Consider the following 56,474-nt stretch of genomic DNA (forward strand, 5'->3'; position numbering starts at 1 on the left):
GCCATACAAGCGAGCTTGCTCGCGAACGCCTTGCACCGAGATTGGCCGGCGTGAAGCGGGTTCGCGAGCAAGCTCGCTCCTACAGGTCAGGGTCGGGTGTGCTTCAGAAAACGCCCTTGAGCGGGTATTCGACGATCACGTAGATGCGGTCGATATCCGCACCGCCCTGGGCGTCGTTGGCGCGGTGCGAGACCTGGGCGAAGCTCAGCGCCAGGTCCTTGGCCGGACCGGACTGCACCACGTAGCGCACGTCGAGATCGCGCTCCCAGTGGCGCCCGCCGTCGCCGTAGGCGGGCTGGCAGGCGCCGCCCTCCAGAGGGTTGTAGGCGCCGCCGCACGGAGCATGGGTGCCGTCGATGCCGCTGCCGCGCACATAGCGGGTGGAGAAGGTCAGTCCGGCGAGGCCGGCGCTGGCTCCGTCCCACTGGTAGCGGGCCTGCCAGGAGTGCTCGCCAGGGCCATTGAAATCGGCGTACTTGATGGAGTTGGCGAGGTAGATGGAATCGCCGCCGACGAAGTCGAAGGGTGTGTCGCCGTCGATCTGCTGGTAGGCAAGGCTCAACGCATGGCTACCCAGGGCGACCTTGCCCAGCAGGCTCCAGGCCAGGGTGTCGATGCTGCCTGCGCGGGCGCTGCCGGTGTCGCCGGTCTTGTACAGGTTGGCGTCCACCGACCAGCGGCCGAAGTGGCCATTGAGGTTGGCGTAGGCCTGGCGCCAGACGTCGTCGAGCTGGCTGGCGTAGAGTGCGCCGCCCCAGTGGGCGCTGGGGGCGCTCCAGGTGGCGCCGGCCAGGCTCAGGCCGCCGAAACGGGTGCTGGCGCCGTAGCCTTCGAATTCGCCATGGCTGGAGCTGGAGTCCTGATTCTTGAAGGCGGTGAAGCGTCCGGCCTGTAAACGCAGCCCCGGCAGGCTGCGGTCGTCGAGGAACCAACCGGTGGCGTACTCGGGTTGCAGACGCTTGTCGCCGGTGTCGAACACCGGGGTTTCCACTTCCATCTCGCCCCAGGCAAGGGAGGTCTTTTCATGTACCAGACGCAGCGCGGCGCCGACATCGGAGTACTCGCTCTCGCTGCGGCCATCGCTGTCCAGCGGCAGCAGGCCGGTGCCGGCGTGGCCGCGGCCGCCATCGAGTTTCAGGCCGAGGAAGGCGTGGGCATCGACGCCCAGGCCGAGGGTGCCGGGCGTGACGTCGCTGCTGAATCTGCCGATGAAACCCTGCGCCCATTCGCGGCGCAGGCTCTGGCCGTTGGGGCCTGGGCTGCGGTAGTCGTTGTCGAGGAAGTAGTTGCGTGAGAGCAGCGACCAGTCGGCAGCGTGCGCCTGGGCGCAGGCAAACGCCAACGCGCAGGAGAGCAGGGCGGTTTTCAAGATCAGGACTCCGTGCCGAATGCGGCGAGGCGAGGCAGGGTGAGGCGATAACGGCCAGGACCGGCAAGCGCCAGGCCGGCGAAGAGGATCAGCATCCACCAGGCGAACTGGCCTTCTTCCAGTGACCACTGCGGGTGCACGAACAGCAGCGCAACCAGCAGCACGGCGATCACCGGCAGGCAGGCGAGGCGGGCGAACACGCCCAGGATCAGCAGGAGCGGACAGAGCACTTCGGCGAACACTGCCAGCGCCAGGGTCGGCGCGGCGCCGAAGCCGAAGGGGTCTTCGATGTGCTTGAGCTCGCTCTGCCAGTGCAGGAGCTTGGGCAGCCCGTGTACCTGGAGCAGCAACAGGGCGGCGCTGACGCGCATGAACAGCAGCGCCAGGGCGCCGGAGCGGTCTTGGGTCGGCATGGTGTTTATCCCTGAAATGAAAAAGGGGCGGCAATGCCGCCCCTTTCTGCCGCGAAGAATCAGTGGCCTTCGCTGGCGTTGAACATGGTCTTGGCGTAGATCAGGCCCAAGCCGTAGGCGCCGCCGTGCTCGATGGAGGTTTTCACGGTCTGGTCATAGGTTTCGCCACGGGCCCAGTCGCGCTGCAGCTCCAGCAGGTACTGCAGGGAGGTCATGGGGCGTGCGCCCAGCTGGATCATTCGTTGCAGGGCCATCTCATGGGCCTCGGTGGATACGTCGCCACAGGCATCGGCGATCACGTAGACCTCGAAGCCCTGGTCGATGGCCGACAGGGCCGGGCCGACGATGCACACGGACGTCCAGAGGCCGGCGAGGACGATCTTCTGCTTGCCGAACGTGTTCACTTCAACGGCGATGCGCGGGTCTTCCCAGGTGTTCATGCTGGTGCGGTCGATGACGTTGTGCTCGGGGAAGACCGACTTGATCTCGTCGAAGATCGGGCCGGAGAAGCTCTTCTCGGCAACGGTGGTGAGAATGGTGGAAACGCCGAATTCCCGGGCCGCCTTGGACACCAGCGCTGCGTTGTTGCGCAAAGTCACCGCATCGATGGACTTGGTCGCGAAGGACATCTGCGACTGGTGGTCGATCATGATCAGGGTGTGGTCGGTGGGGCTGAGCAGGGTTTTGCCGGGAACGGCTTTGGCGATGGCGGTCATGGTCGGATTTCCTTTGGGCTTGCGTGGGAAGAAGAGGGCAGTTGGGGCGGTCTGCAGCGCGGGTGGCAAACCGTGGAGCCATTCTTGTCGATCGCTCGAAAACGCGGAACAGACAGCCCTGCAGGGTCGCTTTGCAGTTCTGCAAGGGCCATCCGGGCGCTTCGATGGGCAAACTATGGTCAGGCCGGCGCGGCATTTATTGGACCCGTGTGCTCGGCCACGGCGGCGCAGAATGATGCAAACGTGCGATTCGCCAGCGCGGCGAGTCGCTACAGTGGTTTTTTCCTATATCGGGGCACGCGAGACCGCCAAGCCCCGTTTGCGTGCGAGTAGACGAATGAAAACAGTGGCCATGGTGCTGTACGACGACGTGCTGGCGCTGGATGTGACCGGGCCGATGGAGGTGTTCTCCATGGCCAACCGTTATTTGCCGCCGGAGCGGCATTACCAGTTGCTGACGGTGGCGGCGCAGCCCGAACGCGTGCGCGCCTCCAGCGGGCTGCGCATGACCGCGGACCTGTCGCTGCCAGCGCTGCCGGCAGGCGTCGACCTCCTGCTGGTGCCCGGCGGCCCCGGCGCCTACAACGGCAACAACGATGCGCTCCAGGCCTGGTTGCCGGGTGCGGCGCGTGCGGCCAAGCGCTACGGCGCGGTGTGCACCGGCGCCTTCCTGCTGGGCGCAGCCGGGTTGCTCGATGGCTACCGCTGCACCACCCACTGGAACTACCTCGAGCGCCTGGCGCAGCTGTACCCGCGCACCCAGGTGCAGGCCGAGCGCATCTACGTCGTCGACCGCAACCTGATCACCTCCGGGGGTGTCACCGCCGGCATCGACATGGCGCTGGCGGTAGTCGCCGAGGACCACGGCAAGGACATCGCACTGGAAGTCGCCAAGGTGCTGCTGGTGGTGCTCAAGCGCCAGGGCGGACAGACGCCGTTCGGCCCGCTGCTGGTGTCGGTGGTGCGCGACGGCTCGGTGATCGCCCGTGCCCAGGCCTACGTGGTGGATCACATCGACGAGCCGCTGACGGTGAACCGCCTCGCCGAACTGGTGGCCATGAGCCCGCGCAACTTCGCCCGCGCCTTCCAGCGCGAAACCAGCATGACGCCCATGCAGTACGTGCAGAGCGCGCGCATCGACCATGCCCGCAAGCTGCTGGAAAGCAGCGACCTGCCGCTCAAGCAGGTGGCCAGCCGCAGTGGCTTCGGCAGCCCCCGGCACATGCGCACGGTATTCGGCGAGCGGATCGGCATGACGCCGAGCCAGTACCGCGAGCAATTCGGCTTTGCCTGATGGGGCAAGGCCGCATTTTTCATCGGTTGACCGTCCGGCGCACCCAAGTTGGCCGAATCCTTCCCCCCGCGGGAATTGCGCTGTCATGGCGAGGCGGGAAAATACCCCTGACCAATCATCAGGGGCGCGTCACTTTGGTTTCGATCAGATCGCCTGGAGGCCCCGTTGTAGAGCGATTCATTCGGACCACGGCGTGAGCAGGACATGAGCACGAACACGGAAAACCGCACCGAGACCGTCCTGCAGTTCGGTCGCTTCCAGTTCCATCCCTACAAGCGCCAGCTGCTGCAGGGAGATCGCCCGGTGCGCATCGGCAGCCGGGCGCTGGACATTCTGCAGGTGCTGATCCGCCAGCCCGGCGAGATCATCGCCAAGGACACGATCATCGCGGAAGTCTGGGGCGGCACGGTGGTCGAGGAGATCAACCTGCGCGTGCACATCGCGGCACTGCGCCGCGCCCTTGGCGAAGGCCGCACTGGCGAGCGCTACATCGCCAACGTGCCGCTGCGCGGCTATGGCTTCGTCGGTGTGGTGGAAAGCGTGGTCGCTCCGGTGCAGACCGTGGCGCTGCCTTGCGAAGTGCGCGCCAGTAACCTGCCGGTGCTGCTGATGGGCCTGGTCGGCCGCCAGGCGCAGCTCGAACGGCTGGTGAAGCAGTTGCCCGCCACGCGCCTGCTGACCCTGGTCGGCCCCGGCGGTATGGGCAAGACCTCCCTGGCGATCCATGCCGCCGAGCAGCTCGGCAGGCACTTCAGCCAGGTGCGCTTCCTCGACCTGTCCGCCGATCCGGACGGCGTGTCTCTCAGCCAGAGCCTCGCCATTCTCCTGCGCGAGCCGGCCTGTGAACCGACGCTGCTGGTGCTGGACAACTGCGAGCACCTGGCCGAGCGTTGCGCCGAGGCGGTGGAACATCTGCTGCGTCTGCACCCTGCACTGAACATCCTGGCCACCAGCCGTGAACCGTTGCGTGCCGAGGGCGAGCACGTGTTGCGCCTGCCGCCGCTGGAGGTGCCTGCACAGGACGACGCGCCGCTGGCGCTGGCCATGTGCAGCTCGGCGGTGCAACTGTTCGTGATGCGCGCGCGGGAGGTCTGCGACCGCTTCGAACTCAAGCCCGGCCAGGTGCGCGCGATTATCGACATCTGCCGGCGCCTGGACGGCATCCCCCTGGCCATCGAGATGGCCGCGCGGCAGGTCGGCATTCTCGGCCTTGCCGGGCTGCCGGCGCTGCTGGATACCCCCATGCAGTTGCTGATGCCCGGCCGCCGCACCGCCCCGGCGCGTCAGCAGAGCCTGCGGGCGACCTACGACTGGAGCTACGCGCTGCTGGACGCCGTCGAGCAGCGTTGCCTGGGCTTGCTCGCGCAGCTGGCGGACGGCTTCACCCTCGACACGGCCGTCGCCTCGCTGGATGACAAGCGCTGGTGCCGCGAGTGCGTGTTCGCCGCCGTGCGGCAACTGGCGGACAAGTCCCTGTTGTGGGTGGAGCAGGGCGACAGCGAAGTGCGCTACCGCGTGCCGCATACGGCGCGTGCCTATATGCGCCAGGTGACCCTGCCTGGGCTTGCCGTCTCCGCGGCCTGATCGCCTTCTGCCGCAGCTGCCGGCATCCTACGTTCATGTATCCCCTGACTCCGGTGCGAGCTGTGACTCGAGCGGCGTAGGGCGCATAACGCGCCAGCGTCGTTCGGCCGCCGGCGGATAACCCTTTCCGGTTATGCGCCCTACCTGGCTTCACCCTGGCGTAGGAGCGGACTTTATCCGCGATAGGTTCGCATCGCGCCGGACACCATCGCGGACGGAGTCCGCTCCTACGCACCTGCAGGCCTCCAAGGTCGAGCAGCTATCCAGCACATGCGTCCAATAGGACGATCGTTGCCGCCGCCATAGTGATCGGACCTCAATCATGAGTCCGGAACACCCATGAGCGCCGAAACCATCGATCTGAACAGCGTGGTGACGCTGGTGGTCCACCACAAGGTGCGTTGCGAAGCCCTGCCCAGCTACGAGGCCTGGCTGCGCCGTACCGTTTCGGCTGCGCGCCGACAGCCGGGGCACCTGGGGGTGAATGTGATCCGTCCCGACGGCGAGGGCGCCATGTTCACCACCGTGGTGCGCTTCGCCCGCGCCGGCCAGCTGCAAGCCTGGATCGACTCCCGCGAACGCGCCGAGCTGGTCGCCGAAGTCCTGCCGCTGCTGGAGGAGGGCGATCACCCGCTGATCCACAACGACGCCGAGTTCTGGTTCACCCCCGAGCACGGCAACGCGCGCCAGCCACCGAAATGGAAGCAGGCGCTGCTCACCTACCTGGTGATCAGCCCGCTCACCATGGTGATTCCGCCGCTCTGGGCGCCGGCGTTCGAGCGCTTTCCGGTGCTGGCCGGCGTGGTGCCGAGCAACCTGCTGGTGACCCTGTGCATCGTCCTGCCGGTGGTCTACCTGATCATGCCCTGGGTGACGCGTCGCTGCGCCGGCTGGCTCAGCGCCGACTGAAGCTGTCCCCTGAATTTCCCTCCCGCGGCGCCCGAGCGGCGCCCGTACCCACATCGTCCTGCATGGCAGGCAGAGGAGTTTCCATGAGCACTTTCGTTACCCGCGACGGCACCGAGATCTATTACAAGGACTGGGGCAGCGGCAAGCCTGTGCTGTTCAGCCACGGTTGGCCGCTGGACGGCGATATGTGGGAATACCAGATGCAGTACCTGAGCAGCCGCGGCTACCGCACCATCGCCTTCGACCGTCGCGGTTTCGGTCGCTCCAGCCAGCCGTGGAACGGCTACGACTACGACACCTTCGCCGATGACATCGCCGGCCTGATCGAGCACCTGGACCTGCGCGAAGTGACCCTGGTCGGCTTCTCCATGGGCGGCGGCGACGTGAGCCGCTACATCGGCCGCCACGGCACCTCGCGCGTCGCCGGCCTGGTGCTGCTGGGGGCCGTGACGCCGATCTTCGGCAAGGCCGCCGACTTCCCGCAGGGCGTCGACGGCGCCGTGTTCGAGGGCATCAAGGCCGGCCTGCTGCAGGACCGCGCTCAGTTCATCGCCGACTTCGCCGCGCCGTTCTACGGCATCAACCATGGCCAGAAGGTCTCCGACGGGGTGCTTACCCAGACCCTCAACATCGCCCTGCTGGCTTCGCTCAAGGGCACCGTGGACTGCGTCGGCGCCTTCTCCGAAACCGACTTCCGCGCGGATCTTGCCAAGGTGAACGTGCCGACCCTGGTGATCCACGGCGACGACGACCAGATCGTGCCGTTCGAGACCACCGGCAAGCTGGCAGCCGCACAGATCCCGGGAGCCGAACTGAAGGTCTACGCCGGCGCGCCCCACGGCTTCGCCGTTACCCACGCGCAGCAACTCAACGAAGACCTGCTGGCCTTCCTGCAACGCTGAGGGGCATGAGCATGAGCAACACAGAACGCAACGCAGACCTGATCCTGTTCAACGGCAAGCTGCACACCGTCGACCCCGAGCGCCCCCACGCCACGGCCGTGGCCATCGCCGACGGCAAGTTCCTCGCCGTGGGCACCGACGCCCAGGCAATGGCCTACCGCGACGCCTCGACCCAGCTGGTCGATCTCAACCGCCGCACGGTCATTCCCGGCCTCAACGACTCGCACCTGCACCTGATCCGTGGCGGCCTGAACTACAACCTGGAACTGCGCTGGGAGGGCGTGCCTTCGCTCTCCGATGCACTGGAGATGCTGCGCCTGCAGGCCCAGCGCACCCCGTCGACGCAGTGGGTGCGCGTGGTGGGTGGCTGGAACGAATTCCAGTTCGCCGAACGCCGCCTGCCGACCATCGAGGAGTTGAACAAGGCGGCGCCGGATACCCCGGTGTTCGTCCTGCACCTGTACGACCGCGCGTTGCTGAACCGCGCCGCGCTGCGCGTCGTCGGCTACACCAGGGACACGCCGAACCCGCCCGGCGGCGAGATCGTCCGCGACAGCAACGGCGAACCCACCGGCATGCTGATCGCCCGCCCCAACGCGATGATCCTCTACGCGACCCTGGCCAAGGGCCCGAAGCTGCCGCTGGAGTACCAGGTCAACTCGACCCGCCAGTTCATGCGCGAGCTGAACCGTCTTGGCCTGACCAGCGTGATCGACGCTGGCGGCGGCTTCCAGAACTACCCGGACGACTACCAGGTGATCCAGCAGCTGGCCGACGCCGACCAGCTCACCGTGCGCATCGCCTACAACCTGTTCACCCAGAAGCCCAAGGAAGAGCTGGCCGACTTCAAGAACTGGACCAGCAGCGTGACCTATGGCCAGGGCACCGACTTCCTGCGGCACAACGGCGCCGGCGAGATGCTGGTGTTCTCGGCGGCCGACTTCGAGGACTTCCTCGAACCGCGCCCGGACCTGCCCGGCACCATGGAAGCGGAGCTGGAACCGGTGGTGCGGCACCTGGTCGAGCAGCGCTGGCCGTTCCGCCTGCACGCGACTTACGACGAGTCGATCTCGCGCATGCTCGACGTGTTCGAGAAGGTCGACCGCGACATTCCCTTCAACGGCCTGCCGTGGTTCTTCGACCACGCCGAGACCATCACGCCGAAGAACATCGAGCGCGTCCGCGCCCTGGGCGGTGGCATTGCCATCCAGGACCGCATGGCCTTCCAGGGCGAATACTTCGTCGACCGCTACGGCAAGCAGGCCGCCGAGGCCACGCCGCCGATTAAGCGCATGCTGGCCGAAGGCGTGCCGGTGGGCGCCGGCACCGACGCCACTCGTGTTTCGAGTTACAACCCATGGACCTCGCTGTACTGGATGGTCAGCGGCAAGACCGTCGGCGGCCTGAGCCTGTACCCGGAGGGCCTGTCCCGCGAGGTGGCGATTGAGTTGTTCACCCATGGCAGCGCCTGGTTCTCCAGCGAGCAGGGCAAGAAGGGCATGCTCAAGGCCGGCCAGTTGGCAGACCTGGCGGTGCTCTCGGAGGATTTCTTCTGCGTCGAGGAAGAGGCCATCAAGACCATCGAGTCGGTGCTCACCGTGGTGGGCGGCAAGATCGTCCACGGCGACCGCGAGTTCGACAAGCTGGCCCCGCCGGGCATCCCGGTGGTGCCGGAGTGGTCCCCGGTAGCCATGGTCCCTGGCCACTGGCGCCCCCAGGCGCCACTGCAGCAGGCCGTGCACCAGTGCGTTGGCGCCTGTGGCGTGCACGGCCATAGCCACGAGCGTGCGCGCACCAAGGATGTGCCGGTGAGTGACTTCGCCGGGTTCTGGGGCGCGTTCGGCTGTTCCTGCTTCGCGTTCTGAGGGTGCTTTGAAGCCTTCTAGCCGCCCGGCAGGAAGGCACTTCGTAGGAGCGAGCTTGCTCGCGAACAATGTTTCCGGATGCTTCGGTTCGGGACAGTTCGCGAGCAAGCTCGCTCCTACAGTTCCGAATTCCGGCGTGCGCCCGGACCATCCCCCGCATCGATAGCTTTTACCGTTAGAGCCAATCAATAACTGCAATAGCAGCCCGTCCCGTTTGATCTATCTTCTGATGGGTTGTGCGAATACGAGGCGCCACGCCAGGCGCCCACAAGGAGCCTGCAATGAGCGACGAAAACAAAGGTGGTTGCCCGTTTCACCAGACGGCTGGTGGCGGCACGTCCAACCGTGACTGGTGGCCGAACCAGCTGAGGCTGGACCTGCTGCACCAGCATTCTTCCAAGTCCAACCCGATGGGCGAGGACTTCAATTACGCCGAGGCGTTCAAGACCCTTGACCTGGAAGCGGTCAAGGCGGACCTGCGCGCCCTGATGACCGACTCCCAGGACTGGTGGCCGGCCGACTTCGGCCACTACGGCCCGCTGTTCATCCGCATGGCCTGGCACTCGGCCGGCACCTACCGCATCGGTGATGGCCGTGGCGGCGCCGGCCGCGGCCAGCAGCGCTTCGCCCCGCTCAACAGCTGGCCGGACAACGTCAGCCTGGACAAGGCGCGCCGACTCATCTGGCCGATCAAGCAGAAATATGGCGCCAAGCTGTCCTGGGCCGACCTGATCGTCCTCACCGGCAACGTCGCCCTGGAATCCATGGGCTTCAAGACCTTCGGCTTCGCCGGTGGCCGCGAGGACGTCTGGGAACCGGACCTGGACGTGTACTGGGGCGAGGAGACCACCTGGCTGGGTGGCGACAAGCGCTACACCGGCGACCGCGACCTTGAGAACCCGCTGGCTGCCGTGCAGATGGGCCTGATCTACGTGAACCCCGAGGGCCCCAACGGCAACCCCGACCCGCTGGCTGCCGCGCGGGACATCCGCGAGACCTTCGCCCGCATGGCCATGGACGACGAGGAAACCGTCGCCCTGATCGCCGGTGGCCACACCTTCGGCAAGACCCACGGCGCGGGCCCGGCGGATCACGTCGGCGCCGACCCGGAAGCCGGCGGACTGGAAAACCAGGGCCTTGGCTGGGTCAGCAGCTTTGGCACGGGCTTCGGTGGCGACACCATCACCAGTGGCCTGGAAGTCACCTGGACATCCACTCCGACGCGCTGGAGCAACAACTTCTTCTGGAACCTGTTCGGCTACGAATGGGAACTGACCAAGAGCCCGGCCGGCGCCCACCAGTGGCAGCCGAAGAACGGCGCGGGCGCCGGCAGCATTCCCGATGCCCACGACAAGTCCAGGCGCCGTGCGCCGTCGATGCTCACCACCGACATCGCGCTGCGCGTCGATCCGGCCTACGAGAAGATTTCCCGGCGCTTCTACGAAGACCCGGATGCCTTCGCCGACGCCTTCGCGCGCGCCTGGTTCAAGCTGACCCACCGCGACATGGGCCCGCTGGCTCGCTACCTGGGGCCGGAAGTACCGAAAGAGGAACTGATCTGGCAGGACCCGATCCCGGCGGTCGACCATCCCCTGGTGGACGAGCAGGACATCGCCGCGCTCAAGGCCAAGGTACTGGCTTCGGGGCTGTCGGTCGGCGAGCTGGTCTCCACCGCCTGGGCCTCGGCCTCGACCTTCCGCGGCTCCGACAAGCGCGGCGGTGCCAATGGCGCGCGCATCCGACTCGCGCCGCAGAAGGACTGGCCGGTGAACCAGCCCGAGCAACTGGCCAAGGTGCTGGGCGTGCTGGAGGAAATCCAGGCCGAGTTCAACGCATCCGCCGGTGGCGGCAAGAAGATATCCCTGGCCGACCTGATCGTCCTGGCTGGCGCTGCCGGCGTGGAAGAGGCTGCGCGCAAGGGCGGCCACGACATCCACGTGCCGTTCGCGCCGGGCCGCATGGACGCCAGCCAGGAGCAGACCGACGTGCACTCGGTGGGCATGCTGGAGCCGGTGGCCGATGGCTTCCGCAACTTCCAGAAGTCCAAGTTCGCCGTGCCGGCCGAGGCGCTGCTGATCGACAAGGCGCAGTTGTTGACCCTCACCGCGCCGGAAGTCACTGCGCTGATCGGCGGCCTGCGTGTGCTGGGCGCTAACACCGGCGGCTCGCAGCACGGCGTGTTCACCTCGCGCCCCGGCACGCTCAGCAACGATTTCTTCGTCAACCTGCTGGACATGGGTACCGTGTGGAAGCCGACTTCGGCGGACAACACCGAGTTCGAGGGCCGCGACCGCAAGACCGGCGAGCCGAAGTGGACCGGCAGCCGTATCGACCTGCTACTGGGATCAAACTCCCAGCTGCGGGCGTTGTCGGAGGTCTATGGTTGCTCGGACGGCGAACGCAAGTTCGTCCATGACTTCGTCAAGGCCTGGACCAAGGTGATGAACCTCGACCGCTTCGACCTGCCGCGCTGATCGGGCAGGGAAGGGCAAAAGGCCCGCGGACGAGCGATCGTCCGCGGGCCTTGTCGTTCCGGGCGACGCAGAATTTTCACAAGCTGCCGGCAGACTGGGCCGCTTATCCGGGAAAGGGGGTTCGCACATGCGCCGTCGCATCATCGCTGTACTGGGCACCATCGCACTGGCTGCCGCCAGCTTCACCGCCAGCGCCGAGGAGTCGCCCGGCCGCGCCCTGAGCGAGGCCGCCGGCGTGCCCTGGCCTGCGGTGATCGCTCATCGCGGCGCCTCCCACGATGCGCCCGAGGAAACCGCGCCGGCCTATCTCGCCGCCCGCGACCTGGGCGCGGACTACCTGGAGGCGGACCTGCAGCGCACCAAGGATGGCGTACTGGTGGCGTTGCACGACGACACCCTGGAACGTACCACCAACATTGCCAAGGTCTTCCCCGGCCGCGAAAAGGACCCGGTGAGCCAGTTCACCCTGGCCGAACTCAAGCGCCTGGATGCCGGCAGCTGGTTCAACGCCGCTTATCCCGAGCGCGCTCGCTCCAAGTATGCGGGACTGCGCATCCTCACCCTCGACGAGCTGATCGACATCGCCGAAGGAGGGGGCGAAACCCCTGGCCTGTACCTGGAAACCAAGGCGCCGGGCCAGTTCCCCGGTATCGAGGAGGACCTGCGCAAGGCGCTGGAAAACCGCGGCTGGCTCGATGCCAAGGGTGAGCCCCAGGGCAGGATCGTCCTGCAGACGTTCGAGAAGAGCAGCCTGGAACTACTGAACAGGAGCATGCCGAAGGTGCCCAAGGTGCTGTTGCTGTGGGTGGGCGACGGCTACATGGCGGCCAGGAACCCGGCCACCTTCGCCCAGTCCGGCGAGAAGATCAAAGCGGACTTCTATGCCCGCCAGGAAGTGAAATCCAAGGAAGAGCTCTTCGCCTGGCTTGACTGGGCAAAGGCCAATGGCGCCCTGGGCACCGGCCCTTCGGCGACACTCACCGCCCGTGGAGACCAGAGCTACATGGACCTGGTGCAACCCTGGATGAACCAGGCGGCCCACGAGCGCGGCCTGTTCGTGCATGCCTATACCGTCGATGACTCGGTGGACTTCGACACGCTGAGCAAGGCCGGCGTTGACGGCTTCTTCACCAACCGTACCGACCGACTGCTGATGTTCCTCGGCCGGCCGCCGAGCCAATCGGTGGACGAGGTGCTGAAGTCGGTGGGCTATTGAGTTGACGCAAGCGGACGGGGTCTACACTCGCTGAGGTAACCAGCGCTGCGTGCTACGCAACCAGGAGAGCCCCATGAATGCCTGCAAACCGATTTCCATTGTCCTCGCCGCCTTGCTGCCCTGGTCCCTGGCCCAGGCCGCGTCCCTCGGCGACGTTGCCGGCCAGCTCGGCGGTCTTGGCGGCCTGCCGTCGGTATCTTCCAGCAGCAGTAGCAACGTTGCCGGGCTGCTGGAGTACTGCGCGAAGAACAACTACCTCAATGCCGACGCGGCCACCCAGGTGAAGGACAAGCTGCTGGGCAAACTGCCGGGCAACACCACCACCAGCGACAACGGCTACAAGGACGGTGCCAAGGGCGTCCTCACCGGCAGCGACGGCAAGAGCCTCGACCTGTCCGGCAGCGGCATCAAGGAAAAGGTCACCAGGCAGGTCTGCGACAAGGTTCTGAGCCAGGGCAAGTCGCTGCTCTGACAAGGCCTGCGCACTGCACGGACATCATCGCGGACCTCGTCCGCGATCACTCCTTGTACGCGGGTCGAGATTTTTCATAGCGCACGTCGCGCTCGTCCACCGGCGCGACCCGCTCCCAGCCCCGCTTCAGGTAGAACCCGTTGGCGCGAATCTCGTCGCCGCCATCCGTGAGCAGCCAGATAGTCTCGTGTTCGCGGAAAAGCTCGGTCTCCGCGGCCCTCAGTAGCAGGCTGCCCAGCCCTTGGCCTTCCCATTGGGGACGGACGAACAGGGCGTAGACTTCTGCCGATGCCATATCCACCATGGCGAAGCCCCCGGCGCTGCCGTGCACCTCGGCAATCCAGGCGCAGGGGCCTGCCTCCAGCGCCTCCTTCAGCGCTTGCGGTGTAATGCCCAGTTCGGCCATCTGCTCACGGCTCAGGTGGTTCTGCCGCACGCTGGTGCGGATGTCGAAGAGGGTGTCGATGTCGGCGGCAGTCGCGCGACGAATCCTGGATGTCATGTGTCTTCCTTGCCTCAGTGGCCACAGCGGCGACACCTGGCGGGAGGTGCCGCCGCTTTCGCATCAGGACGCGGAAAAGGCCGGGTGATAGGCGACCTTGCCGGTTGCCGGAGTGTCGTCCAGTCGAAGTGCCATGAAGTACTCCGGCGGTACGCCTTCGTAGCGGATCGCCGGGTCCACGGCAAAGCCGAAGCGGCGGTAATAGCGCGGATCGCCGAGTACCACGCAGCCCCGGGCTCCGAGCGCCTTGAGTTGTTCCAGTCCTGTGCGGATCAGTGTCGCGCCTATGCCCTGGCCATGCAGGTCAGGGCGCACGGAAACCGGGCCCAGGCCGTACCAGCCGCGGTTTTCGCCGTCGAGCGCGATGGGCGAGAAGGCCGCATGGCCAACCAGTTCGTCGCCATGCCTGGCGACCAGAGACACGCTCAGCGCGCCGGCGGCACGCAAGGCGTCGACGATGGCGCCTTCGGTACCGTCGCTGTGTTCGGCCACGGCGAAGGCTGCTTCGGTTACCCGTCGGATATTGGCTGCGTCTTCAGGACGTTCGGGGTGAATGCTGTAGTTCATGGGGCATAGTCCGGGGTTGAACGTAACGCTGGCACTGTAGCGTTTTCGCATCGCCGTGGCCTTGCCGGTCGACGACTCGCGACGGCCTCGGGCGAATCTTGTGAAAGGGCTCGATCGGCATGTTCGTCGCCGGAGCGCGGCGCAATTGCTCCGTTCGATAAGGTAAGCTGCGCAGCTTTCCCAGCGTTCCATCCGGAGAACGATCCATGGAAGACCTCAACACCCTCTATTACTTCACCCAGGTGGTGGAGCAGGGTGGTTTCGCCGCAGCCGGCCGCGCGCTGGATATCCCCAAATCCAAGCTCAGCCGGCGCATCGCCCAGTTGGAGGACCGCCTGGGCGTTCGCCTGTTGCACCGCACCAGCCGGCACTGCTCGCTGACCGAGATCGGCCAGGAGTACTACCAGCGCTGCGTGGCCATGCGCATCGAGGCGGAAGGCGCTTCCGAGGTTATCGAGCGCAACCGTGCCGAGCCTCGCGGCCTGGTGCGGCTGGCCTGCCCGACGACGCTGCTCAACTCCTGGGTCGGGCCGATGCTCACCCGCTACATGCTCAAGTACCCGCTGGTGGAGCTGTTCATCGAGAGCACCAACCGTCGCGTCGACCTGCTCCACGAGGGCTTCGACATTGCCCTGCGGGTGCGCTTCCCGCCGCTGGAGAATACCGACATGGTGATGAAGGTGCTGGGCAACAGCACCCAGTGCCTGGTGGGACGGCCGGACTTTCTCGAGCACATGGCCGGGGACAGTTCGCCCATGGGCTTCGGCCAGCTGCCGAGCCTGCACTGGGGCGGCATGCAGCGCGAATACCAGTGGGAGCTGTTCAACGAGGAGGGCGAGCGGCTGCTCATCTCGCACAAGCCGCGGATGGTCACCGACGACCTGCTGGCCCTGCGCAACGCCGTGATCGCCGGCGTCGGCATCGCCCACGTGCCGCGTGTGGCGGTGCGCGAGGACCTGGCCGCCGGCCGGCTGGTGGAGTTGCTGCCGGGCTGGTCACCCAAGTGCGGCATCGTCCATGCGATCTTCCCTTCGCGCCGTGGCCTGCTGCCCTCCGTGCGCACGCTGATCGACTTCCTCGCCGAGGAATTCAGCAACAGCGACATGGCCTGAGAAACCGCGCCGGCGGGCAGCGTTGCGTTTTTCGCACCGCTGTTTTGCCAGCCCGACCGATTCTGCGCGGGAAGCCGCCGGCATAGTCTGGCGCCACTGTTTTCCCCACAAGGAATGGTCATGAACCCCGCATCGAATTCCCTCCCGGCCGACCACGCGCAGCCGACCCTGTCCTCGGCGATGGTGCTGCTGCTCGCGTTCTGCTGCGGCGCCGTGGTCGCCAACCTCTACTACGCGCAACCCATAGTCGAGCTGATTGCCCCGGCGATTGGCCTGTCCACCGAAAACGCCAGCCTGATCGTCTCGCTGACGCAGTTCGGCTACGCCATCGGCCTGCTGTTCCTGGTGCCGCTGGCGGACCTGCTGGAGAACCGCAAACTGGTCATCGGTTTCACCCTGGCCGTGGCGCTGTGCCTGGCCGGCGCGGGGCTGGCGAATTCGCCGTCGGTGCTGCTGGCCTGCGCGCTGCTGATCGGCCTGACCTCGGTGGCGGTGCAGATCCTCGTGCCGCTGGCCGCTCACCTGGCGCCGGAAGAGGCTCGCGGCCGGGTGGTGGGCAATATCATGGGCGGCCTGCTGCTGGGTATCCTGCTGTCGCGGCCGGTGTCCAGCCTGGTGGCGGAAGTCTTCGGCTGGCGTGGCGTGTTCCTCGCCGCGTCCGTACTGATGCTGGTGATCGCACTGGTGATGGCGGTGGCGCTGCCGCGCCGCCTGCCGACCCACAGCGCGACCTATCCGCAGCTGATCGGCTCGGTGTTCGCCCTGGCGCGGCGCTACGCCGTGCTGCGTGAACGCGCGCTGTACCAGGGCCTGCTGTTCGCCGCGTTCAGCGCCTTCTGGACCATCGCGCCCATCGAGCTGATCCGCCACCACGGCTTCAGCCAGACCCAGGTCGCGCTGTTCGCCCTGGTCGGTGCGGTCGGTGCCGTCGCCGCCCCTGTCGCCGGCCGTCTAGCCGATGCAGGGCACACCCTCAAGGGCACCATCGTCGCCCTGTTGCTGGCGCCGTTCGCCTTGCTGCTCGGGGCGATTCCTGGTGCGGGCTTCTTCTGGCTGGTGGTGTGCGCGGTGCTGCTGGATTTCGCCGTACAACTGAACATGGTGCTCGGCCAGCGCGAGGTGTATGCCCTCGACCCGCACAGCCGCGCGCGTTTGAACGCGGTTTACATGACCAGCATCTTCGTCGGCGGCGCGCTCGGATCGCTGGTTGCCAGCCCGCTCTACGAAGCCATCAGCTGGACGCCGTTCGCCATCGGCGCGGCAGTCATCCCGAGCCTCGCCACCTTGCTTTTCCTGCTGCGCGGCGACAGCCACGCCTGAGAGCACAGGCGTGCAAGGCGAGCGCGGGCACGATTGGGTACACTCCGGGATTTCCCGCTCCCGGAGCCACGCCATGGACAAACTGCAGGCCCTGTCGATGTTCGTCGAGACCGTGCGTTGCGGCGGCTACTCGGCCGCGGCCCGTAAGCTCGGCGTTGCGACGTCCTCGGTGACCCGCCAGGTGGCGGCGCTGGAAGCGGAGCTGGGCGCCACGCTGCTCAACCGCACCACCCGCCACAGCAGCCCGACCCTGGCCGGGCAGGCCTACTACGACAAGGCGGTGGAAATCATCGAGGCGCTGGTGGAGGCCGACGGGTTGGTCAGCGACCGTGGCCGCGAGGCGAAAGGGCGATTGCGTGTCAGCGTACCGGTGGAGTTCGGCCGCCGTGTCATCGCCCCGCACCTGGGCCGCTTGCTGGCGCAATACCCGGGGTTGGAAGTCAGCCTCTCCCTGAGCGACCAGATCACCGACCTGCCGAAGCAGCAGATCGACCTCTCCGTACGCCTGGGCTCGAGCCTCACCAGCGACGACATCATCAGCCGCCCCATCGGCCAGTTCGAGCGCTGGCTGGTGGCAAGCCCCGACTACCTGCAACGCGCCGGCACGCCGGCCCATCCGCTGGAACTCATGGAACACCAGTGCCTGCGCTTCGACTACGGCGGCACGCACCTGACCTGGACCTGCACCGATGGCCGCGATACCTGGCCGCTCAACGTGCAGGGTCGTCTGCAGAGCAACAACGCCGACGTGCTGCGCGAGACCGCCCTGGCCGGCGGCGGCATCGCGCTGCTGTCGGACTGGCTGGTGGCCGAGGATGTCCATGCCGGGCGGCTGGTGCGCCTGCTGCCCGAGTACGACTCCTATCCGGGCACTACCGTGGGCAGCATCAACGTGCTGTACCCGCCGAGCCTGCGCGAATCCAGCCGCATCCGCGTGTTCGTCGCCTTCCTCGAGGAGCTGATGGCGGCTCAGTGACTGTCCGCGCTGGGCTGCGCAGGCGGAGCGATCCTGTGCATCAGCGGTACCAGCAACAGCGTCACTGCAAAGCACGCGCCGACCAGCAGGAAGGCATCGGCGAAGGTCAGCGTCTGCGCTTCGCGCCAGGTCAGGTCCCACAGGTGTTTCAGCGCTTGTTGCGAGGGTTCGCCGTTGAGCCCCAGGGACGGCGCCAGCCATTGGTTGAGGGCTTCGTTGCCGCTGTTCAGGTGCTCGGCCAGGCGCAGGAAGTGCAGGTTGGCGCGGTCGTTGAGCACCGTGGCGCAAGCGGCGATGCCGATGGCGCCGCCCAGGTTGCGCATCAGGTTGAACAACCCGGAAGCCAGCTTCAGGCGCTCCGGTGGCAGGGAGCCCAGTGCCAGCGTCACGGTGGGCGCCACGCAGAACTGCTGCGCCATGCCGCGCAGGGCCTGCGGGAAGATCAGCTGCGCCGCCCCCCACTCGTGGGTCAGCGGGGCGAATTCATACATCGACAGGGTGAACATCAGCATGCCCAGCAGCAATATCCAGCGCAGGTCGACTCGCTTGGCGAGAACGGCGTAGAGCGGAATGCTCATGATCTGGAAGATGCCGGTGGAGAAGATCGCCAGGCCGATGTCCAGCGCGCCGTAGCCTCGCACGCGGCCGAGGAACAGCGGGGTCAGGTAGATGGTGGCGAAGATGCCGATGCCGGTGACGAAGCTGAACAGGCAGCCAAGGGCGAAGTTGCGTTCCTTCAACGCACGCAGGTCGACTATGGGGTTCGCGGCGGACAGACTGCGGTAAATGAAGGCGATGCCGCACAGGCCGGAGATCCACGCAGTGGCGAGGATGGTGTCATCGCTGAACCAGTTCCAGCGCGGGCCTTCCTCCATGGTGTATTCCAGGCAGCCGAGGAACAGCGCCATCAGCACGATTGCCGGATAGTCGGCCTGCTTGAGCAGCGACAGGTCGGGCTTGTCGATGCGTACCATGATCGGCACCACGATGGCGACGAACAGCCCCGGCACCAGGTTGATGTAGAACAGCCAGGGCCAGGAGGAAATGTCGGTGATCCAGCCGCCGACGACCGGTCCCAGGGTCGGTGCGAGAGAGGCGATGGCGCCGATGGTGGCGGCGACGACGATGCGCTGCTTGCCGTCGAAGTACATGAAGCCGGTGGTGAACACCATGGGGATCATCGAGCCGCCGAGGAAGCCCTGCAGCGCGCGGAAGGCGATCATGCTCTGGATGTTCCAGGCCATGGCGCAGAGCAGGCTGGTGAGGGTGAAGCCCAGCGCCGAGGCGGCGAACAGCCAGCGCGTGGAAAGCACCTTGGACAGCCAGCCGGAGAGCGGAATGACGATGATCTCGGCGATCAGATAGCTGGTCTGCACCCAGGCGAGTTCGTCGGCGCCGGCCGATAGCCCGCCGCCGATGTCGCGCAGCGACGCGGAGACGATCTGGATGTCCAGCAGGGCGATAAACATGCCCAGGCACATGCAGGCGAAGGACACCACCTTGCGGCCGGTGGACAGGCTCGCCACCGGCACCACCTCGCTGCTCCAGAAGGTGCTGCGGGCGAGGCTCACGGCCGCGTGCCCTGGGCGACGCGCTGATCGGCGTCGCCGTGCTCATGGGCGCGGGTGTCCACTTCCACCAGCACGGAGAGGCCCGGGCGCAGGTCGCCCAGGCGCCCGTCGGCATCGTCCAGGTGCACGCGCACCGGCACGCGCTGGACGATCTTGGTGAAGTTGCCGGTGGCGTTCTCCGGCGGGAGGATGCTGAATTGCGCGCCGGTGGCGGGCGCGAGGCTGTCCAGGTGGCCGTGGAAGACCTTGCCGGGGAGTATGTCGGCCTCGATGGTGACCGCCTGGCCGGGCAGCATGCGCGCCAGTTGGTCTTCCTTGAAGTTGGCGTCGACCCACAGGCCCTGGGCGGGCACCACGGCGAGCAACTGGGTGCCGGCGGCGACGTAGCTGCCGACCCGCGCGCGGCGGTTGCCGATGTAGCCGTCCACCGGCGCGCGCAGTTCGGTGTAGCTGAGGTCCAGGCGCGCCAGGTCGCGGGCGGCGATGGCTTGCTCCAGGGCGGCCTGGGCCTGCTGGCGCTGGCTGCGGATGACGTCCAGCTGGCGGCGCGCGGCGAGCAGGCTGGCGCGGGCCTTGTCGCTGTTGGCACGGGCGGACTTGAAGCTGGCGTCGGCGCGCTGCGCCGCCTCCACCGAAACCGCGTTGGTACGCACCAGGGTGGCGTAGCGGCGCTGGTCGTCGCGGGTGCGCACTTCCTCGGCGGCGGCCGCGTCGATCTCCGCCTGGCTCTGGCGGATCAGCGCGTCCTGCAGCGAGGCCTGGGCGTCGACATTGCCCAGCGCCGCTTCCTCGGCATGTACCGCACCCTCGGCTTTTGCCAGGGCGGCGCGGTAGTCGCGGTCATCGATGCGGGCGAGCAGGTCGCCGGCGTGCACCAACTGGTTGTCGCTCACCTTCAATTCGGCGATGTAGCCGGCCACGCGCGGGCTGATGACGGTGACGTCGCCGCCGACGTAGGCATCGTCGGTCTTCTCCAGGAAGCGCCCGTCGAGCCACCAGTGGCCGGCATAGGTGCCTGCACCGAGGATGGCCGCAGCGGCGACGGCGAGCTTGAGGGCCTTGCGGGATGTCGGTTTGGCCGTGTCGACGGCTGGCGTGGCGGGGAGGGTGACAGGCTGGTTCATGGCGGCCTCGCTCAGGCGTGATCGGCTTGGGGGATGGGCTGGTTGAAAACGGGGACGAGACGCTCGCCCTCGCGGCGGTGGATCTGGTGCTGCGGGCCGATGGGCTCGCCGCTGTCGGCGTCCACCAGGGCGATGCGCACCGGGCGGCCGCTACGGGTGTCGACCAGTTCGGCGGCGCTGGCCATGCCGGCGTGGCGCTTGCCCCACTGCAGCAGGGTCAGCAGCACCGGGCGCAGGTCGCGGCCACGATCGGTGAGCAGGTACTCGAAACGCGGCGGGTGGTCGTTGTACTGGTGGCGCTGCAGCAGGCCGCTGTCCACGAGGGCGCGCAGGCGGCGGCTGAGTACGTTGCTGGCGATGCCCAATCGTGCGAGGAACTGGTCGAAACGGGTGGAGCCGTAGAAGGCTTCGCGCAGGATCAGCACGTTCCAGCTGTCGCCGATCAGGTCCAGCGCCTGGGCCACGGGGCAGGGCAGGTGGTCGAAGTGGGTTCTGCGCATGGCTGCACCTCTTTGAATTAAGTCTGTCATCTAATCGAGCCGCCTTGCCACGGGCCTGGCAAGGCAGCAGGCAGGATTCGGCAGGTATAGATTATGGTCGTAATCTAATGTGGTCACTTGCTTTGCGCAAGTCACTCATTGGGAGGAAAGATGGCGCAGGGGATGAACGGTGTATCGGTTGAATTTACGGCTGCCCCGAGAGTTGCCCGATCCTGCGCAACCTCCCTGGAAAGTTCAGGGAAAGTTAGCGGGAAATGGCGGCTGGAATAACTCCGGAAGCAGTTCGGATAATTATCCGGAACATGCTCTGGAACGGTTGTTCCATAACTTTTCTTCAGGCAAAAAAAGGCCGCCTGGGGAGGCGGCCAAACCAAAGGATGATGAAGTGGAGCAATCCGCCGGACGCTCTGGAGCGGGCATCCGGGACTCATGTGCTTCATCGGGGCGCAAGCTTAATGGCGATGGCGGCAAATGCTGAATCATTCGTCTCGATATCGACTATCGACAAAGCTGGTTTGAGGCGAGGGCGGCGGATTGTTATCTCTTCGCTCGCTCTGCCTATGGCGGGGAAACATAAGAAAGTTGTTCAGAATTCAATCGATACACCTGCCAAGACAAGATCAACAAAGGGGTAGCAGATGTCCGCGTTCCGACTCTCATTGCTCGGTGCCTGCGTCAGCGCATCGATCGCCGGCATTCCGTTCCAACTGGCGCACGCCGCCGTGGTTTCCGACCAATCCGAAGCCACCGGCTTCCTCGAAGGCAGCAGCGCTTCGCTGCTGATGCGCAACTACTACTACAACAGCGACCGCAAGTCCGGCGACCGGGACCGCAAGGACTGGACCCAGGGCTTCACGCTGAACTACAGCTCCGGCTTCACCCAGGGCACCGTCGGTTTCGGTGTCGAGGCGTTCGGCAATTGGGGCATCCGCCTCGACGGCGGCGCCGGCACTTCCGGCACGGGCAATCTGCCGGTGCGTGACGATGGCTCGCCGGAAAGCGAGTACGGCCGCGCTGGCGGCGCCGTGAAGCTGCGGGTATCGAAGACCGAGCTGCGCTGGGGCGACCTGCAGCCCACCGCGCCGGTATTCGCCGCCGGCGGCACCCGCCTGTTTCCGCAGACCGCCACCGGGTTCAACGTGCTCAGCAGCGAGATCGACGGGCTGGACCTGGACGGTGGCCACTTCACCGGCGGCAACGGCCCTGTGACCACCAACGGCGACCACGGCATCTGGGCGTCCTATGCCAACGTCGAGGCCAGCAGCATTGACTATGTCGGCGGCAAGTACGCGGTCAACGACACGCTGAATTTCTCGCTCTACGCCTCCAAGCTGGAGGACGTGTGGCGCCAGTACTACGGCAACGCCAACTACACCCTGCCGCTGGCGGACGACCAGTCGCTGAACTTCGACTTCAATCTCTACCGCACCAACGACGACGGTAGCGCCAAGGCGGGCGAGATCAGCAACACCACCTGGTCCGCCGCCGCCGCGTACAGCTTCCTCGCCGCGCACACCCTGACCCTGGCCTACCAGAAGGTCCACGGCGACACGCCGTTCGACTACGTCGCCTTCGGCGTCAACGGCCCCGGCGACACCGCCGATTCGATCTTCCTCGCCAACTCCATCCAGTACTCGGACTTCAACGGCCCGGAAGAAAAGTCCTGGCAACTGCGCTATGACCTGGCGATGGCCACCTACGGCATCCCCGGCCTGAGCTTCATGGCCCGCTACGTCAACGGCCACGGCATCGACGGCACGAAAATGGCGGCCGACAGCCCGTATCGCGACTATGGCTACGGCGAGGACGGCAAGCACCACGAGACCAACCTGGAAGCCAGGTACGTGGTGCAATCCGGGCCGGCGAAGGACCTTTCGTTCCGTCTGCGCGAGGCGATCCACCGGGGCAACGCCGACCAGGTGGAAGGCGATGTCAACGAGTTCCGCCTGATCGTCGACTATCCGCTGTCGATCCTGTAACGCCAGTGCGCCCCTTGAGGACACCGCGGAACATCCGTAGGACGCATAACGCGCCAGCGTTATCCGCCCTACGAGTGCGGCCCACTGCAAGGCGGTGGCGCTGAAGTGAGCGGGCGGGGCGCTACAATCGGCGCTCCGTTCCCGTCCCGCGAGAAGAGTCGATGTCCGAAGAAGAGCGCCGCACGCAACTGATCGATGGTCCGGTGGGCAAACTGCAATTGCTGATCGACCGGCCGGGTATGCCGCCGCTGGGCATCGCGCTGATCAGCCATCCGCAGCCGCTGCTCGGCGGCAGCCCGAAACACCGCGTGCCGCTGGTCCTGTCGCGCAGGCTCTGTGCTGCTGGCTGGTTGACCGTGCGGCCGAGTTTCCGTGGCGTGGACGGCAGCGAAGGCGAGTACGCCGAAGGTATCGGCGAGGCACAGGACATGCTCGCCGTGATCGCGCACCTGCGCAACGAGTACCCCGAGCTGCCGCTGGCGCTGGTGGGCTTTTCCTTCGGTGCCTACGTGTTCGCCCGCGTGGCCAGCGAGCTGTCCCCGCCTGCGGCCGCCATCGCGCTGATGGGCTTGCCGGTGGGCACCGTTCCCGGTGGGCGAGACTACGACGCGCAGGAGTTGCCGGCCGATTGCCTGCTGCTGCATGGCGAGGCGGACGAGATGGCGCCCCTGGCCAACCTGCTGGACTGGGCGCGCCCGGCCCAGCGCGAGGTGTGGCTCTACGCCGGCGCCGACCACTTCTTCAAGGGTTGTCTGGAGCGCGCCGTCGAACGCGTACTGGAGCACCTGTCGCGCGCGATCAGCCGAGTCCTCTGAGATACGCCCAGGGGTATATACCCCGGTCGTGACCGTCGTCGAACACCAGCTGCACGCCGTAGCCTTGCAGGTTCAGTGCCTGCAGGGCGACCTCGGCCTTCACCAGGTCGATGCGCCCCTGCAGGCGGCCCGCCCGGCATTGCGAGCAGGGGCAGGCGCCGCGCAGTCGGGCGAAGGTTAGGCATTGTTCGATGCCGTCGTCCCAGCGGATGCGCAGCTCGCCGACGGCGCTGGAGCGGTGCAGGCCGACCGGCGTGTTCATGCCGACTGCTCCAGTTGGGCCAGGGCGATGCGCACGGCCTTGCGGACCTCCGGATCGCCGTCGTGTTCGGCGTTGCGCAGCGCGTCGAGGGCATCCCTGCTGCCCAGTTCGCCCAGGGCCAGCGCGGCCTCCTTGCGCAGGTTGCTGATGCCGTGGCCGAGCACGACCTTCAGGCCTTCCAGCGCCGGCAGATAGCGCAGCCTGCCCAGCGAACGGGCGGCGCGCAGGCGCACCTGCCAGAAGTCATCTTCCAGGGCACGCACCAGCGCATCGCCGGCTTCGGGTTGAGCCAGTTTGCCGAGGGTACCGGCGGCTTCCTCGCGCACCTGCCAGGCCGGGTCGGCCAGCGCCGCCTGCAGGGCCGGCAGCACGCTGGCATCGATGGCCAGGCCGAGGGCGCCGGCCGCCGCGCGGCGGACTTCGGCGTCCGGGTCGTCGCGGGTCAGGCGGGCCAGGTGCGGCAGCGCGTCGGTGCGCTTGAGCCAGCCGAGAATGCCCACGGCTTCACGGCGCACACCGGCGTCGCTGTCGTCCAGCGCATTCAGGGCGGGTTCGGCGGCATCTTCCAGACGCAGCTCGCGCAGGGCACGCAAGGCGCTGCGGCGCACGAAGATGTCGGCATGGTTCGCCCACGGCAGCAGGCGCACGCCGGCCTCGGCGGTCTTCAGCTCGCTAAGGCTCTGGGCGGCGGCTTCGCGCACGCCTTCGTCGCTGTCGGCGAGGGCCTGGCAGAGGGCGTCCACCACCATGGGTTCTTCCCAGGCTTCCAGCAGGCGCGCAGCCTCGGCGCGGACGCTGGCGGCGGCGTCATGGTTCAGCGTATGGGCGAGCCAGGGCAGGCCATCGGGATCTTCCAGGTCGGCCAGTTCGATCAGGGCGATGCGGCGCACGCTGGCGTCGGCATCGCGCAGGCGCGGTTGCAGGTCGAGGATATCGGGGTTGTCGGTGCTCAGGTCGAAGGCAGTCATATGGCGAATCGCGGTATCCGTTGGGGAGTGGGCAGGCCCAGGGGTGTCAGGCGTGGCAACTGGCGGCCGTCTTCGTGGCGCAGCAGTTCCAGGCAGTGACGCTTGAGCCGGGAGAATTCGGGCGTGGTCAGCAGGTCGGCATGACGCGGGCGCGGGAAGTCGAGGCGGATGTCCTCGAGGATGCGGCCGGGGCGCGGGCTCATCACCAGGATGCGGTCGGCGAGGAACAGCGCCTCGTCAATGTCGTGGGTGATGAACAGCACGCTGGTACGCAGGCGCGTCCAGATGTCCAGCAGCAGTTCCTGCATCATCATCCGCGTCTGCGCGTCGAGGGCGCCGAAGGGTTCGTCCATCAGCAACAGGCGCGGCTGGTTGATCAGCACGCGGGCGATTTCCACGCGTTGCTGCATGCCGCCGGAAAGCTGCGATGGCCAGCGATTGGCAAAGCCTTCCAGGCCGACCAGCTGGAGCATTTCGTCCGCTTGCCTATGCCGCTCGGCGCGGGGTACTCCACGCATTTTCAGGCCGAAGGCGACGTTGTCGCGCACCCGTCGCCAGGGCAGCAGGGTGTGGTGCTGGAACACCATGCCGCGTTCGGGCGAGGGGCCGGCGACGGCGCGGCCGTCCACTTCCAGCTGGCCGGCACTGGGCGCCAGGTGCCCGGCCAGTGCGCCCAGCAGGGTGGACTTGCCGCAGCCGGAAGGGCCGAGCACGCAGACGAATTGGCCCGGCTCCATGGCAAAGCTCAGGAACTGCACGGCCTCGAAGGCGTCGCGACCGTTGCCCAGGTGGATCGACAGGCCGTCGACGCGCACGCGCCCTGGGGCGCTGGCAGGCAGGGTCATGGCTTGCCTCCGGCCTGGCGCTGCCAGGGTGTGGCCAGGGCGCCGAGCTGGCGCACCAGCAGGCTGCTGGCCATGCCGAGCACGCCGATCAGCAGCATGCCGACGACGATGTCGGGGTAGTTCTGCAAGGTATAGGACTCCCAGGTGTAGTAGCCGATGCCCCATTGCCCGGAGATCATCTCGGCGGTCACCAGGCAGAACCACGAGGTGCCCATGCCGATGGCCAGGCCCGTGACGATGCTCGGCGCGGCGCTCGGCAGCACCACCTCGCGCAGCAGCGCCAGGCGACCGGCGCCGAGGCTGCGGGCGGAGGCGAGCAGGCGTGGGTCGACCGCCTCCACGCCGTGGATGGTGTTGAGCAGGATGGGAAACAGCGCGCCGGTGAAGGTGATGAAGATCATCGACAGCTCGGAGCTGGGGAACATCAGGATCGCCAGGGGGATCCACGCCACCGCCGGGATCGGCCGCAGCACTTCCAGCGGCGGCAGCAGGCTGTCGCGGGCCCAGCGGCCACGGCCGATGACCAGCCCCAGGAGGATGCCGGCGACGGCGGCCAGCAGGTAACCGGCGAGCACCCGCAGCAGGCTGCTGCCCAGGTGGCGGCCGAGCTTGCTCGATTGCGCCAGGCTCCAGGCGGCATCGAGCACGTCGCGTGGGCCGGGTACGTTGGCGAAGGTGACCAGCCCGAGGTTCACGTGCCCCGCGCTGAGCACCTGCCAGAGCGCGAGGCAGGCCAATAGCGAGGCCAGGCGCAGGCTCCAGCGGGTGAAGGTGGTGCTGTTCATCATCGTTCTCCGTCGAGTCCCGGCGCACGGGCGCCGGGTTTTTACCCGAGTGGCTGACCTCAGCGGCTGGCCACGGCCTGCTGGCTGGCGCCGGCAAAGTCGGCCACCTCGCCGCCGTGCTGGCGGGCGAAGGCGTCGGCCTGCTCGCGCAGCAGGAAGGCATCCAGCGCGCCGTCCTTGCCGCGCACGAACCACGCCTGCCCGGCGAGCAGCTTGATGCCGCTGTCGCTGGCCTGGGCATACACCGCGCGGATGTCCTTGCCCTGTTGCTTGAGTTCGGCCAACTGGCCCAGCGCCTCTTTGGCGGTTGCGTAGCTGCGCACCTTCGGCTCGCCACGCACCCAGATCTGCGCGACCTTGCGGGTATCGCTGATCGGTTTGCCGGTCAGCGCGTCGTTGCCCAGCAGCGGCTGCTGCGCGTAATTCTTCAACGCAACGTCGTAGTCGGCGCCGGACGCCTTGAACGCCGCACGGATATAGCGGTCGTCAACGAACTGCTCGACGTTCAGCCCGCGGTCGGCCTTCTTCAGCAGCTTCAGGGTGTCGATGGCGGTGGCCACGGCCTGGCGGTATTCCGGCTTCCAGGTCAGGTCGCGGGTCTGCAGGCCGAGCGGGCCGTGGAACAGGTAGTTCACCTCGGCGGGGATGCCGGCGACCTTCTCGATCAGCTCGCTGTATTTCTCCGGGTCTTTCGCCAGCAGCTGGTTGGCCTCGTAGGTGGCGCGCAGGTAGGCCTCGACGATTTCCGGATACTTCTGCGCGTAGTCGGCCTCCACCAGCGCCCCGTGGAAGGTCGGCGCCTTGGCCTGGGAGCCGTCATAGATCTTGCGGGCGATGCCACGGCTTTCGAACAACTCGGCGAAAGGCACGAAATCGGCGTGGGCGGCGATCTTGTTGGCCTGCAGGGCGGAGCCGGCGACCTCCGGCGGCTGCGCGATGATGGTGACGTCCTTCTCCGGGTCCCAGCCCTGGGCAGCGATGGCGCGCAGCAGCAGGCCGTGGGCAGTAGAGGCGAAGGGCACGGAGATGGTCTGGCCCTTGAGTTCGGCCAGCGACTGCACCGTGGACGCGGCGGGGACGACGATACCGTTGCCGCTGCCCTCGATGCTGCCCGAGAGCACGCTGATGAACAGGCTGCGCTTGCCGGCGGCCTCGTGGGCGACGCCGTTGAGCGAGCCGGGGAAGTCGGCCATGGCGCCGAAGTCGAGCTTGCCGGCGAGCATCTCGTTGGTCAGCGGCGCGCCGCTGGTGAAGTTCTTCCATTGCACGTCGTACTGCGCGTCCTTGTACTGGCCGTCGTGGGGCAGGTACTTGTCGAGCAGGCCGAGTTCGCGGATCAACAGGCCGCCGGCGGCGCAGTTGATGGTGGTGTCCTGGGTGCCGATGGCGACGCGGATGGTCTCTGCCTGGGCGGTGATGCTGGCGATGGCCAGCGCGAGGCCGGCCAGGGTGGTGCGCAAGGTCATGGGTGTTCCCCTCGAATCATCAGTGTTGGAATCGTCTCCGCCGCAGGCCTTGCGGTGGGAAACGAGGGGCGGTGCATCAGGCGTCCGGTCGTTGGCCGGTAGCGTTTCTTGTTCAGGTGATGGGTATCGCTTCGCTCCACGCCATCCTACGAAGCACCGTAGGGCGAATAACCTGGAACAGGTTATCCGTCGGTACCTCGGTGGCGGATAACGCTGGCGCGTTATGCGCCCTACGGAGCTAATGCGGTTGCCGGATCAACGCAGGAGATAGGGAATCTCCACGCGCACCGCGCCGGTCGGGCAGTCCTTCTCGCAGGGCATGCAGTACCAGCATTCGTCGAAGGCCATGTAGGCCTTCTGGGTGGCGGGGTTGATCGCCAGCAGGTCCATCGGGCAGACCTCGACGCAGACGGTGCAGCCCTTGTCGGCGATGCACTTGTCCTCGTCCACGGTCACCGGGGCGCTGGAGCGGAAGAAGATTTCCTGGGGTCGGTAGGCCATTGCACGCGGTCCTCATGGTGTTGCTTGCCGGCCGTCGTGGCGGCGGGCTGGTTGTTCAGGTCGAGGGTTCGGCGCGGTGGCCCGAAACCCTCTCCCCAGCCCTCTCCCTGAGGGGAGAGGGGGATTGATCGTGCCGGCGGATAGCGATGAGCCCGCGGGACGAATCTTTTTGTTCGGTGTTGCGGGCATTGTTGTGTTCGCCGGCTGAATCCGTGGTTGCCGCTCGCGCCGTACGGCTCCCTCTACCGCTTGCGGGAGAGGGCGGGGGAGAGGGGCTCTGCGGCCAGCCGAAACCCCTCAGGCCGCCTCGCTCTTCACCCGCAACCGCTCGTAGGCCTGCTGTTCATCCTCATCCAGGGCGATCACATAGGGCTCGATGGGCTTCTTGAAACTGGTCATCGCGCCGTCCTCGCCTTTCTTCAGGTGCGCATGGCAGAACCACTCGGCGTCATTGCGCAACGGGTAGTCCACGCGGTGGTGGTACAGGCCCCAGCGGCTCTCGGTGCGGAACAGCGAGGCGCGGGCGGCCATTTCGGCGCAGTCGCGGATCACGCTGACTTCCATGGCGCGCATCAGCTCGTGGGGGTTGTTGGCCTTCAGCTGGTCGAGGTCGCGGGCGATCTCGGCGAAGCGCTGCAGGCCGATCTCCATCTTCCTGGTCACCTTGGGCGGCTGCAGGTAGTCGTTGACCATCCGCCGCAGCTTGTACTCGACCTGCGCCGGCGGCAGGCCGTGCTCGCGCTTGAGCGGGGCGAAGACGCGTTCGCGCTCGCGCTCGACCTGGGCGGGGTCGACCTCGCTGAACTCTCGCCCGGCCGCGTACTGCGCGGCGTTGGCCCCGGCGAACCAGCCGTAGGTGAAGGCGCCGAGCATGTAGTTGTGCGGCACCGCGGCCATGTCGCCGGCCGAGTACAGGCCCTTCACGCTGGTCTCGGCCTTCTCGTTGACCCACACGCCGGAGGCGGAATGGCCGGAGCAGAAGCCGATCTCGGAGATGTGCATTTCCACCATCTGCTGGCGGTAGTCGGTGCCGCGCCCTGCGTGGAACTGTCCACGGCTGGGGCGTTCGTTGCTGTGGAGGATGTCCTCGATGGTCTGGATGGTTTCCTCGGCCAGGTGGTCCAGCTTGAGGAATACCGGGCCGTTGCCGCCTTCGAGCTCCTGGTGGAACTCCCACATCATCTGGCCGCTCCAGTAGTCGCACTCGATGAAGCGCTCGCCCTTGCTGTTGGCGGTGTAGCCGCCCAGCGGGCCGGTGACGTAGGCGCAGGCCGGGCCGTTGTAGTCCTTGATCAACGGGTTGATCTGGAAGCACTCCAGGTTCGAAAGCTCCGCCCCCGCGTGGTAGGCCATGGCGTAGCCGTCACCGGCGTTGGTGGGGTTCTCGTAGGTGCCCATCAGGTAGCCGGAGGATGGCAGGCCCAGGCGGCCGGCGGCACCGCAGGCGAGTACCACGGCCTTGGCGCGGATCACCTGGAACTGCGCGGTGCGGCAGTCGAAGCCGAGCAGGCCGTTGACCGCGCCGTCCGCGTCGGTGAGCAGACGGGTGGCCACCAGGCGGTTGGTGATCTCGATGCGAGCGCGCTTGAGCTGGCGGTACAGCACCTTCTTGATGTCGTGCCCCTCGGGCATCGGCAGCACGTAGGCGCCCATGTGGTGGACCTTCTTCACCGCGTAGTCGCCGACTTCGTCCTTCTCGAACTTCACGCCCCAGCGGTCCAGCTGCTGCAGGGTCTCGAAGCTATGGGTGGCGTAGGCGTAAACCGCCGCCTGGTTGACGATGCCGTCGTTGGCGACGGTGATTTCCTTGGTGTACTGCTCGGGCGTGGCGTGGCCGGGGATGATGGCGTTGTTCAGGCCATCCATGCCCATGCTGATGGCGCCGCTGCGCTTCACATTGGCCTTGTCCACCAGCAGTACGCGCAGCTCGCGGTTGGCTTCCTTGGCCTTGATCGCGGCCATGGGGCCGGCGGTGCCGCCGCCGATCACCACGATGTCGTAGGCGAGTTGCTTGTCCTCGGGAACCTGGGAGAGGTCGAACTGGCTCATTGATGCTGTCCCTTGTGACGGTCGATGCGCAGGCGGTACTGGAAGGCATCGCCGCGGTAGTAGAGGTGTTCGTAGTCCAGCGGGGTGCCGTCGGCGGTGTGGGTCAGGCGCTCGATGCGCATCACCGGCGAGCCTTCCTCCACCTCCAGCGCGCTGGCCAGCTCGGCGTCGGCGAGGATGGCGTCGATGGCGAGATCGGCGTGGCCCAGGGGCAGGGCGCAATCGTTTTCCAGGATCAGGAAGATGTCGCGGCTGACCAGGTCGGCCTTCTCCAGGCGCTTGCCGACGTGCTCGGGCAGCCAGGTGATTTCCAGCGACACCAGCTCGCGATTGACCAGGCGGGCGCGCTTGATCTGCACCACGTTTTCGCCCTCGGCAACTTGCAGCCGTGCGGCAACCTGGGCGTCGGCCGGCACGGTCTTGAAGCTGCGCAGGCGGTTGATCACCTCATAGCCGCGCTGGCTCATGGACTCGCCCAGGCCCTGCAGGGTGCTGACGTTCTGGAAGGCCTTGGGCTTGGCGACGAAGGTGCCCTTGCCATGGATCTTGAAGATCAGCCCTTCCTTCTGCAGGTCGCCCAGCGCCTGGCGCACGGTGATGCGGCTGACGTCGAAGGCCTTGCCCAATTCAGCTTCGGAGGGCATGCGGCTGAGCGGCGGATAGCTGCCGTCGAGGATGCGCGTGCGCAGGATTTCCTTGAGCTGGCTGTACAGGGGAACGGGGGAAAGCGGGAGTAGTTCGGCCATAGTTCATAACTTGTTATGACGAGTTGCCGAAACTATAAAAGGAATAGCTGATTCAGGACAAGAAACGATTTCGCATAAGCATAGAAAGCGCGGTCACGGGCTGTTTTTCGTAGGGGCGAGCGGCTCGCCAACGGATTACCGGCTGCTCCAGCGCCAGGCTGTTCGCGAGCAAGCTCGCTCCTACAAGATAAAAAAAGCCCTGGAGCAGACATCCGCCCTCTGCGGCTCTTCGTAGGAGCGAGCTTGCTCGCGAGCCCGGGCTGGCACCGTGAGCGGCCGGAAGTCATCGCGGGCGGAGTCCGCTCCTACATGAGCATCAGAACGGCCGGCTGCCCGACAGGCTGATGCGCTTCAGACGACGCTTCTCGCTCGCCGGGAAGGCATTGCGGCCATGCAGCACCGCCTGGTTGTCCCACCAGACGATGTCGCCCACCGACCACTTGTGGCTGTAGATCAGCTCCGGCTTCTGCAGGTGTTCGCGCAGCTTCTCCACCAGCGCCGCGCCCTGTTGCGGATCGGCGCCGGGGATTTCAACCTCGGTGTGCACGGAGAGGAACAGCACGCGCTTGCCGTTCTCCGGATGGGTGCGCACCAGCGGATGCTCGGTGCCCTGGATGGGCTCGATGTCCGGGGTGCGGTAGCGCACGAAGGTGCCGTTGTAGCCGCCGCTCTTCAGGCGGATGAACGGGTTGTAGTTGATCAGCCGGAGCGGATCGATCTCCGCTCGGGTCGCCTCGTCCAGTGTCTCGTAGGCGCGGGCCAGGTTGGTGAACTGGGTTTCGCCGCCGGTTTTGGGTACCTCCAGCGCATACAGGAAGGAGCCGGAAGAGGGCACCGGCGTCCATTGGTGGTCAACATGGGCCGGCAGGGCGAAGTTGCCCAGTTCGCCGTCCTCGGTGTTGGCCACCTTGACGATATCCGGGGCCTTGCCATCGGCGCCGGAGGACAGCACCGGGATGTCCGCCGGCGGCTGGAACACTGCGCCGAACAGGGTGGCGAAGCGCAGGTATTGCTGATCGTCGAGCTGCTGGTCCTTGAAGATCAGGATGTGGTGCTCGCGGTGGGCCTGCTTGATGGCCAGGATCTGCTCTGGCGTCAGCGGCTCGCGGGCGTCCAGGCCGCGTACTTCGGCGCCCAGCGGGGCGTCGAGGGGGACGATGGCGAAGGGTTCGGGGGTGGATTGCTGGAGGGCGGATTGGGTCATCTTGCAGTGCTCCGTTCAGGCATGGGCGGCCTCTCCCTAACCCTCTCCCTGAAGGGAGAGGGGACTGGATCGGTGCCAGGCGAAACCACGAGCCAGTCCTGCGCCGAAGTAGCAGGACCGCACGGGAGATACGCGTCAATCGGATACTCCCTCTCCCTTCAGGGAGAGGGCTGGGGAGAGGGTTCGTCGGCAGAAGACCTTCAAACCTTCTTGATCGTCCGGCTGCGCTGTCCGTCGACGCCCACCGGCACATCGCCTTCGAGGGTCACGCGGCGCACGATGCGCGGCTGGGTGCCGTAGTCGTCCACGGCGTAGTGCTGGGTCGCGCGGTTGTCCCAGATGGCCACATCGCCCGGCTGCCAGCGCCAGCGCACGGTGTTCTCCAGCCGCGTGACGTGGCCCTGCAGCACGCCGAACAGGTGCGCCGAGTCATGCTGCGAGAGGCCCTTGAGGCGCTTGACGAAATGCCCCAGCAGCAGGGTCTTCTCGCCGCTGACCGGGTGCACGCGCACCACCGGGTGCTCGGTCTCGTAGACGGTGGAGGTGAAGATCTTGCGGTATTCCTCCAGGCGCGCCGGGTCGACATTCGGTCGCACGCTGGCGTAGTCGTATTCGTTGCTGTGCACCGCCCAGAGAGAGTCGGCCAGCACCTTCAGTTCCGGCGTCAGGTCGTCGTAGGCCGTGGCGGTGTTGGCCCATACCGTGTCGCCGCCAGACTCCGGGGCCACCACGTTGCGCAGGATCGAAGCCTTGGGGTAGGCCTCGACGAAGGTCACGTCGGTGTGCCAGGAGTTGGCGCGGCGGCCCTGGGCGCCGTCGAGCTCCAGCAGGTAGTGGGTACCTTGCTGCACCGGTACGGTGGGGTGCGCCACCGGGTTTCCGAGCAGCTTGGCGAAGGCCTCCTGGCCCTGATCGTCGAGCTGCGTCTGGCCGCGGAAGAAGATCACCTTGTGCTTCACCAGCGCGGCCTGGATGGCGTCGACGGTGGCGGCGTCCAGCCCGCCGGAAAGCTTCACGCCGCGAATCTCGGCGCCGATGCGGCCGGCGACCGGATGGATGTCGAGGCTGACTGCGTCCTGCTTGATAGCGTGTGCTGCGTTGCTCATCTCATCGTCCTCTTGCTATGGCAATAGAGCCGCGCCTGGGCGCGGCGGATGGGGATCAGAAGTCGTAGCGAACCGAGGCGCCCAGGGCGCGCGGCTGCCCCACCGAGGCGGTGTAGGAGCCGTTGATGCTGGCGAAGGCGGCCAGGTAGTAGTCCTTGTCGAAGGCGTTCTTCAGCCAGACCGACGCGTCCAGCTGGCCGTCGCCGATGTCCTTGCGCAGGCCGACGGAGAAATTCGCCAGGCCGTAGCCGTCGATCTTCGAGAGGTCGGAGTTGTCCAGCGTGCCCTCGGCCTCGGAGCGGTAGGAGTAGCTGCCGGTCACGTAGGGGCGGATGCCGTCGTCGAGGTTCCAGGCGTACTCGCCGTTGAGGTTGGCAATCCACTTCGAGGCACCGACCACGCGCTGGCCGGTGAGGTCGCAGGTGGCCGGGGCATTGGGTTGAGTGGAGACTTCCGCCGGGCACGGGGCGTCCTTGAACGACAGGTAGGTGACGTCGTTGTAGGAGCCGTTGAAGTTCAGCGTCAGGCCGCGGATCGGCAGGGCGGTCGCCTCGAACTCCAGGCCGCGCGAGCGCACGCTGCCGGCGTTGGAGAGCACCGAGACCAGTTGGGTCGAGCCCGGCGGCTGGTACAGGGTGGTCGCCTGGTAGCCGTGGATGCCGGTCCAGAAGAGGTTGGTGTTGAGTTGCAGGCGGTTGTCGAACAGGGTGGTCTTGATCCCCAGCTCGGCGTCGTTGGCGCGCTCCGGGCCGACCAGCAGGGAGTCCGCGCCCGCCGTTGGCGCACTGGCCACGGCCAGGTTCACGCCGCCGGATTTCTCGCCATGGGACAGCGAGGCATAGCCCAGCAGGTCGTCGGTGAACTGGTAGCTCAGGCTCAGCAGCGCCGAGGGGGCGAAGCTGTACAGGCTCAGGTCACCCGAGTCGTAGGCGCCCAGCTGGTTGCGCCGCACCACGGCGCCCGCGCCGGTCACGGGGGCGCCGCCCACCGGGTCGAAGCGTTCGACCTTGGCGTCCTTTTCCTCGTAGGTGCCGCGCAGGCCAGCGGTGAAATCCAGCTTGTCGGTGAGGTGCCAGGTACCCTGGGCGAACAGCGCGAAGCTGTCGGTCTCGATCTTGCCGTTGGCCTTCGAGTAGGTGTTGTTCAGGGCGTTGAGGTTGGTGCCGAGCAGGTAGCGGTCGGCCAGAGGGCCGTAGTCGGTGAAAGTCTTGTTGCCCAGGTTCTGGTTGAACGCATAGGCGCCCAGCACGTAGTCGAAGAAGCCGCCGGTGGGCGAGGCCAGGCGGATTTCCTGGGAGAACTGGCGGTCATGGACTTCCACGCCGGTGTTGTTGATCGCCGAGACGTCGAGCTGCTCGTCGTTGGCCGGTGTGAAGTGCCAGTAGCGGTAGGCACTGATGGAGGTCAGCTTGTAGCCGCCGTTGAGGTTCCAGTTGGCCTCCACCGAGCTGCCGCCTTGGTGCACGCTGACGTGCTGGCGACTGTTGATATTGACCTTGTGCCGGTCCGGATCGCGGATCGGCGAGGCGCCTACCGCGGCGGCGCGCTGCCAGAAGCGGTCGGCGGCGCCGTAGACGACCATGCTGCCGTTGCTGGAATCCTCCTCGTTGTAGTCGTTGATCCAGCGCAGGTCGAAGTCCTCGTTGGGCTTGAACAGCAGTTGCCCGCGGATGCCCTGGCGCTCGCCGCCGTTCAGGTAATTGTCGTCGTGGATGTTCTTGATGTAGCCGTCGTCGCGGGTGCGGTAGGCCGACACGCGCCCGGCCAGGGTGTCGGTCAGCGCGCCGGAAACGGTGCCCTTGCCCTGGAAGTAGCCGTCCTGGCCGCCGGAGACCTCGACGCTGCGTTCCGGCGTGAAGGTCGGCGCGCGGGTGCTGATGTTCAGCACGCCGGCCGTGGTGTTCTTGCCGAACAGCGTACCCTGCGGCCCGCGCAGCAGTTCCAGCTGCTCGATGTCCAGCAGGTCGAACACCGCCATGCCGGGACGGCCGAGGTAGACGTTGTCCAGGTAGACCCCGGCGCTGCCTTCCAGGCCGTCGCTGGCCGGGTTGTTGCCGATGCCGCGCACGGCGATGCTCGACTGCCGCGCATGGATAAAGGCGACGTTCACGCTGGGCAGGATCTGCTGCAGGTCCTGCACCTTGTAGACGCGCTGGGTTTCCAGGGTCTCGCCGCCGAGCACGGTGATCGGCGTGGGCACTTTCTGCGAGTCCTCCTCGCGGCGCCGGGCGGTGACGGTGACCTTGCCCAGGGTGGCGTCGGCCCGGGCCGGCGCGGCGCTGACGGGCTTGCTGGTCTCACTGTTGCTGGCGTCCTCGGCGTCCTCGGCGAATACCGGCAACGCGCCGCCCAGAGCCAGCAGCACGATGGCGTAGCGCAGCCGGTGGAGTCTGAAAGGGAAGGGTGAATGTCTCGAAGTCATGCTGGGTCCTTGTCTGTCCGCGCTTATCGCGGGCAAAAGGGGGCCGCGCCACGCAGCAGTGGCGAACGACGTTTTTCCTGGAAGTGGGGTGCGGCTTTGGCTGTCAGCGACAGCGGGACAGGCACATTCGCGAAGAAAGGAGGTGCAAGGCTGGCATCGGGCGACTCCTGGTCTGGGCTATATTCTTAGTTCATAAAAGAATAGATGTTTGTTTTATTCTTCATTGACGGAATAAGAGCTTGCATTTAAACCAGCGCATAGGAAAGCGGCAAATGCCTTTGCCCACTATTTTCAATGCCGGAAATGCATCATGGATCTGCGCCAACTCCGCTACTTCATCGCCCTCAACGAACACCGCAGCTTCGTGCGTGCCGCCGATGCCATGGGCATCACCCAGCCGGCGTTCAGCCGCAGCATCCAGGGCCTGGAGCAGGAGCTGGGCTGCCGGCTGGTGGACCGCGGCAGCAAGGACCTGCGGCCCACGCCAGAGGGACAGGTCGTGCTGCAGCACGCGCTGAGCCTGGTGCAGGGGGCCAACAACCTGAGCCACGCGGTGGCCCGGCTGAACAAGCTGGACTCGGGTGAGCTGCGCTTCGGCAGTGGGCCGGCGCCGGCGCAGAAGCTGGTGTCCGACGCGGTGTCGCGTTTCGTCCAGCGCTACCCGCGCATCCACATCCAGTTCGGCGTCGACAATTGGGAGCGCCTCGCGCGCAGCCTGAGTCGCGAGGAGATCGAATTCTTCATCGCCGATATCCGCCATTTCGAAGCCGACCCGAACTTCCAGACCCGCGCACTGAAGCCGCGCAGCGGGCTGTTCTTCTGCCGTGCGGGGCACCCGCTGCTGGCCAAGGAGAGCCTGTCCACCAACGACATTTTCGCCTACCCGCTGGCCGCCACGCTGATTCCGCCCAGCGCGCGAAAGATGCTCGCCAACCTCAGCGGCAAGATCGACATCAGCACCAACGTGCAGTGCGAGGACATGGCCTCGCTGGTGCGTATCGTCGGCCAGACCGACGCTATCGGCATCGCGGTGGAAGAAGCGCTGAGCGAGCCGATGGTGCGCGGCGAACTGGTGCGCCTGCACTTTCGCAACCTGCCGCAGAACGTCGACATCCTCCAGGCCCGCTGCGGCATCGTCACCCGTAGCGGCGACCGCCTCTCGGCGGCGGCGCGGGCGATGATCGAGCTATTGGTGGACCTGGATGCGGGGGTGGAGAGCGCGGTGGCGTAAGGCGGTGCCGGTGCGGATTGCGCGCTGAGCCGACCACTGTCGCAATGGCTTCCCCTTCTTCCGCCGAATTGGCTGTTGGCCCTCCTGGCCCTCGGGCGTAGCGTGGAGCCATCTTCCCACTGCCCGAGGTCAACGCCATGCCCGCCACCTCCCTGAAATGCCTTTTCGCCGGCCTCGGCCTGGTGTTCAGCCTGCCGGCACTTGCCCACGAGGCGGACGCCCGCAGCGAGAAAATCACCGTCCAGCAGGAGCAGAAACTCCCCGACGCGGCGGGCAAGAAGGGCCTGATGATCACCGTCTCCTATGCGCCCGGGCAGGCTTCCGGCGCCCACGTGCACAGCGGCTCGGTATTCGCCTACGTGCTCGAAGGCGCGGTGATCTCCCAGCTGGAGGGGCAGAAACCGGTGACCTACCAGGCCGGCCAGTCCTGGTACGAGGCGCCGAACACGCCGCATCTGGTATCGCGCAATGCCAGCAACGAAAAACCGGCCAGGCTGCTGGTGTGGATGCTGCTGGACGAGAAGGCCCCGGTGTTGACGCCGCTGAAACAATGAGCGCAAAAGCAGAACCCCGCCAATCGGCGGGGTTCTGCTTCTCAGGCTGTGCATTCACCCGCAGGGCGCATAACGCGCCCGCCACAACGGTGCCGACGGATAACCTGTGCCGGATCATGCGCCCTGCGCAGGGGTCACTCCGCTACGCCCGGCACCTTGCGCGGAGCCATGAAGAACATCCAGGCCAGGGCCAGGAAATACATGGTCGGGATGATGGTGAACAGCACCGCATAGTTGTTGTGGGTGACGGTGAGGATGTAGCCGACGATCTGGGTCATGAACATCCCGCCGATGGCCGCGCACATGCCGCCGAAGCCGAACACCGTGCTCATCATGTGCTTGGGCGTGTAGTCCATCACCAGGCTCCAGATGTTCGCCGTCCAGGCCTGGTGCGCGCCGACGCCCAGGGCGATGGCGGCTACGGCGATCCATAGCCCGCTGGCCTTGGCGGCGAAGACCACGCCGATGATCACGCAGGCGCAGATGAACATCGACAGCAGGCGCGCGCTGATCGGCTTCACGCCGCGGCCGATCAGCCAGGACGAGAGTATGCCGCCGCCGATGCTGCCGAAGTCCGCGGTCAGCCAGATCAGCATCAGCGGGATGCCCATCTGCGTCACGCTGATGCCCAGGCCGTACTGCTGGTTGAGGAAGGGCGGCAGCCAGTAGAGATAGAACCAGAACACCGGTGCGGTCAGCGAAAGGGCCACGGCGAACGCCCAGGTGCCGCGCATGCGCAGGATGGTGGAAAAGGGCAAGCGTTCGGCCGGCGGCTCGGCGGCTGCCTGGATGTAGTCCAACTCGCTCTGCTTCACCGTTGGGTGTTCTTCAGGGTTGAAGTACTTCAGGCTCCACAGCGCCACCCAGACGAAGCCCAGCGCGCTCATGCACAGGAACGCCGCCTGCCAGCCCCAGGCCGCGAGGATCAACGGCAGCAACGCGGGGGTGAGCATGGCGCCGACGTTGGTGCCAGCATTGAAGATGCCGGTGGCCATGGCCCGTTCGCCGGCCGGGAACCACAGACGCGTAGTCTTTACGCAGGCTGGGTAGTTGGCGGCTTCGGTCAGGCCGAGGATGAAGCGGCAGACCATGAAGCCGGCCGCCGAACTGGCCAGGCCGTGGGCGCCGGTGGCGAAGCTCCACAGCAGCACGGCGAAGAAGAACGCCCGCTTTACACCGATGCGGTCGATCAACCGGCCCTGCAGCACGAAGCCGATGGCGTAGCCCACCTGGAACCAGAAGTTGATGTTGGCGTAGTCCATGGCCGTCCAGGCCATCTTCTCGGCGAGCAATGGTTGCATCACGCCCAGCGCGGCGCGGTCGATGTAGTTCAGTGTGGTGGCGAAGAACACCAGGGCGAGCATGCCCCAGCGCACCTTGCCGACGGCCATGGCGCCACGCACCTTGCCGAAGAAGGAGGAGCCGTGCGGCGCGACCGCAGCAAGGGGAGCGGATTGCGTATGGATCATGATCGGGGCCATCCGTTTGGGGCTGGCGAGCAGCCTCAGGAATTATTGTCGTGCCGCAGGCATCCCGCGTGCTCCACCGCCAATCGGTGTGGCATCAGGAAAGACGTGCGGTGGCTGGCGGAAATTCAGTGCGCGCGAGGGCGCCCGCGCAACGAGCACAGCTCCGGCATCAGGCGGGCCCGGACGATTCGCGGATGGGGGATGCCAGGGAGGCGAAGGTGAGGGATGTACATGAGCATTTACCCGTTCTTGAAATTGTTATGGATGACACGCAGGCCATCTCGCAGCGGCTGGTGGTGTCCATTGGGCGGAGGCAGGTGCCCGCAGGGACAGCCGGAGTGCGTCGACGTGGCTAAATCTTGAGCAGCGGCTGGAACAGCGTCAATTCGATAAACGGCCTTTGGTTCGGTAATCGAACACAAAACTAACCAGTTAGTACACTTTGAATTGCCGGCAACCCGGACCGCCAGAATAATCAGACTCAGCCGGAACCCGATTCCAACAAGCCCTCAGTACCTCCGGCAGGAGTCAAAGAAATGCAACGTTCGATCGCCACCGTTTCCTTGAGCGGAACCCTGCCGGACAAACTCGAAGCCATCGCCGCCGCCGGTTTCGACGGCGTGGAAATCTTCGAGAACGATCTCCTCTATTACGGTGGCAGCCCGCGTGACGTGCGCCGGCTCTGCGCCGACCTGGGGCTGGCGATCACCCTGTTCCAGCCGTTCCGCGATTTCGAGGGTTGCCGCCGCGACCGCCTGCCGCGCAACCTCGACCGCCTGGAGCGCAAGTTCGACCTGATGCAGGAGCTGGGCACCGACCTGGTATTGATGTGCAGCAACGTCGCCGCCGACTCCCTGGGCGAGCGCGAATTCCTCCTCGAAGACCTCGGGCTCGCCGCCGAACGCGCCGGCGCCCGTGGCCTGCGCGTGGGGTACGAGGCGCTGGCCTGGGGGCGCCACGTGAACACCTGGCAGCAGGTCTGGGACCTTGTGCGGGAGGTGAACCACCCGGCGCTGGGGGTGATCCTCGACAGCTTCCACACCCTCTCGCTGAAGGGCGACCCGGCCGGCATCGCACAGATTCCGGGGGAGAAGATCTTCTTCGTGCAGATGGCCGACGCGCCGATCCTGGCCATGGACGTGCTGGAGTGGAGCCGGCATTTCCGCAACTTCCCCGGCCAGGGCGAGTTCGACCTTGCGGGCTTCCTCGCGCCGATCCTCAGGAGCGGCTATCGCGGCCCGCTGTCGCTGGAAATCTTCAACGACGGTTTCCGCGCCGCGCCGCCGCGTGCCAACGCCGCCGACGGCCTGCGGTCGCTGCTCTACCTCGAGGAAAAGACCCGCGCCCGCCTGGAAAGCCAAGGCGCGCCGAAGGAGCAACTCGACTGCCTGTTCGCGCCGCCACCGGCCAGCCCACTGGATGGCGTGGAATTCCTTGAGTTCGCCGTCGATGAAGCCCTTGGCGCACGCCTGGGCAACTGGCTGGAACGCCTGGGCTTCGCCCGCGCGGGTGAGCACCGTTCCAAGGCGGTGAGCCTGCTGCGCCAGGGTGAGATCAATATCGTACTCAACGCCGAACCCTATTCCTTTGCCCACAGCTTCTTCGAGGCCCATGGCCCGTCGCTGTGCGCCACCGCCCTGCGCGTGCGTGACGCCGCCAGCGCATTGCAGCGCGCACAGGACTACAAGGGCCAGCCCTATCGCGGGCTGGTCGGTCCCAACGAGCGCGAGATTCCCGCCGTGCGCGCGCCGGATGGCAGCCTCATCTACCTGGTGGAAGAGCGCGCTGCGGGGCAGACCATCTATGACGTCGATTTCCGCCTCGATCCTGCCGCGAGGCCGACCGGCCAGCTGCAGCGCATCGATCACATGGCCCTGGCACTACCGGCGGACGGGCTGGACAACTGGGTGCTGTTCTACAAGGGCCTGTTCGACTTCGAGGCCGACGACGAAGTGGTGCTGCCCGACCCCTATGGCCTGGTGAAAAGCCGCGCCCTGCGCAGCACCAACGGTAGCGTGCGGTTGCCGCTGAACATATCGGAGAACCGCAACACCGCGATCTCCCATGCGTTGTCCAGTTATCGCGGCTCCGGCGTCCACCACATCGCCTTCGCCTGCGAAGACATCTTCTCCGAGGTGGCGCGGGCCAAGGATGCCGGCGTGCCGCTGCTGGAAATCCCGCTGAACTACTACGACGACCTGGCCGCGCGCTTCGACTTCGATGACGAATTCCTCAGCGAACTGGCCTACTTCAACGTGCTCTACGACCGCGACGCCCATGGCGGCGAGCTGTTCCACGTGTACACCGAGCCGTTCGAGGAGCGCTTCTTCTTCGAGATCATCCAGCGTCGCGGCGGCTACGCAGGCTACGGCGCGGCCAACGTCGCCGTGCGCCTGGCCGCCATGGCCCAGGCGCGCAACGGCACCACGCGCCGGCCGAAGGTCTAGTCCCGCCGCGCTTTGCCTCGCAAGGGTGCCGGCGCGCATAATCCGCGCATCCCTTCAGCCAAGCAGGCGCCATTGGGCGCCTGCCAGACGATGCCGAGCCATGACCGACAGCGCTACCCAGCCGATTCCCGCCGAAACCGCTCGCCGGGGCCGCAAGAACAACCCGGAGAAAACCCGCGAGGACATCCTCCAGGCGGCCATCGTCGAGTTCGTCCAGCAGGGGCTTTCCGGCGCGCGGGTCGATGCCATCGCCGAGCGCATGAACACCTCGAAGCGGATGATCTACTACTACTTCGGCAGCAAGGAACAGCTCTACCAGGCAGTGCTGGAGAAGCTCTACGGCGACATCCGCGGCACCGAGCAGACCCTGCACCTGGCTGAACTGGAACCGCTGGAGGCCATGCGCCGGCTGGTGGATTTCACCTTCGATCACCACGACCGCAACGTCGATTTCGTGCGCATCGTCTGCATCGAGAATATCCACTATGGCCAGTTCGCCGCAGGCTCCGAATCGATCCGCTCGATGAACAGCAACATCCTGCGCACCATCGAGGACATCCTCGCGCGCGGCGCCGCCTGCGGTGTTTTCCGCAACGGCCTGCAGGCCATCGACGTGCACATGCTGATCAGCTCGTTCTGCTTCTATCGGGTATCCAACCGGCACACCGTCGGTTCGTTGTTCCAGATCGAGCTGGACGATGCGGCGGTGAAGGCGCGGCACAAGGAGATGATCGTCGAGGCGGTTTTACGGTACGTGCAGCCGTAACCGGATTCGGATCTGGAGCGAAAGTTGTTCGCGAGCGAGCTCGCTCCTACAGGAGACGCTGGTTGTGAAATTACATCGCGGCGAAATGCGCCAGCATCCTTTCGGGGTTCGCCTCCACGCCACTGAACAGCTCGAACGCCTTCACCGCCTGGAACACCGCCATGTTGCCGCCATCCAGCGTGCGGCAGCCGAGGCTGCGGGCGTGCCTGAGCAGCTCGGTTTCCAGCGGGAAGTAGATGATCTCCGCGACCCACAGGCCTGGGTGCAGCAGCTCCAGCGGCAGCGGCGCGCCGGGCAGCTTGGCCATGCCCACGGGCGTGGTGTTGACCAGTCCGTCCGCTTCGGCGACCGCGCCGGCCAGGTCATGACCGACCCGCGCGCGCTGCCCGCCGAAATGCGCGTTGAGGTTGTCCACCAGCGCCTGGGCGCGGGCAGCGTCCACTTCGAACAGGGACAGCTGCTGCACGCCTTCGCTGAGTAGCGCATGGGCGACCGCAGCGCCCGCGCCACCGGCGCCAAGCTGCACCACGCGCTCGCGCGGCGCATCGCTGAGGTTGCGCCGGAAACCTTCGGCAAAGCCCAGGCAGTCGGTGTTGTGGCCGATCCGCTTGCCCTCGCGCAGCACCACGGTATTCACCGCGCCGATGCCCCGCGCCTCATCCGACAGCTCGTGCAACAGAGGAATGACCGCTTGCTTGCAGGGAAAGGTGATGTTCAGCCCGGTGTAGCCCATGCGCTCCGCGGCAGCGAGCAGGTCGGGCAGGGCGCCGGCATCGACACCGAGGGTATCCAGGTCGATCAGCCGGTAGAGATAGCGCAGTCCCTGGGCGTCGCCCTCGCGTTCGTGCAGGGCAGGCGTACGCGAAGCCTGGATGCCGGCGCCGATCAGGCCGGCCAGCACTGTGCGGTAGTCATGCATGGCGTTCACCCTCAAGCAGCTTGGCGAAGTGCTGGATGCCGGCGCGGTAGCCGTCGCTGCCGAGCCCTGCGATGACGCCCACGGCAACGCCGGAAACGAACGAATGGTGGCGGAACTCCTCGCGTTTGTGGACGTTGGACAGGTGCACTTCGATCACCGGCAGTTCCACGGCAGCGAGCGCATCGCGGATAGCCACCGACATGTGGGTCCAGGCGGCCGGGTTGACCAGGATGCCGAAGCAGCGACCGCGCGCCTGGTGGATCCAGTCGATCAGTTGGCCTTCGTGGTTGGTCTGGCGGAACTCGATCTCCAGGCCGTTCTCGGCGCCGGTGCGGTGGCAAAGCGCGGCGATGTCGTCGAGGGTTTCATGGCCGTAGGTGGCAGGCTCGCGAGTGCCGAGCAGATTGAGGTTCGGCCCGTTGAGCACGAGCAGGGTGTGGGACATGAGAAGGGGCTCCGTTGTTCTTGTATGGCCGTGATGGAAAGGCCTGTTGGAGCAAAATGTACCAAATAGTTAATTTGGTCAATGTGAGTGAGGTTCAAGACACCTTGCGGCGAAAATCCAATGAAAGTGATTAATGCGCAGGGAACGTCGAGGAATTCATCGGTTGCACGCGTGATTCGGAAAGCCTGGAAATCCATAATCCGTGCGGTGATCGACCGTGGGTAGGAGCCGACTCCGTCCGCGATCGGTTCAAGACCGTCGAGAATTTCCAAGCAGCCAATCCCCTGTAGGAGCGAGCTTGCTCGCGAACGATCTACGCCGCACGGGCCACGGGTTCGCGAGCAGGGACTAGGCGTCCCCTCGGTCCTACGAAAAGCCGACCGACAAAAAAAGACCCGCCAATCGGCGGGTCAGGAGGGGAACGTCAGGCTTCAGACGTGCAAGGCATGCCCCAGCGCGCGCAGGGCAGCTTCCTGCACCGCTTCGCCGAGGGTCGGGTGGGCGTGGATGGTGCCGGCGATGTCTTCCAGGCAGGCGCCCATTTCCAGCGACTGCACGAAGGCGGTGGACAGCTCCGACACCGCCTTGCCCACGGCCTGCCAGCCGAGGATCAGGTGGTTGTCCTGGTGCGCCACCACGCGGACGAAGCCGTCGCTGGACTCCAGGGTCATGGCGCGGCCGTTGGCGGCGAACGGGAAGTTCGCCGTCAATACCGGGTAGCCGGCCGCCTGCGCCTGCTCGGGCGACAGCCCGACCACCACCACTTCCGGATCGGTGAAGCACACTGCCGGGATAGCCGTGGGGGTGAAGGCGCGGCGCTTGCCGGCGATGATCTCGGCAACCATCTCGCCCTGGGCCATGGCGCGGTGGGCCAGCATGGGCTCGCCGGCGATGTCGCCGATAGCCCAGACATCGCGCATGGAGGTACGGCACTGGTCGTCGATCTTCACGGCGCGGCCGTTCATGTCCAGGCGCAGGGTGTCGAGGTTCCAGCCGGCGGTGTTGGGGTGACGGCCAACGGCAACCAGCACCTGGTCGGTCTCGATCACCCGTTGCGAGCCCGCGCCATCCTGCACGCGCAGGCCTTTGCCGTCCGGCTCCAGGCCCATGACGCTGTGGCCCAGGTATAGCTCGATGCCGAGCTTGCGCAGGGAATTGGCGACCGGCTTGGTCAGTTCTTCGTCGTAGGTCGGCAGGATGCGCGGCTGCGCTTCCACCACCGTCACTTCGACGCCCAGCTTGCGGTAGGCGATGCCCAGCTCCAGGCCGATGTAGCCGCCGCCGACCACGGCGAGGCGCTTGGGCAGCGCCTTGGGTGCCAGGGCTTCGGTGGAGGTAATCACGTTGCCGCCCACCGGCAGGAACGGCAGCTCGACGGATTTCGAACCGGCCGCCAGCAGCAGGTGTTCGGTGTGGATATGCTGGGTGCCGCCTTCGGTGAGATCGACCTCCACGGTCTTGCCATCGACGATCTTCGCCCAACCGTTCACCACGGTCACGCCGTGCTTCTTCAGCAGCGCAGCGACGCCGGTGGTCAGGCGGTCGACGATGCCGTCCTTCCATTCCACGGTGCGCTGGATGTCGATGCTCGGCGCCTGCACGCTGATGCCCAGCGGCGAGGTGCCGGCGAACTCGCGGGCCTTGAGGTATTCCTCGGCGGCGTGGATCAGCGCCTTGGAGGGGATGCAGCCGATGTTCAGGCAGGTGCCGCCCAGGGAGGCGCCTTCCACCAGCACGGTACGGATGCCCAGCTGGCCGGCGCGGATCGCCGCAACGTAGCCGCCGGGGCCGCCACCGATCACCAGCAGGGTGGTTTCGAGAGTCTGGTTCTGTTTCACGTCAGCGCTCCGGCTATCAATCGATGAACAGGGTGGCGGGATGTTCGAGCAGGGCGCGCACGGCCTGGATGAAGGCCGCCGCATCCATGCCGTCGACCACCCGGTGATCGAAGGACGAGGACAGGTTCATCATCTTGCGCACTACGATCTGGCCGTTGATCACCATGGGTCGCTCGACCATGCGGTTGACCCCGACGATGGCAACCTCCGGATGGTTGATCACCGGCGTGCTGACGATGCCGCCGAGCGCGCCGAGGCTGCTCAGGGTGATGGTCGAGCCGGAGAGTTCTTCGCGGCTGGCCTTGCCGTGTCGCGCAGCCTCGGCCAGGCGTGCCACTTCCGCGGCGTTGCCCCACAGGTCGCGGGACTCGGCGTTGCGCAGCACCGGCACCATCAGGCCGTTATCGCTCTGGGTGGCGACGCCCAGGTGCACCGCACCGTAGCGGGTGATCACGTCGGCTTCGTCGTCATAGCGCGCGTTGAGCTGCGGGAAGTCGCGCAGGGCGACGACCATGGCGCGAGCGATGAAAGGCAGCAGGGTGAGCTTGCCGCGGGCCGCAGCGTGCTTGCCGTTGAGGTGCACGCGCAGCGCTTCGAGGTCGGTGACGTCGATTTCCTCGACGTAGCTGAAGTGCGGGATGCGCCGCTTGGCCTCGGCCATCTTCTTCGCGATCATGCGGCGCAGGCCGATCACCGGGATCTGGTGCTCGTCGTGGCGTGCGGCATAGCCGGAGGCAATGGTAGCGCCGCCGTGTTCCAGATAATGCTCCAGATCGTCGTGGAGGATGCGCCCGGCCGGGCCGCTGCCCTGCACGAACTGCAATTCCACCCCCAGGTCGCGGGCGCGCTGGCGCACGGCCGGCGAGGCCAGCGGCTTCTCGCCCGGTGCGCGGCGCGGGGCCGGTGTCGGGGCGGGGCGGGCGGCCGGGGCAACCGGCTTGTTCTCGGCGCGCGGTGCCGGCCCGGGGGCTTCGGCGATGGGAGCGGGCTTGGCTTCCGGCTTCACTGCAGGCGCTTCTTCGTGGGGCTTGGGCTGCGCGGCTTCGCGATGGTTGCCGTGGCCTTCCACCTCCAGGCGGATCAGCTCGCCGCCCACGGCCATGACCTGGCCGGGGACGCCGCCCAGGGCGATGATCCTGCCGGCCACCGGCGAGGGGATTTCCACGGTGGCCTTGTCGGTCATGACTTCCGCCAGCAGCTGGTCCTCATGGACCTCGTCGCCGACCTGGACATGCCACTCCACCAGCTCGACTTCGGCGATACCTTCGCCGATGTCCGGCATCTTGATGACGTGAGTGCCCATTCAGACCTCCATGGCGCGCTTGAAGGCCGCGCCGACACGCGCGGGCCCCGGGAAGTAGTCCCATTCCTGGGCGTGCGGGTAGGGGGTGTCCCAGCCAGTCACGCGTGCGATGGGGGCTTCGAGATGGTGGAAGCAGTTTTCCTGGACCAGCGACATCAGCTCGGCGCCGTAGCCGCAGGTGCGGGTGGCCTCGTGGACGATGACGCAGCGGCCGGTCTTCTTCACCGACTCGACGATGGTGTCCAGGTCCAGCGGCCAGAGGCTGCGCAGGTCGATGATCTCGGCATCGATGCCGGTTTCCTCGGCGGCAGTCTGGGCGACGTAGACGGTGGTGCCGTAGGTCAGCACGGTGAGCTCGGAACCGGGGCGGGCGATGGCGGCCTTGTCCAGCGGCACGCTGTAGTAGCCCTCCGGCACCTGGCTGGCCGGGTGCTTGGACCACGGCGTCACCGGGCGGTCGTGGTGGCCGTCGAACGGGCCGTTATACAGGCGCTTGGGTTCGAGGAAGATCACCGGGTCGTCGTTCTCGATGCAGGCGATCAGCAGGCCCTTGGCGTCGTACGGGTTGGACGGCATGACGGTGCGCAGGCCGCAGACCTGGGTGAACATCGCCTCCGGGCTCTGGCTGTGGGTTTGACCGCCGTAGATACCGCCGCCGCAGGGCATGCGCACGACCATGGGCACGGTGAAGTCGTTGACCGAGCGGTAGCGGATGCGTGCGGCTTCCGAGACCAGCTGGTCGGTGGCCGGGTAGACGTAGTCGGCGAACTGGATTTCCACCACCGGGCGCAGGCCGTAGGCGCCCATGCCGACGGCGGCGCCGATGATGCCGCTCTCGGAGATCGGCGCATCGAACACCCGCGAGGTGCCGTACTTCTTCTGCAGGCCCTCGGTGCAGCGGAACACGCCGCCGAAGTAGCCGACGTCCTGGCCGAACACCACGACGTTGTCGTCGCGCTCGAGCATCACGTCCATCGCCGAGCGCAGCGCCTGGATCATGGTCATGCTGGTGACCGCCTGGGCGTTCTCGTGTTGCGGGTTCATGGCATTCATACCCCAAGCTCCTGGCGCTGCCGGCGCAGGTGTTCCGGCAGGTCCTTGTAGACGTCGTCGAACAGGTTGGCGGCGCTGAACACGTGGCCGTCCACCAGCGAGCCGTGGCGTTCGGCTTCTTTCTGCGCGGCGATCACTTCGGCTTCCAGTTCCTTCTTCAGCGCTTCGTGCTGGTCATCGGACCAGATGCCGAGGCCGATCAGGTGCTGCTTCAGGCGGGCGATCGGGTCGCCCAGGGGGAAGTTGGTCCAGTCGTCGGCGGGGCGGTACTTGGACGGGTCGTCCGATGTGGAATGCGGGCCTGCGCGGTAGGTGACCCATTCGATCAGGCTCGGGCCGTGGCCGCGACGGGCGCGCTCGGCGGCCCACTGCGAGGCGGCGTAGACGGCCAGGAAGTCGTTGCCGTCCACCCGCAGGGAGGCGATGCCGCAACCCACACCACGGTTGGCGAAGGTGGTGCCTTCACCGCCAGCGATGGCCTGGAAAGTGGAGATCGCCCACTGGTTGTTGACCACGTTGAGGATCACCGGCGCGCGGTAGACGTGGGCGAAGGTGAGGGCGGTGTGGAAGTCGGATTCGGCGGTGGCGCCGTCGCCGATCCAGGCCGAGGAAATTCGCGTGTCGCCCTTGATCGCCGAGGCCATGCCCCAGCCGACGGCCTGGATGAACTGGGTGGCGAGGTTGCCGGAAATCGAGAAGAAGCCCTTCTCGCGGCTGGAGTACATGATCGGCAGCTGGCGGCCCTTGAGCGGGTCCTGCTCGTTGGAGAGCAGCTGGCAGATCATGTCTTTCAGCGGGTAGTCGCGGGTGATCAGGATGCCTTGCTGACGGTAGGTCGGGAAGGTCATGTCGCCATCGCGCAACGCCATGGTGTGGGCGGTGGCGATGGCTTCTTCGCCCAGGCACTGCATGTAGAAGGACATCTTCTTCTGGCGCTGGGCGGTGAGCATGCGCGCGTCGAAGATGCGCGTCTTGAGCATCAGGCGCATGCCGCGCAGCAGCTGCTCGTGGCTCAGGTCCGGAGCCCAGGGGCCGACGGCGTGGCCGTCCTCGTCGAGCACGCGCACCAGGCTGAAGGCCAGGTCGGTGGTCTGGGCGGGTTCGACGTCGATGGCGGGCTTGCGCACTTCGCCGGCGGGCGAGAGGTGCAGGTAGGAGAAGTCGGTCTTGCAGCCCGGGCGCCCGGTGGGTTCCGGGACGTGCAGGCGTAGCGGAGCGTAGTCGGTCATGGCGGGTCTCCAGTTGTGATCGTGGGGTGTGGATCAGCGAACGGAAGCGGCCATGCCTGGCGGGCGCACCCGGCCGGGTAAGGCTACGGTGCGGGTGCCGCGCAGGGTTGCGCAGCGGGTGGTGACATCACTCATGGTGAGGTCCTCGGTTGTTGTAGTTGTGGTTTCAGTATAGGTGTGACCGATTGGTTTTTTGCTCCAAATTGACTAGGTCTGAGCTTACGGATTAGTGTGTTTGAACTATAAAAACGACCGTCCGTAGTACTGAGGAAAAATGGCTGAACTGGACCGCACCGACCTGAAAATCCTCCGCGCCCTGGCCGACGATGGCCGGCTCTCCTGGCGTGACCTGGCGCAGAACATCGGCCTGTCGCTGACCCCGACCTTGCGCCGGGTGCGCCGCCTGGAGGAGGAGCACTACATCCAGGGTTACTTCGCCCGGCTGGACGAGGAGCGCCTGTCCGGCGGCATGAGCGTGTTCGTCTCGGTGTCCCTGGAAAAACAGACCGGCGACTACCTTGCCCGGTTCGAAGAACGCATCGTCCAGGCGCCGCAGGTGATGAGCTGCTTCCAGATGACCGGCGACGCCGACTACATGCTGCGGGTGGTGGTGAAGGACCTGTCGGCGTACCAGCTGTTCCTCACCAACACGCTGACGCAGATTCCCGGCGTGGCGGGAATCAAGTCGGCGTTCGCCCTGAAGTCGGTGATGCTGCGCTCGGCGCCGCCGATCTGATCGGCGGCGGGAAGCCCGGCCCGCAGCGGGAGCCATGCCCGTGATCGGGAACACGCAGCGATGCCCGAGATCGTGCGTCGATGTGATGGGTATCGCTGCGCCCCACGCCATCCGACGACGAGGCACGCCGGCCGCTCTCCTGCGAAGCGCTCCGTCCCCCAATCAGCTGTCGCTCGTGACAATCACCGGGAAGGGGCGTTTGCAAGCGGCCATTGTTGCGCGATTCGCAGAAATGCATTGTCGAACTCGATCTGTGTAGGAAAGGTCCGATCAGCTAGATTTATGGCAGTGGGCCACGAGCGACGCGACCCGCGTGATCCCTGAGGTTCCTGCCATGAAATCCACTCTTGCCGCACTCTTTGCCGTCCCTGCCTTGCTGCTGTCCTTCACCGCCTTCGCCGATGATGCCGTTGTCTACCACTACGGCATGCCGCTGGACGTGGCCAAGGTGCTGAGCATTTCCCAACCCAATGAGCGCTGCGAAGTCAGCCAGGCCACCATGGTCTACCTGGACTCCCAGGGCGCGCAGCACAGCGTCAAGTACCTGCGCCAGACCCCGCGCTGCAGCGACATCTGAGTCGGGCGCCCGACGGTTTCACCCCCCGTGCCGCCGCCTGCCAGGTCGTTCAGTGAACGACTGGCGCTGGCGGCCTGCTGCGCCGGATCGGGATGGTCCGGATGACGTCGCGGTGTCGCGCTTGATCGGGTCGTGCCGGGGTCTGTCACAGGCAGTCGAGGTCGTCTGGCCTTAGAAGGTGGTCGAGAACAGCAGCTGGCTGTAGAGGTTGCTGTTGTCGTTGCCGATCTGGGTGCCGCCTTCGGCCGCGCTCTTCTTCGGCTGGTACAGACCCACCAGCGGGATGATCACCAGGTGCTCGTTGATCGCCCACTCGGCGTAAAGGTCCAGCTCGCGGCCGTCGGTGTTGCCCAGGTCGGTGTCCAGGGTGTGGAAGTCGAAGTACTGCGCGCCGATGGAGAGGTTCTCCAGCGGGGTGACCTTGGCGCCGAGGTTGTGCACGCGGGTGTTGTTGTTGAAGGGGCCGGAGTAGTTGCCCGCCACCTCGCCCTGGAACCAGGTGCCGAAGCCACGGCTGAAGCCGTAGAAGAGCGTGTCGTAGCCTTCCGAGAAGCGGCTGAAGCGGTAGCTGACATAGGGCTTCCAGGCGATGTCGGAGAAGGTCCAGCCGGCTTCGAGGTACCAGGCGTTTGCGGTGTCGTCGGAGTACTGGGCGTCGCGCCTGTCCTGCCAGGCGTATTCGCCGGAGAGGAACAGGTTCTCCACGCCGGCGTTGCCGGTGCCGCGCAGGCTGTAGGTCTTCATGTCCTTGCGGTCGAGCTGGATGGGCGAGGCGTAGCGCTCGTCGATGTCGGTGACGTCGATGTAGGTCAGGCCGAAGGTCGCTTCCGGGGCAACGTGTTCCAGGGTGGCGACGTACAGCTCGGAGTTGGCCTGGGCGCGGTTGTCGGATTTCAGACGCATCAGGTCGCCGCGCCAGCCTTCCTTGCCGCCGATGCGCAGCACGGCGGTCTCGTCGAAGGCGCGGCGCGCTGCCAGGTAATAGGCGCCGCCACGGTTGTACTCGCCGTCCGCCAGGCCCTTGCCCATGTTCAGGGCGTCGCCGTCGATCAGGAAGCCATCGCCGACCACGATGTTCTGGCGGCCGAAGGACAGGTCGATGCCGTCCTCGCCCAGCACCGGGAACAGCCCGGCCGAACGCCAGCCGGCGTAGGCGTCCTCGATCTTGGTGGTGCGTTCGGAGCCGTCGCTGAAACCGGCGGCGTCGCCGTCGTCCCAGGTACCGGAACTGAGCAGGTTGAACGCGCCATAGGCGGTGCCCGCGCCGCCGAGCTTCTGGTCGCCGCTCAGGCCGTACTTGATGAAGCCTTCCTGCCAGGAGGACGAGCCTTCATCCAGCGTGCCAGTCATGTTGTAGCGCTCCTGGCTGTGGAACAGCCCGAAAGTCGCCGAGAGGTCGGCGTTCAGGTGCGTGTCGTCGGTCGCATACAACTCGTAGGCGCTGGCGGAACTGGCCCCGGCGATGAGCAGGGCGAGCAGGGTGGGGCGCAGCACGGCGGCGTGGGTCATGGTGAAGGCATCCGTTTCGTTATTGTCGATTGAGGGGATGTGACTTCTGCCGATGCTAAGTAAGGGCTGGCGTTGTGCCGTTGCTCCTGTCTGCCAAGTGATTGGGTGTGGTTGCCAGATCGGACGATGGTGCTTTCGTAGGAGCGAGCATGCTCGCGAACCCGATTGAATCGGGAGCTGCCGGTGAGTTTGTTCGCGAGCAAGCTCGCTCCTACAGGTAAAGCCGATCAGCGTGCGCGGGAGATTACGGAAGGCTGTTCCGCATACAGGCGCTTGTACAAGGCCGAAAAATGGCTGGAGCTGGCAAACCCCAGGTCCAGTGCCAGGTTCGTGATGCTCTGCTGCGGCTCCTGCTTGAGCCGGCGGCGCGCCTCGGCGAGGCGCAGGCTGAGGAAGAACTGCTGCGGCGTGCTCTGGCAGATCTGCCGGAAGCAGTACTGCAGGGTGCGCTGGCTGGTGTTCAGGCTCTGGCTCAGTTCCAGCAGCGACAGCGGCTCGGAGAGGTCCGCCTGCATGCGCTCGATGGCCGCCAGCACCAGGCGGCGGTGCTGCTGCAGCGAGCGCGGCGCGCCCTCGCGGTCATGACCGGGGAGGATTTCCTCCAGGGCCTGCAATACATGGCTGAGCACCAGGGCAACGGCGTGGCCGGCCTGCTGCGGGTCTTCGGTGCGCCAGGGTTCGTCTTCGAAGGCGGCGATGGCGTCGCACAGGCTCCGGCGCAGTTCACCCGCTCCGCTGGCCGAGAGTTGCAGGCGGCGCTGCAAGAGGGCGCGCTCGAACAGCTCGCGCTCTTCGGCACCGAGCAGGCGTTCCAGCTGTGGCTGGCTGAAGGTCAGGCCGAGCATGTGGATTTCCCCGGCGGCGCAGATTTCCAGCTCGCGGCCGCCTTCGAGCACCAGCAGGGTGTCGTCGTGCAGGGCCTGGCCGTTGAAGCGCGAATCGTCGCTGGCGCGCAGGGGAATGCCGATCACCAGGTGGCCGGCGGGCGGCGCCATGTTCTCGTGCAGGTGCAGGTTGGAGTGTTCATAGATCAGCGAAGCGTCGGGCAACTGTACATGCAGTAGTTCCGCCTGCAGGCGGCCGTGGCCGAGCTGGGTGTAGTCCTGGCTCCAGCCGGCGAGGGCGCAGGCCAGTTCATCGGAGTCGGTTGCCTGGTGGCGGGCTATGCCGGTCATGGCGGTCTACCTCGGTGGTGCGCCGAGTATCGGTCAGTGCTGGCGCGCAGAGTTGTGCCTGCGCGCCAGGGTGTTGCGGCGCTCTGCCAGTTTCAGCGGCTGGCGAGGTAGGCGGCGGCCAGTGTACAGGCGCGTTCGACCAGCATGGGGGCCAGTTCCCGCGCGGTTTCGCTGTTGCGCCGGGTGTGCACCCAGCCCAGGTAGGTCGTGCCGCGCAGGGCCAGGAACAGCGGCAGGGCGGCGCGGTCGGCGGCGGAAAGCGGCTTGTCCGCGTTGTAGCCGGCCAGTAGCGCCGCCTGGATCTGCGCCAGGCGCGGATCGTCCAGGCAGAAGTACAGCGCGGTGGCCAACTCGAACATGTGCCAGCCGAAGCCGGCATCGTCGAAATCGATCAGCTGCAATTGGCCGCCCTCGAGCAGCAGGTTCTCCGGCACCAGGTCGGCGTGGATCATGCCGAAGTTGCTTAAGGTGCGGCCGTAGCGGCGCAGGTCCAGACGCGCTTCCTGGCGGGCGCTCTGCAGCAGGTCGCGCTGCTCTGAGCTGAGCAGGTCCAGCTCCCAGAAACGCCCCCAGAACGGGTTGGCGCCCACCAGCCCTTCTTCGTCCCAGGCGTGCCGGGTGAACTCGTTGGGCTGGCGCCACTGGGCCGAGTTCAGGTGGATGCGCGCGGCCACGGCACCGGCCTGATGGAACAGCGCCTCGATGTCGCCATCGGCGCTCAGCCCCTGTTCGGCGGAGCCCAGCGTGCTGCCGCCAAGCCAGCCGAGCATGTCGACGAAGCGCGGCTCCTGCAGTGCGGCGCTGCGCACTTCGGCCAGGTGTTCGCCGTTGCGGGTACGGATGATGCTCGGTACACCGATGCCGCCCGCGGCCAGTTGCTCCATCCAGGTCAGTTCGGAACGCAGCGCGGCTTCGCTGTGGTAGCCGCCACGGTGCACGCGCAGGGCGCTACGGGTGCCGTCGCTGCGGGTGGCGCAGAACACGGCGTTCTCGCGGTACTTGAGCAGTTCCAGGCCGACGAAGTCGCCGTCCCACTGGCGCAGGGCCTCCAGTGCCAGTTCACGCAGGCAGGCGATCTGCTGGTGGTGTTCCAGCATCGAGAAATCAGTCATGGGCATTCTCTCCATCGGTATGGCCTCAGAGCTCGCCCAGGACCTGGTCCAGGGTGTCGATGAAGCGCTCGCCGTGCTCGGCTTCGAACACCAGCGGCGGACGGATCTTGAGGATGTTGTCGTCAGCGCCGATCTTGCTGATCAGCACGCCGCGCTGGCGCATGGCGTTGACGATGCGCCGCGCTTCGAGCCCGGCCGGCTCGCGGCTGGCGCGGTCACGCACCAGCTCCACGGCGAAGAACAGGCCCTGGCCGCGCACGTCGCCGATGATCGAATGGCGCTCGGCGAGGCGGTGCAGCTCGGTGCTGAGCTTCGCGCCCTGGCGCCGGGCGTTGCCTTGCAGGTCCTCTTCTGCGATCACGTCGAGCACCGCCTGGCCGACGGCCGCGGCCACGGGCGAGCCGCCGAAGGTATTGAAGTACAGGTTGGCGCGGCCGAAGGTTTCGACGCGCTCGCGGTTGGTTACCACGCCTGCCAGGGGGAAGCCGTTGCCCATGGGTTTGCCGAGGGTGACGATGTCCGGCACCAGCGGGTGCGACTGGTGGCCCCACAGGTGATCACCGGTGCGGGCGAAGCCCGATTGCACTTCGTCAGCGATCAGCAGGCCGCCGGCCTCGCGCACCAGCTTCGCCACGCGCTCCAGGTAGCCGGCCGGCAGGCGCGGAATGCCTTCGTTGGCGAACAGGGTATCGATCAGCATCGCCGCCAGGCCGACGCCTGCTACCTGCAGCTCGGCGATGGCCTCGGCGACCTTGGCAACGTAGCGGTCGGCGACCTGCTCGGGCGTGCCGTCGGCGTGGTACAGGCAGGGAATCGGCACGGCCCGCGCATGGACCGAGAACGGCTCCGAGCTGGGCAGCGCGGTGGTCACCGCCGCCAGCGAAGTGGTGTTGCCGTGGTAGTTGTAGTCGCTGACGATCACACCCTTGTTGCCGGTGGCGAAGCGCGCCATGCGCAGGGCCAGTTCGTTGGCTTCGCTGCCGGTGCAGGTGAACATCAGGCTGTCCAGGGGCTCGGCGAAGGTCGCGGTGAGGCTCTCGGCGTAGCGCACCACCCGCTCGTTGAGATAGCGGGTATGGATGTTCAGCGTCGCCGCCTGTTCGGCCATGGCCGCCACCACCCTGGGGTGGCAGTGACCGACGCAGGGCACGTTGTTGTAGCAGTCCAGGTAGCGTTTGCCGGCAGCGTCGGTCAGCCAGACGCCTTCACCCTTCACCAGCTCCAGCGGCTCGTCGTAGAACAGTGGCGAGGCATCGCCCATGACCTGGTGGCGGCGTTGCAGCAGGTTTGCTTCAGACATTTTCGGCATTCTCCAGGGGCTTGCCGGCGCGGCTCGCGGCGCGCAGCAGGTAGTTGAGGATGAGGGCGGCGACCACCAGGGCCAGGGCGCTGAGCATGGCCACTTCCAGCTGGAAGCAGGCAGCGATCACCACCAGGGTCAGCAGCATGCCGACGCTGGCCACGAGCGGGCCGCCGCGCAGGCGGAAGGGACGCACCAGACCGGGCCGGGAGCGGTGCAGGCGCAGGTAGGCGGCGAACAGCACCAGGTGGCAACTGCCCAGCAACAGGACGATGCACAGCAGGAGTTTTTCCGGCGGCACCAGGGTCAGTGGCAGGCCGATCAAGGTCAGCACCAGCAGGGCCACGTAGGGCGAGCCACGACGGTTGGTGCGGGCGAGAGCGGCGGGGAAGAAGCCGTCGCGAGCCAGGGCGAACAGTTGGCGGGAGGCGGAGAACACCACCGAGAAGAAGGTGGCCAGCAGGCCGCACACGGCGCCGGAACCGACCAGCAGCGGGAGCCAGTCGCGCTCGCCGTAGAGTCCGCCGTGGGTCATGGCGGCGTACAGCGGATCACCGGCATTGCCGATCACCGCTATGCCGGCTGCGCCCGGTGCGCTGATCACCACGGTCAGGGCGGTCAGCAGCAGGGTGCCGACGGCGGCGATGATCCCGCGCGGCATGCTGCGGCCCGGGTCGGCGGCTTCCTCGGCAGCGGAGGCGACCTGCTCCAGGCAGATGAACATCCAGATCGCGAACGGCACGCAGGCAAACACGCCGGAGATGCTCACGCCCGGCA

Annotated in this window: 50 protein-coding genes (1 of these 50 running past the window's edge); 19 read left to right on the top strand and 31 right to left on the bottom strand. The window is 66.5% G+C overall.

All coding sequences use genetic code 11. From position 1 onward, the window contains the following. Positions 1-103 precede the first annotated feature (103 nt). Genes C167_RS0110735 through C167_RS0110745 form a run of 3 tightly spaced genes read right to left on the bottom strand, consistent with a single transcriptional unit; the run spans position 104 to position 2,498 of the window. Positions 104-1,369, bottom strand: coding sequence for an OprD family porin (locus C167_RS0110735; RefSeq protein WP_017518278.1), 1,266 nt, complete (start codon positions 1,367-1,369; stop codon positions 104-106). A gap of 2 nt (positions 1,370-1,371) precedes the next feature. Beyond that, positions 1,372-1,782 (bottom strand): DoxX family protein, encoded by a 411-nt coding sequence (locus tag C167_RS0110740; protein ID WP_017518279.1) that lies wholly within the window; start codon positions 1,780-1,782, stop codon positions 1,372-1,374. Between the two features lie 59 nt (positions 1,783-1,841). Next, positions 1,842-2,498, bottom strand: a complete 657-nt coding sequence (locus C167_RS0110745) for a hydrolase (RefSeq protein WP_017518280.1) — start codon at positions 2,496-2,498, stop codon at positions 1,842-1,844. 337 nt (positions 2,499-2,835) lie between these two features. Between C167_RS0110745 and C167_RS0110750 the strand changes: the two genes are divergently transcribed. From C167_RS0110750 to C167_RS0110785, 8 genes are all read left to right on the top strand, one after another. Continuing rightward, positions 2,836-3,792, top strand: a complete 957-nt coding sequence (locus tag C167_RS0110750) for a GlxA family transcriptional regulator (RefSeq protein ID WP_026078951.1) — start codon at positions 2,836-2,838, stop codon at positions 3,790-3,792. Between the two features lie 204 nt (positions 3,793-3,996). After that, positions 3,997-5,376 carry an ATP-binding protein gene (locus C167_RS32420; protein ID WP_017518282.1) on the top strand — a complete coding sequence of 460 codons (1,380 nt, stop codon included), beginning with the start codon at positions 3,997-3,999 and terminating at the stop codon, positions 5,374-5,376. A gap of 339 nt (positions 5,377-5,715) precedes the next feature. Further along, entirely contained in the window at positions 5,716-6,285 is a 570-nt protein-coding gene (locus C167_RS0110760; RefSeq protein WP_017518283.1) for a hypothetical protein, read from the top strand. 83 nt (positions 6,286-6,368) lie between these two features. Next, positions 6,369-7,187: an alpha/beta fold hydrolase gene (locus tag C167_RS0110765; RefSeq protein WP_017518284.1), complete on the top strand. Its 819-nt coding sequence runs from the start codon at positions 6,369-6,371 to the stop codon at positions 7,185-7,187. An 11-nt stretch (positions 7,188-7,198) separates the two neighbouring features. Beyond that, on the top strand, positions 7,199-9,052 hold the full coding sequence (locus C167_RS0110770; protein ID WP_037006108.1) for an amidohydrolase: 1,854 nt from the start codon (positions 7,199-7,201) through the stop codon (positions 9,050-9,052). A 281-nt stretch (positions 9,053-9,333) separates the two neighbouring features. Further along, positions 9,334-11,526: a catalase/peroxidase HPI gene (katG, locus tag C167_RS0110775; RefSeq protein ID WP_017518286.1), complete on the top strand. Its 2,193-nt coding sequence runs from the start codon at positions 9,334-9,336 to the stop codon at positions 11,524-11,526. 127 nt (positions 11,527-11,653) lie between these two features. After that, complete coding sequence (locus C167_RS0110780; RefSeq protein ID WP_017518287.1) at positions 11,654-12,742, top strand: glycerophosphodiester phosphodiesterase; 1,089 nt, start codon at positions 11,654-11,656, stop codon at positions 12,740-12,742. Positions 12,743-12,815: 73 nt separating this feature from the next. After that, positions 12,816-13,214 (top strand): DUF2501 domain-containing protein, encoded by a 399-nt coding sequence (locus C167_RS0110785; RefSeq protein ID WP_017518288.1) that lies wholly within the window; start codon positions 12,816-12,818, stop codon positions 13,212-13,214. 46 nt (positions 13,215-13,260) lie between these two features. Here the strand turns inward: C167_RS0110785 and C167_RS0110790 are convergent, their stop codons facing one another. After that, on the bottom strand, positions 13,261-13,716 hold the full coding sequence (locus tag C167_RS0110790; RefSeq protein ID WP_017518289.1) for a GNAT family N-acetyltransferase: 456 nt from the start codon (positions 13,714-13,716) through the stop codon (positions 13,261-13,263). Positions 13,717-13,779: 63 nt separating this feature from the next. After that, positions 13,780-14,283 carry a GNAT family N-acetyltransferase gene (locus C167_RS0110795; protein WP_017518290.1) on the bottom strand — a complete coding sequence of 168 codons (504 nt, stop codon included), beginning with the start codon at positions 14,281-14,283 and terminating at the stop codon, positions 13,780-13,782. A gap of 206 nt (positions 14,284-14,489) precedes the next feature. Between C167_RS0110795 and C167_RS0110800 the strand changes: the two genes are divergently transcribed. The 3 genes from C167_RS0110800 (at position 14,490) to C167_RS0110810 (ending at position 17,691) form a co-directional block, all read left to right on the top strand. Continuing rightward, a complete protein-coding gene (locus C167_RS0110800; protein WP_017518291.1) occupies positions 14,490-15,395 on the top strand; it encodes a LysR substrate-binding domain-containing protein in 906 nt (301 codons plus the stop codon). 120 nt (positions 15,396-15,515) lie between these two features. Next, a complete protein-coding gene (locus C167_RS0110805) occupies positions 15,516-16,715 on the top strand; it encodes an MFS transporter (protein ID WP_017518292.1) in 1,200 nt (399 codons plus the stop codon). Positions 16,716-16,788: 73 nt separating this feature from the next. Further along, positions 16,789-17,691, top strand: a complete 903-nt coding sequence (locus C167_RS0110810; RefSeq protein ID WP_017518293.1) for a LysR family transcriptional regulator — start codon at positions 16,789-16,791, stop codon at positions 17,689-17,691. Here C167_RS0110810 and C167_RS0110815 read toward each other — a convergent pair. The 3 genes from C167_RS0110815 to C167_RS0110825 all read right to left on the bottom strand — a co-directional run bounded on the left by C167_RS0110815 (position 17,685) and on the right by C167_RS0110825 (position 20,886). Beyond that, positions 17,685-19,172: a DHA2 family efflux MFS transporter permease subunit gene (locus C167_RS0110815; protein WP_081596660.1), complete on the bottom strand. Its 1,488-nt coding sequence runs from the start codon at positions 19,170-19,172 to the stop codon at positions 17,685-17,687. The two genes, C167_RS0110810 and C167_RS0110815, sit on opposite strands and share 7 nt — an antisense overlap. Before the next feature lie 86 nt (positions 19,173-19,258). Next, the gene (locus C167_RS0110820; RefSeq protein WP_017518295.1) at positions 19,259-20,386 is read right to left on the bottom strand and encodes an HlyD family secretion protein; all 1,128 of its coding nucleotides are present in this window, start codon (positions 20,384-20,386) and stop codon (positions 19,259-19,261) included. 11 nt (positions 20,387-20,397) lie between these two features. Continuing rightward, positions 20,398-20,886 (bottom strand): winged helix-turn-helix transcriptional regulator, encoded by a 489-nt coding sequence (locus C167_RS0110825; RefSeq protein WP_017518296.1) that lies wholly within the window; start codon positions 20,884-20,886, stop codon positions 20,398-20,400. A gap of 638 nt (positions 20,887-21,524) precedes the next feature. Here C167_RS0110825 and C167_RS0110830 point away from each other — a divergent pair. Together C167_RS0110830 and C167_RS0110835 are read left to right on the top strand one after the other, a co-directional pair. Then, positions 21,525-22,865, top strand: a complete 1,341-nt coding sequence (locus tag C167_RS0110830; RefSeq protein WP_017518297.1) for an OprD family porin — start codon at positions 21,525-21,527, stop codon at positions 22,863-22,865. Between the two features lie 161 nt (positions 22,866-23,026). Further along, positions 23,027-23,680, top strand: a complete 654-nt coding sequence (locus C167_RS0110835) for an alpha/beta hydrolase (RefSeq protein ID WP_017518298.1) — start codon at positions 23,027-23,029, stop codon at positions 23,678-23,680. Here C167_RS0110835 and C167_RS0110840 read toward each other — a convergent pair. The 11 genes from C167_RS0110840 to C167_RS0110895 all read right to left on the bottom strand — a co-directional run bounded on the left by C167_RS0110840 (position 23,664) and on the right by C167_RS0110895 (position 36,034). Beyond that, positions 23,664-23,942, bottom strand: a complete 279-nt coding sequence (locus C167_RS0110840) for a gamma-butyrobetaine hydroxylase-like domain-containing protein (RefSeq protein ID WP_017518299.1) — start codon at positions 23,940-23,942, stop codon at positions 23,664-23,666. The genes C167_RS0110835 and C167_RS0110840 overlap by 17 nt on opposite strands. After that, positions 23,939-24,910 carry a HEAT repeat domain-containing protein gene (locus tag C167_RS0110845; protein ID WP_017518300.1) on the bottom strand — a complete coding sequence of 324 codons (972 nt, stop codon included), beginning with the start codon at positions 24,908-24,910 and terminating at the stop codon, positions 23,939-23,941. Before C167_RS0110845 ends, C167_RS0110840 begins: the two co-directional genes overlap by 4 nt. Continuing rightward, entirely contained in the window at positions 24,907-25,755 is an 849-nt protein-coding gene (locus C167_RS32425) for an ABC transporter ATP-binding protein (RefSeq protein WP_017518301.1), read from the bottom strand. The genes C167_RS0110845 and C167_RS32425 overlap by 4 nt, the downstream gene beginning before the upstream one ends. Next, complete coding sequence (locus C167_RS32430) at positions 25,752-26,540, bottom strand: ABC transporter permease (protein ID WP_017518302.1); 789 nt, start codon at positions 26,538-26,540, stop codon at positions 25,752-25,754. The genes C167_RS32425 and C167_RS32430 overlap by 4 nt, the downstream gene beginning before the upstream one ends. 59 nt (positions 26,541-26,599) lie before the next feature. Beyond that, positions 26,600-28,006, bottom strand: coding sequence for an ABC transporter substrate-binding protein (locus C167_RS0110865; protein WP_017518303.1), 1,407 nt, complete (start codon positions 28,004-28,006; stop codon positions 26,600-26,602). A 255-nt stretch (positions 28,007-28,261) separates the two neighbouring features. Beyond that, positions 28,262-28,507: a 4Fe-4S dicluster domain-containing protein gene (locus C167_RS0110870; protein WP_017518304.1), complete on the bottom strand. Its 246-nt coding sequence runs from the start codon at positions 28,505-28,507 to the stop codon at positions 28,262-28,264. Positions 28,508-28,804: 297 nt separating this feature from the next. Continuing rightward, complete coding sequence (locus C167_RS0110875) at positions 28,805-30,556, bottom strand: fumarate reductase/succinate dehydrogenase flavoprotein subunit (protein WP_017518305.1); 1,752 nt, start codon at positions 30,554-30,556, stop codon at positions 28,805-28,807. Continuing rightward, positions 30,553-31,302, bottom strand: coding sequence for a GntR family transcriptional regulator (locus C167_RS0110880; RefSeq protein ID WP_017518306.1), 750 nt, complete (start codon positions 31,300-31,302; stop codon positions 30,553-30,555). Before C167_RS0110880 ends, C167_RS0110875 begins: the two co-directional genes overlap by 4 nt. Before the next feature lie 316 nt (positions 31,303-31,618). Beyond that, positions 31,619-32,506: a TauD/TfdA dioxygenase family protein gene (locus tag C167_RS0110885; protein ID WP_017518307.1), complete on the bottom strand. Its 888-nt coding sequence runs from the start codon at positions 32,504-32,506 to the stop codon at positions 31,619-31,621. 200 nt (positions 32,507-32,706) lie between these two features. Continuing rightward, complete coding sequence (locus tag C167_RS0110890) at positions 32,707-33,612, bottom strand: TauD/TfdA dioxygenase family protein (RefSeq protein ID WP_017518308.1); 906 nt, start codon at positions 33,610-33,612, stop codon at positions 32,707-32,709. A 55-nt stretch (positions 33,613-33,667) separates the two neighbouring features. Further along, positions 33,668-36,034 carry a TonB-dependent receptor gene (locus C167_RS0110895; protein WP_017518309.1) on the bottom strand — a complete coding sequence of 789 codons (2,367 nt, stop codon included), beginning with the start codon at positions 36,032-36,034 and terminating at the stop codon, positions 33,668-33,670. 310 nt (positions 36,035-36,344) lie between these two features. On the opposite strand from C167_RS0110895, the gene C167_RS0110900 reads away from it, so the two are divergent. Continuing rightward, positions 36,345-37,265 carry a LysR family transcriptional regulator gene (locus tag C167_RS0110900; RefSeq protein ID WP_017518310.1) on the top strand — a complete coding sequence of 307 codons (921 nt, stop codon included), beginning with the start codon at positions 36,345-36,347 and terminating at the stop codon, positions 37,263-37,265. A gap of 137 nt (positions 37,266-37,402) precedes the next feature. Further along, positions 37,403-37,819, top strand: a complete 417-nt coding sequence (locus tag C167_RS0110905; RefSeq protein WP_017518311.1) for a cupin domain-containing protein — start codon at positions 37,403-37,405, stop codon at positions 37,817-37,819. A 134-nt stretch (positions 37,820-37,953) separates the two neighbouring features. On the opposite strand, the gene C167_RS0110910 is transcribed toward C167_RS0110905, so the two are convergent. After that, positions 37,954-39,288 (bottom strand): MFS transporter, encoded by a 1,335-nt coding sequence (locus tag C167_RS0110910; RefSeq protein WP_026078954.1) that lies wholly within the window; start codon positions 39,286-39,288, stop codon positions 37,954-37,956. Between the two features lie 536 nt (positions 39,289-39,824). Between C167_RS0110910 and quiC the strand changes: the two genes are divergently transcribed. Together quiC and C167_RS0110925 are read left to right on the top strand one after the other, a co-directional pair. Next, positions 39,825-41,735, top strand: coding sequence for a 3-dehydroshikimate dehydratase QuiC (quiC, locus tag C167_RS0110920; protein ID WP_017518314.1), 1,911 nt, complete (start codon positions 39,825-39,827; stop codon positions 41,733-41,735). Between the two features lie 100 nt (positions 41,736-41,835). Next, positions 41,836-42,501: a TetR family transcriptional regulator gene (locus tag C167_RS0110925; protein ID WP_017518315.1), complete on the top strand. Its 666-nt coding sequence runs from the start codon at positions 41,836-41,838 to the stop codon at positions 42,499-42,501. A gap of 70 nt (positions 42,502-42,571) precedes the next feature. On the opposite strand, the gene C167_RS0110930 is transcribed toward C167_RS0110925, so the two are convergent. From C167_RS0110930 to C167_RS0110955, 6 genes are all read right to left on the bottom strand, one after another. Continuing rightward, the gene (locus C167_RS0110930) at positions 42,572-43,420 is read right to left on the bottom strand and encodes a shikimate dehydrogenase (protein ID WP_017518316.1); all 849 of its coding nucleotides are present in this window, start codon (positions 43,418-43,420) and stop codon (positions 42,572-42,574) included. After that, a complete protein-coding gene (gene aroQ, locus C167_RS0110935) occupies positions 43,413-43,865 on the bottom strand; it encodes a type II 3-dehydroquinate dehydratase (RefSeq protein WP_017518317.1) in 453 nt (150 codons plus the stop codon). Before aroQ ends, C167_RS0110930 begins: the two co-directional genes overlap by 8 nt. Positions 43,866-44,296: 431 nt before the next feature. Continuing rightward, entirely contained in the window at positions 44,297-45,703 is a 1,407-nt protein-coding gene (gene lpdA, locus C167_RS0110940; RefSeq protein ID WP_017518318.1) for a dihydrolipoyl dehydrogenase, read from the bottom strand. Positions 45,704-45,719: 16 nt separating this feature from the next. Next, entirely contained in the window at positions 45,720-47,006 is a 1,287-nt protein-coding gene (locus tag C167_RS0110945) for a dihydrolipoamide acetyltransferase family protein (protein ID WP_017518319.1), read from the bottom strand. Continuing rightward, positions 47,007-48,059 (bottom strand): alpha-ketoacid dehydrogenase subunit beta, encoded by a 1,053-nt coding sequence (locus C167_RS0110950; protein ID WP_017518320.1) that lies wholly within the window; start codon positions 48,057-48,059, stop codon positions 47,007-47,009. It abuts the gene before it with no gap. Beyond that, positions 48,056-49,288 (bottom strand): 3-methyl-2-oxobutanoate dehydrogenase (2-methylpropanoyl-transferring) subunit alpha, encoded by a 1,233-nt coding sequence (locus tag C167_RS0110955; RefSeq protein WP_017518321.1) that lies wholly within the window; start codon positions 49,286-49,288, stop codon positions 48,056-48,058. Before C167_RS0110955 ends, C167_RS0110950 begins: the two co-directional genes overlap by 4 nt. A gap of 274 nt (positions 49,289-49,562) precedes the next feature. Here C167_RS0110955 and C167_RS0110960 point away from each other — a divergent pair, with 274 nt between their 5' ends. Next, positions 49,563-50,024 carry an Lrp/AsnC family transcriptional regulator gene (locus C167_RS0110960; RefSeq protein ID WP_017518322.1) on the top strand — a complete coding sequence of 154 codons (462 nt, stop codon included), beginning with the start codon at positions 49,563-49,565 and terminating at the stop codon, positions 50,022-50,024. A gap of 334 nt (positions 50,025-50,358) precedes the next feature. Next, a complete protein-coding gene (locus C167_RS0110965) occupies positions 50,359-50,601 on the top strand; it encodes a DUF2790 domain-containing protein (RefSeq protein WP_017518323.1) in 243 nt (80 codons plus the stop codon). A gap of 171 nt (positions 50,602-50,772) precedes the next feature. Here C167_RS0110965 and C167_RS0110970 read toward each other — a convergent pair whose 3' ends face one another. From C167_RS0110970 to C167_RS0110990, 5 genes are all read right to left on the bottom strand, one after another. Then, entirely contained in the window at positions 50,773-52,110 is a 1,338-nt protein-coding gene (locus tag C167_RS0110970) for a hypothetical protein (protein WP_017518324.1), read from the bottom strand. A 227-nt stretch (positions 52,111-52,337) separates the two neighbouring features. Continuing rightward, positions 52,338-53,285, bottom strand: coding sequence for a helix-turn-helix domain-containing protein (locus C167_RS0110975; protein WP_017518325.1), 948 nt, complete (start codon positions 53,283-53,285; stop codon positions 52,338-52,340). A 92-nt stretch (positions 53,286-53,377) separates the two neighbouring features. Beyond that, positions 53,378-54,397 carry a phosphotransferase enzyme family protein gene (locus C167_RS0110980; RefSeq protein ID WP_017518326.1) on the bottom strand — a complete coding sequence of 340 codons (1,020 nt, stop codon included), beginning with the start codon at positions 54,395-54,397 and terminating at the stop codon, positions 53,378-53,380. Positions 54,398-54,422: 25 nt separating this feature from the next. Continuing rightward, on the bottom strand, positions 54,423-55,697 hold the full coding sequence (locus C167_RS0110985) for an aspartate aminotransferase family protein (RefSeq protein WP_017518327.1): 1,275 nt from the start codon (positions 55,695-55,697) through the stop codon (positions 54,423-54,425). Continuing rightward, positions 55,690-56,474: the 3' portion of an amino acid permease gene (locus tag C167_RS0110990; protein WP_017518328.1), read on the bottom strand. It continues 535 nt past the right edge of the window; the window shows 785 of its 1,320 coding nt (coding positions 536-1,320); its start codon lies beyond the right edge, outside the window; it ends in the stop codon at positions 55,690-55,692. Before C167_RS0110990 ends, C167_RS0110985 begins: the two co-directional genes overlap by 8 nt.

The sequence above is a fragment of the Pseudomonas nitroreducens TX1 genome, assembly GCF_000313755.1.
GTDB lineage: Bacteria > Pseudomonadota > Gammaproteobacteria > Pseudomonadales > Pseudomonadaceae > Pseudomonas > Pseudomonas nitroreducens_A.

Excerpts from the sequence above, each read along its gene's own strand:
- C167_RS0110740 (WP_017518279.1), bottom strand. The coding sequence starts at position 1,782 with ATGCCGACCCAAGACCGCTCCGGCGCCCTGGCGCTGCTGTTCATGCGC.
- C167_RS0110745 (WP_017518280.1), bottom strand. The coding sequence starts at position 2,498 with ATGACCGCCATCGCCAAAGCCGTTCCCGGCAAAACCCTGCTCAGCCCC.
- C167_RS0110750 (WP_026078951.1), top strand. The coding sequence starts at position 2,836 with ATGAAAACAGTGGCCATGGTGCTGTACGACGACGTGCTGGCGCTGGAT.
- C167_RS32420 (WP_017518282.1), top strand. The coding sequence starts at position 3,997 with ATGAGCACGAACACGGAAAACCGCACCGAGACCGTCCTGCAGTTCGGT.
- C167_RS0110760 (WP_017518283.1), top strand. The coding sequence starts at position 5,716 with ATGAGCGCCGAAACCATCGATCTGAACAGCGTGGTGACGCTGGTGGTC.
- C167_RS0110765 (WP_017518284.1), top strand. The coding sequence starts at position 6,369 with ATGAGCACTTTCGTTACCCGCGACGGCACCGAGATCTATTACAAGGAC.
- C167_RS0110770 (WP_037006108.1), top strand. The coding sequence starts at position 7,199 with ATGAGCAACACAGAACGCAACGCAGACCTGATCCTGTTCAACGGCAAG.
- katG (WP_017518286.1), top strand. The coding sequence starts at position 9,334 with ATGAGCGACGAAAACAAAGGTGGTTGCCCGTTTCACCAGACGGCTGGT.
- C167_RS0110780 (WP_017518287.1), top strand. The coding sequence starts at position 11,654 with ATGCGCCGTCGCATCATCGCTGTACTGGGCACCATCGCACTGGCTGCC.
- C167_RS0110785 (WP_017518288.1), top strand. The coding sequence starts at position 12,816 with ATGAATGCCTGCAAACCGATTTCCATTGTCCTCGCCGCCTTGCTGCCC.
- C167_RS0110790 (WP_017518289.1), bottom strand. The coding sequence starts at position 13,716 with ATGACATCCAGGATTCGTCGCGCGACTGCCGCCGACATCGACACCCTC.
- C167_RS0110795 (WP_017518290.1), bottom strand. The coding sequence starts at position 14,283 with ATGAACTACAGCATTCACCCCGAACGTCCTGAAGACGCAGCCAATATC.
- C167_RS0110800 (WP_017518291.1), top strand. The coding sequence starts at position 14,490 with ATGGAAGACCTCAACACCCTCTATTACTTCACCCAGGTGGTGGAGCAG.
- C167_RS0110805 (WP_017518292.1), top strand. The coding sequence starts at position 15,516 with ATGAACCCCGCATCGAATTCCCTCCCGGCCGACCACGCGCAGCCGACC.
- C167_RS0110810 (WP_017518293.1), top strand. The coding sequence starts at position 16,789 with ATGGACAAACTGCAGGCCCTGTCGATGTTCGTCGAGACCGTGCGTTGC.
- C167_RS0110815 (WP_081596660.1), bottom strand. The coding sequence starts at position 19,172 with ATGTGCCTGGGCATGTTTATCGCCCTGCTGGACATCCAGATCGTCTCC.
- C167_RS0110820 (WP_017518295.1), bottom strand. The coding sequence starts at position 20,386 with ATGAACCAGCCTGTCACCCTCCCCGCCACGCCAGCCGTCGACACGGCC.
- C167_RS0110825 (WP_017518296.1), bottom strand. The coding sequence starts at position 20,886 with ATGCGCAGAACCCACTTCGACCACCTGCCCTGCCCCGTGGCCCAGGCG.
- C167_RS0110830 (WP_017518297.1), top strand. The coding sequence starts at position 21,525 with ATGTCCGCGTTCCGACTCTCATTGCTCGGTGCCTGCGTCAGCGCATCG.
- C167_RS0110835 (WP_017518298.1), top strand. The coding sequence starts at position 23,027 with ATGTCCGAAGAAGAGCGCCGCACGCAACTGATCGATGGTCCGGTGGGC.
- C167_RS0110840 (WP_017518299.1), bottom strand. The coding sequence starts at position 23,942 with ATGAACACGCCGGTCGGCCTGCACCGCTCCAGCGCCGTCGGCGAGCTG.
- C167_RS0110845 (WP_017518300.1), bottom strand. The coding sequence starts at position 24,910 with ATGACTGCCTTCGACCTGAGCACCGACAACCCCGATATCCTCGACCTG.
- C167_RS32425 (WP_017518301.1), bottom strand. The coding sequence starts at position 25,755 with ATGACCCTGCCTGCCAGCGCCCCAGGGCGCGTGCGCGTCGACGGCCTG.
- C167_RS32430 (WP_017518302.1), bottom strand. The coding sequence starts at position 26,540 with ATGAACAGCACCACCTTCACCCGCTGGAGCCTGCGCCTGGCCTCGCTA.
- C167_RS0110865 (WP_017518303.1), bottom strand. The coding sequence starts at position 28,006 with ATGACCTTGCGCACCACCCTGGCCGGCCTCGCGCTGGCCATCGCCAGC.
- C167_RS0110870 (WP_017518304.1), bottom strand. The coding sequence starts at position 28,507 with ATGGCCTACCGACCCCAGGAAATCTTCTTCCGCTCCAGCGCCCCGGTG.
- C167_RS0110875 (WP_017518305.1), bottom strand. The coding sequence starts at position 30,556 with ATGAGCCAGTTCGACCTCTCCCAGGTTCCCGAGGACAAGCAACTCGCC.
- C167_RS0110880 (WP_017518306.1), bottom strand. The coding sequence starts at position 31,302 with ATGGCCGAACTACTCCCGCTTTCCCCCGTTCCCCTGTACAGCCAGCTC.
- C167_RS0110885 (WP_017518307.1), bottom strand. The coding sequence starts at position 32,506 with ATGACCCAATCCGCCCTCCAGCAATCCACCCCCGAACCCTTCGCCATC.
- C167_RS0110890 (WP_017518308.1), bottom strand. The coding sequence starts at position 33,612 with ATGAGCAACGCAGCACACGCTATCAAGCAGGACGCAGTCAGCCTCGAC.
- C167_RS0110895 (WP_017518309.1), bottom strand. The coding sequence starts at position 36,034 with ATGACTTCGAGACATTCACCCTTCCCTTTCAGACTCCACCGGCTGCGC.
- C167_RS0110900 (WP_017518310.1), top strand. The coding sequence starts at position 36,345 with ATGGATCTGCGCCAACTCCGCTACTTCATCGCCCTCAACGAACACCGC.
- C167_RS0110905 (WP_017518311.1), top strand. The coding sequence starts at position 37,403 with ATGCCCGCCACCTCCCTGAAATGCCTTTTCGCCGGCCTCGGCCTGGTG.
- C167_RS0110910 (WP_026078954.1), bottom strand. The coding sequence starts at position 39,288 with ATGATCCATACGCAATCCGCTCCCCTTGCTGCGGTCGCGCCGCACGGC.
- quiC (WP_017518314.1), top strand. The coding sequence starts at position 39,825 with ATGCAACGTTCGATCGCCACCGTTTCCTTGAGCGGAACCCTGCCGGAC.
- C167_RS0110925 (WP_017518315.1), top strand. The coding sequence starts at position 41,836 with ATGACCGACAGCGCTACCCAGCCGATTCCCGCCGAAACCGCTCGCCGG.
- C167_RS0110930 (WP_017518316.1), bottom strand. The coding sequence starts at position 43,420 with ATGCATGACTACCGCACAGTGCTGGCCGGCCTGATCGGCGCCGGCATC.
- aroQ (WP_017518317.1), bottom strand. The coding sequence starts at position 43,865 with ATGTCCCACACCCTGCTCGTGCTCAACGGGCCGAACCTCAATCTGCTC.
- C167_RS0110945 (WP_017518319.1), bottom strand. The coding sequence starts at position 47,006 with ATGGGCACTCACGTCATCAAGATGCCGGACATCGGCGAAGGTATCGCC.
- C167_RS0110950 (WP_017518320.1), bottom strand. The coding sequence starts at position 48,059 with ATGAATGCCATGAACCCGCAACACGAGAACGCCCAGGCGGTCACCAGC.
- C167_RS0110955 (WP_017518321.1), bottom strand. The coding sequence starts at position 49,288 with ATGACCGACTACGCTCCGCTACGCCTGCACGTCCCGGAACCCACCGGG.
- C167_RS0110960 (WP_017518322.1), top strand. The coding sequence starts at position 49,563 with ATGGCTGAACTGGACCGCACCGACCTGAAAATCCTCCGCGCCCTGGCC.
- C167_RS0110965 (WP_017518323.1), top strand. The coding sequence starts at position 50,359 with ATGAAATCCACTCTTGCCGCACTCTTTGCCGTCCCTGCCTTGCTGCTG.
- C167_RS0110970 (WP_017518324.1), bottom strand. The coding sequence starts at position 52,110 with ATGACCCACGCCGCCGTGCTGCGCCCCACCCTGCTCGCCCTGCTCATC.
- C167_RS0110975 (WP_017518325.1), bottom strand. The coding sequence starts at position 53,285 with ATGACCGGCATAGCCCGCCACCAGGCAACCGACTCCGATGAACTGGCC.
- C167_RS0110980 (WP_017518326.1), bottom strand. The coding sequence starts at position 54,397 with ATGACTGATTTCTCGATGCTGGAACACCACCAGCAGATCGCCTGCCTG.
- C167_RS0110985 (WP_017518327.1), bottom strand. The coding sequence starts at position 55,697 with ATGTCTGAAGCAAACCTGCTGCAACGCCGCCACCAGGTCATGGGCGAT.